At 54.7% G+C, this 57671-nt stretch carries 57 protein-coding genes, 1 pseudogene and 1 riboswitch (1 of these 59 only partly in view); of the genes and pseudogenes, 28 read left to right on the top strand and 30 right to left on the bottom strand.

Going from position 1 to position 57671, the window contains the following annotated elements; all coding sequences use genetic code 11:
• Positions 1-502: 502 nt before the first annotated feature.
• The 9 genes from D0C27_RS10645 to D0C27_RS10605 all read left to right on the top strand — a co-directional run bounded on the left by D0C27_RS10645 (position 503) and on the right by D0C27_RS10605 (position 11053).
• Positions 503-3442, top strand: coding sequence for a TonB-dependent receptor domain-containing protein (locus D0C27_RS10645; protein WP_240688243.1), 2940 nt, complete (start codon positions 503-505; stop codon positions 3440-3442).
• A gap of 64 nt (positions 3443-3506) precedes the next feature.
• Positions 3507-4382 carry a Slam-dependent surface lipoprotein gene (locus D0C27_RS10640; protein WP_115635211.1) on the top strand — a complete coding sequence of 292 codons (876 nt, stop codon included), beginning with the start codon at positions 3507-3509 and terminating at the stop codon, positions 4380-4382.
• A 156-nt stretch (positions 4383-4538) separates the two neighbouring features.
• Positions 4539-5984 (top strand): surface lipoprotein assembly modifier, encoded by a 1446-nt coding sequence (locus D0C27_RS10635; protein ID WP_240688242.1) that lies wholly within the window; start codon positions 4539-4541, stop codon positions 5982-5984.
• Positions 5985-6438: 454 nt separating this feature from the next.
• Entirely contained in the window at positions 6439-7041 is a 603-nt protein-coding gene (locus D0C27_RS10630) for an ATP-dependent Clp protease proteolytic subunit (RefSeq protein ID WP_137430947.1), read from the top strand.
• Between the two features lie 21 nt (positions 7042-7062).
• Positions 7063-7683, top strand: a complete 621-nt coding sequence (locus tag D0C27_RS10625) for a glutathione S-transferase family protein (protein ID WP_035267982.1) — start codon at positions 7063-7065, stop codon at positions 7681-7683.
• A 111-nt stretch (positions 7684-7794) separates the two neighbouring features.
• Positions 7795-8202, top strand: a complete 408-nt coding sequence (locus D0C27_RS10620) for an NUDIX hydrolase (RefSeq protein WP_137430946.1) — start codon at positions 7795-7797, stop codon at positions 8200-8202.
• Between the two features lie 167 nt (positions 8203-8369).
• Complete coding sequence (locus tag D0C27_RS10615; RefSeq protein WP_338018789.1) at positions 8370-8795, top strand: DUF2946 family protein; 426 nt, start codon at positions 8370-8372, stop codon at positions 8793-8795.
• 51 nt (positions 8796-8846) lie between these two features.
• Complete coding sequence (locus D0C27_RS10610) at positions 8847-9383, top strand: YcnI family copper-binding membrane protein (protein ID WP_083053694.1); 537 nt, start codon at positions 8847-8849, stop codon at positions 9381-9383.
• Positions 9384-9430: 47 nt separating this feature from the next.
• Positions 9431-11053, top strand: coding sequence for a copper resistance CopC/CopD family protein (locus D0C27_RS10605; RefSeq protein ID WP_137430944.1), 1623 nt, complete (start codon positions 9431-9433; stop codon positions 11051-11053).
• Between the two features lie 16 nt (positions 11054-11069).
• On the opposite strand, the gene D0C27_RS10600 is transcribed toward D0C27_RS10605, so the two are convergent.
• Positions 11070-11951: a LysR family transcriptional regulator gene (locus D0C27_RS10600; RefSeq protein ID WP_115635206.1), complete on the bottom strand. Its 882-nt coding sequence runs from the start codon at positions 11949-11951 to the stop codon at positions 11070-11072.
• 121 nt (positions 11952-12072) lie between these two features.
• Here D0C27_RS10600 and D0C27_RS10595 point away from each other — a divergent pair, with 121 nt between their 5' ends.
• Positions 12073-12687: a glutathione S-transferase family protein gene (locus D0C27_RS10595; RefSeq protein WP_060185913.1), complete on the top strand. Its 615-nt coding sequence runs from the start codon at positions 12073-12075 to the stop codon at positions 12685-12687.
• A 27-nt stretch (positions 12688-12714) separates the two neighbouring features.
• Positions 12715-13125, top strand: coding sequence for a VOC family protein (locus D0C27_RS10590; RefSeq protein WP_060185914.1), 411 nt, complete (start codon positions 12715-12717; stop codon positions 13123-13125).
• A 93-nt stretch (positions 13126-13218) separates the two neighbouring features.
• Here D0C27_RS10590 and D0C27_RS10585 read toward each other — a convergent pair whose 3' ends face one another.
• Entirely contained in the window at positions 13219-14448 is a 1230-nt protein-coding gene (locus D0C27_RS10585) for a glycosyltransferase (protein WP_060185915.1), read from the bottom strand.
• A gap of 87 nt (positions 14449-14535) precedes the next feature.
• Here D0C27_RS10585 and D0C27_RS10580 point away from each other — a divergent pair, with 87 nt between their 5' ends.
• On the top strand, positions 14536-15141 hold the full coding sequence (locus D0C27_RS10580; RefSeq protein WP_060185916.1) for a TetR/AcrR family transcriptional regulator: 606 nt from the start codon (positions 14536-14538) through the stop codon (positions 15139-15141).
• A gap of 165 nt (positions 15142-15306) precedes the next feature.
• Here the strand turns inward: D0C27_RS10580 and D0C27_RS10575 are convergent, their stop codons facing one another.
• The 4 genes from D0C27_RS10575 to D0C27_RS10560 all read right to left on the bottom strand — a co-directional run bounded on the left by D0C27_RS10575 (position 15307) and on the right by D0C27_RS10560 (position 17369).
• Positions 15307-15849: a TetR/AcrR family transcriptional regulator gene (locus tag D0C27_RS10575; RefSeq protein WP_137430943.1), complete on the bottom strand. Its 543-nt coding sequence runs from the start codon at positions 15847-15849 to the stop codon at positions 15307-15309.
• Positions 15846-16382, bottom strand: a complete 537-nt coding sequence (locus tag D0C27_RS10570) for a dihydrofolate reductase family protein (protein ID WP_035267990.1) — start codon at positions 16380-16382, stop codon at positions 15846-15848. The genes D0C27_RS10575 and D0C27_RS10570 overlap by 4 nt, the downstream gene beginning before the upstream one ends.
• A gap of 189 nt (positions 16383-16571) precedes the next feature.
• Complete coding sequence (locus D0C27_RS10565; RefSeq protein WP_060185918.1) at positions 16572-16958, bottom strand: hypothetical protein; 387 nt, start codon at positions 16956-16958, stop codon at positions 16572-16574.
• A 156-nt stretch (positions 16959-17114) separates the two neighbouring features.
• A complete protein-coding gene (locus D0C27_RS10560) occupies positions 17115-17369 on the bottom strand; it encodes a hypothetical protein (RefSeq protein WP_009454626.1) in 255 nt (84 codons plus the stop codon).
• Positions 17370-17462: 93 nt separating this feature from the next.
• On the opposite strand from D0C27_RS10560, the gene D0C27_RS10555 reads away from it, so the two are divergent.
• Positions 17463-18251 carry an AraC family transcriptional regulator gene (locus D0C27_RS10555; RefSeq protein WP_137430942.1) on the top strand — a complete coding sequence of 263 codons (789 nt, stop codon included), beginning with the start codon at positions 17463-17465 and terminating at the stop codon, positions 18249-18251.
• Positions 18252-18332: 81 nt separating this feature from the next.
• Positions 18333-19256, top strand: a complete 924-nt coding sequence (locus tag D0C27_RS10550) for a LysR family transcriptional regulator (RefSeq protein ID WP_240688240.1) — start codon at positions 18333-18335, stop codon at positions 19254-19256.
• A gap of 57 nt (positions 19257-19313) precedes the next feature.
• Here D0C27_RS10550 and D0C27_RS10545 read toward each other — a convergent pair whose 3' ends face one another.
• A complete protein-coding gene (locus D0C27_RS10545) occupies positions 19314-20246 on the bottom strand; it encodes an NAD(P)H-dependent flavin oxidoreductase (RefSeq protein ID WP_137430941.1) in 933 nt (310 codons plus the stop codon).
• A gap of 3 nt (positions 20247-20249) precedes the next feature.
• Complete coding sequence (locus tag D0C27_RS10540; RefSeq protein ID WP_009454631.1) at positions 20250-20795, bottom strand: cytochrome b; 546 nt, start codon at positions 20793-20795, stop codon at positions 20250-20252.
• 592 nt (positions 20796-21387) lie between these two features.
• Between D0C27_RS10540 and D0C27_RS10535 the strand changes: the two genes are divergently transcribed.
• Entirely contained in the window at positions 21388-21765 is a 378-nt protein-coding gene (locus D0C27_RS10535; RefSeq protein WP_083053700.1) for a hypothetical protein, read from the top strand.
• A gap of 6 nt (positions 21766-21771) precedes the next feature.
• Positions 21772-22161: a tautomerase family protein gene (locus tag D0C27_RS10530; RefSeq protein WP_083053701.1), complete on the top strand. Its 390-nt coding sequence runs from the start codon at positions 21772-21774 to the stop codon at positions 22159-22161.
• Between the two features lie 15 nt (positions 22162-22176).
• Here the strand turns inward: D0C27_RS10530 and D0C27_RS10525 are convergent, their stop codons facing one another.
• The 5 genes from D0C27_RS10525 to D0C27_RS10505 form a co-directional block, all read right to left on the bottom strand.
• Entirely contained in the window at positions 22177-23610 is a 1434-nt protein-coding gene (locus D0C27_RS10525; RefSeq protein WP_238441660.1) for an efflux transporter outer membrane subunit, read from the bottom strand.
• 9 nt (positions 23611-23619) lie between these two features.
• Positions 23620-24549: a biotin/lipoyl-binding protein gene (locus D0C27_RS10520; RefSeq protein WP_137430940.1), complete on the bottom strand. Its 930-nt coding sequence runs from the start codon at positions 24547-24549 to the stop codon at positions 23620-23622.
• Positions 24542-24736: a DUF1656 domain-containing protein gene (locus D0C27_RS10515; protein ID WP_137430939.1), complete on the bottom strand. Its 195-nt coding sequence runs from the start codon at positions 24734-24736 to the stop codon at positions 24542-24544. The genes D0C27_RS10520 and D0C27_RS10515 overlap by 8 nt, the downstream gene beginning before the upstream one ends.
• Positions 24729-26834: an FUSC family protein gene (locus D0C27_RS10510; RefSeq protein ID WP_240688239.1), complete on the bottom strand. Its 2106-nt coding sequence runs from the start codon at positions 26832-26834 to the stop codon at positions 24729-24731. The genes D0C27_RS10515 and D0C27_RS10510 overlap by 8 nt, the downstream gene beginning before the upstream one ends.
• Before the next feature lie 116 nt (positions 26835-26950).
• Positions 26951-27883, bottom strand: a complete 933-nt coding sequence (locus D0C27_RS10505; RefSeq protein WP_035268005.1) for a LysR family transcriptional regulator — start codon at positions 27881-27883, stop codon at positions 26951-26953.
• A gap of 132 nt (positions 27884-28015) precedes the next feature.
• Positions 28016-28134, top strand: a riboswitch (TPP riboswitch).
• 44 nt (positions 28135-28178) lie between these two features.
• On the opposite strand from D0C27_RS10505, the gene D0C27_RS10500 reads away from it, so the two are divergent.
• On the top strand, positions 28179-28652 hold the full coding sequence (locus D0C27_RS10500) for an NUDIX hydrolase (protein ID WP_137430938.1): 474 nt from the start codon (positions 28179-28181) through the stop codon (positions 28650-28652).
• Positions 28649-29473, top strand: a complete 825-nt coding sequence (gene thiD, locus D0C27_RS10495) for a bifunctional hydroxymethylpyrimidine kinase/phosphomethylpyrimidine kinase (RefSeq protein WP_035268007.1) — start codon at positions 28649-28651, stop codon at positions 29471-29473. The genes D0C27_RS10500 and thiD overlap by 4 nt, the downstream gene beginning before the upstream one ends.
• A gap of 78 nt (positions 29474-29551) precedes the next feature.
• Here the strand turns inward: thiD and D0C27_RS10490 are convergent, their stop codons facing one another.
• Positions 29552-30769 carry an MFS transporter gene (locus D0C27_RS10490; protein ID WP_137430937.1) on the bottom strand — a complete coding sequence of 406 codons (1218 nt, stop codon included), beginning with the start codon at positions 30767-30769 and terminating at the stop codon, positions 29552-29554.
• 61 nt (positions 30770-30830) lie between these two features.
• Here D0C27_RS10490 and D0C27_RS10485 point away from each other — a divergent pair, with 61 nt between their 5' ends.
• The 5 genes from D0C27_RS10485 (at position 30831) to D0C27_RS10465 (ending at position 36322) form a co-directional block, all read left to right on the top strand.
• Positions 30831-31829, top strand: a complete 999-nt coding sequence (locus D0C27_RS10485) for an AraC family transcriptional regulator (RefSeq protein ID WP_088452662.1) — start codon at positions 30831-30833, stop codon at positions 31827-31829.
• A gap of 301 nt (positions 31830-32130) precedes the next feature.
• On the top strand, positions 32131-32850 hold the full coding sequence (locus tag D0C27_RS10480) for a response regulator transcription factor (RefSeq protein ID WP_035268013.1): 720 nt from the start codon (positions 32131-32133) through the stop codon (positions 32848-32850).
• A complete protein-coding gene (locus tag D0C27_RS10475) occupies positions 32843-34201 on the top strand; it encodes a sensor histidine kinase (protein ID WP_137430936.1) in 1359 nt (452 codons plus the stop codon). The genes D0C27_RS10480 and D0C27_RS10475 overlap by 8 nt, the downstream gene beginning before the upstream one ends.
• Before the next feature lie 147 nt (positions 34202-34348).
• On the top strand, positions 34349-34798 hold the full coding sequence (locus D0C27_RS10470; RefSeq protein WP_026482781.1) for a tripartite tricarboxylate transporter TctB family protein: 450 nt from the start codon (positions 34349-34351) through the stop codon (positions 34796-34798).
• Positions 34799-34801: 3 nt separating this feature from the next.
• On the top strand, positions 34802-36322 hold the full coding sequence (locus D0C27_RS10465; protein WP_021446689.1) for a tripartite tricarboxylate transporter permease: 1521 nt from the start codon (positions 34802-34804) through the stop codon (positions 36320-36322).
• A gap of 107 nt (positions 36323-36429) precedes the next feature.
• On the opposite strand, the gene D0C27_RS10460 is transcribed toward D0C27_RS10465, so the two are convergent.
• Positions 36430-37971, bottom strand: coding sequence for an MFS transporter (locus D0C27_RS10460; protein WP_137430935.1), 1542 nt, complete (start codon positions 37969-37971; stop codon positions 36430-36432).
• A gap of 171 nt (positions 37972-38142) precedes the next feature.
• Here D0C27_RS10460 and D0C27_RS10455 point away from each other — a divergent pair, with 171 nt between their 5' ends.
• Positions 38143-39024, top strand: coding sequence for a LysR substrate-binding domain-containing protein (locus D0C27_RS10455; RefSeq protein WP_035268022.1), 882 nt, complete (start codon positions 38143-38145; stop codon positions 39022-39024).
• Positions 39025-39091: 67 nt separating this feature from the next.
• On the opposite strand, the gene hisI is transcribed toward D0C27_RS10455, so the two are convergent.
• The 7 genes from hisI to zigA all read right to left on the bottom strand — a co-directional run bounded on the left by hisI (position 39092) and on the right by zigA (position 44560).
• Positions 39092-39607: a phosphoribosyl-AMP cyclohydrolase gene (gene hisI / locus D0C27_RS10450; protein ID WP_137430934.1), complete on the bottom strand. Its 516-nt coding sequence runs from the start codon at positions 39605-39607 to the stop codon at positions 39092-39094.
• Positions 39597-40055 (bottom strand): ferric iron uptake transcriptional regulator, encoded by a 459-nt coding sequence (gene fur / locus D0C27_RS10445; RefSeq protein WP_060185930.1) that lies wholly within the window; start codon positions 40053-40055, stop codon positions 39597-39599. Before fur ends, hisI begins: the two co-directional genes overlap by 11 nt.
• A 25-nt stretch (positions 40056-40080) precedes the next feature.
• Complete coding sequence (locus D0C27_RS10440) at positions 40081-41475, bottom strand: dihydroorotase (RefSeq protein ID WP_137430933.1); 1395 nt, start codon at positions 41473-41475, stop codon at positions 40081-40083.
• Entirely contained in the window at positions 41472-42029 is a 558-nt protein-coding gene (locus D0C27_RS10435) for a SufE family protein (RefSeq protein ID WP_226348882.1), read from the bottom strand. Before D0C27_RS10435 ends, D0C27_RS10440 begins: the two co-directional genes overlap by 4 nt.
• The gene (gene yidD, locus D0C27_RS10430) at positions 41926-42201 is read right to left on the bottom strand and encodes a membrane protein insertion efficiency factor YidD (RefSeq protein ID WP_137430932.1); all 276 of its coding nucleotides are present in this window, start codon (positions 42199-42201) and stop codon (positions 41926-41928) included. Before yidD ends, D0C27_RS10435 begins: the two co-directional genes overlap by 104 nt.
• Positions 42202-42331: 130 nt before the next feature.
• Positions 42332-43273 carry a GTP cyclohydrolase FolE2 gene (gene folE2, locus D0C27_RS10425; protein WP_137430931.1) on the bottom strand — a complete coding sequence of 314 codons (942 nt, stop codon included), beginning with the start codon at positions 43271-43273 and terminating at the stop codon, positions 42332-42334.
• Positions 43274-43336: 63 nt separating this feature from the next.
• Positions 43337-44560 (bottom strand): zinc metallochaperone GTPase ZigA, encoded by a 1224-nt coding sequence (gene zigA / locus D0C27_RS10420; protein ID WP_276607167.1) that lies wholly within the window; start codon positions 44558-44560, stop codon positions 43337-43339.
• A gap of 539 nt (positions 44561-45099) precedes the next feature.
• Between zigA and D0C27_RS10415 the strand changes: the two genes are divergently transcribed.
• Positions 45100-46812, top strand: a complete 1713-nt coding sequence (locus tag D0C27_RS10415) for an anti-phage dCTP deaminase (RefSeq protein WP_137430930.1) — start codon at positions 45100-45102, stop codon at positions 46810-46812.
• Positions 46813-47011: 199 nt separating this feature from the next.
• Here D0C27_RS10415 and D0C27_RS10410 read toward each other — a convergent pair whose 3' ends face one another.
• Complete coding sequence (locus D0C27_RS10410; RefSeq protein ID WP_137430929.1) at positions 47012-47713, bottom strand: helix-turn-helix transcriptional regulator; 702 nt, start codon at positions 47711-47713, stop codon at positions 47012-47014.
• 71 nt (positions 47714-47784) lie between these two features.
• Here D0C27_RS10410 and D0C27_RS10405 point away from each other — a divergent pair, with 71 nt between their 5' ends.
• Positions 47785-48150, top strand: a complete 366-nt coding sequence (locus tag D0C27_RS10405) for a VOC family protein (protein ID WP_137430928.1) — start codon at positions 47785-47787, stop codon at positions 48148-48150.
• 108 nt (positions 48151-48258) lie between these two features.
• Here D0C27_RS10405 and D0C27_RS10400 read toward each other — a convergent pair whose 3' ends face one another.
• From D0C27_RS10400 to metE, 5 genes are all read right to left on the bottom strand, one after another.
• Positions 48259-49971 (bottom strand): acyl-CoA dehydrogenase family protein, encoded by a 1713-nt coding sequence (locus D0C27_RS10400; protein ID WP_137430927.1) that lies wholly within the window; start codon positions 49969-49971, stop codon positions 48259-48261.
• Positions 49972-49992: 21 nt separating this feature from the next.
• Positions 49993-50640, bottom strand: a complete 648-nt coding sequence (locus D0C27_RS10395) for a TetR/AcrR family transcriptional regulator (RefSeq protein WP_035268038.1) — start codon at positions 50638-50640, stop codon at positions 49993-49995.
• Positions 50641-50892: 252 nt separating this feature from the next.
• Positions 50893-51921, bottom strand: coding sequence for a methionine synthase (locus tag D0C27_RS10390; protein ID WP_009454664.1), 1029 nt, complete (start codon positions 51919-51921; stop codon positions 50893-50895).
• Positions 51922-51950: 29 nt separating this feature from the next.
• The gene (locus D0C27_RS10385) at positions 51951-52928 is read right to left on the bottom strand and encodes a DUF1852 domain-containing protein (RefSeq protein ID WP_035268048.1); all 978 of its coding nucleotides are present in this window, start codon (positions 52926-52928) and stop codon (positions 51951-51953) included.
• 241 nt (positions 52929-53169) lie between these two features.
• Positions 53170-55461, bottom strand: a complete 2292-nt coding sequence (gene metE, locus D0C27_RS10380) for a 5-methyltetrahydropteroyltriglutamate--homocysteine S-methyltransferase (RefSeq protein WP_137430926.1) — start codon at positions 55459-55461, stop codon at positions 53170-53172.
• A gap of 111 nt (positions 55462-55572) precedes the next feature.
• Here metE and D0C27_RS10375 point away from each other — a divergent pair, with 111 nt between their 5' ends.
• Positions 55573-56493, top strand: a complete 921-nt coding sequence (locus D0C27_RS10375) for a LysR family transcriptional regulator (RefSeq protein ID WP_060185939.1) — start codon at positions 55573-55575, stop codon at positions 56491-56493.
• A 62-nt stretch (positions 56494-56555) separates the two neighbouring features.
• A pseudogene (locus D0C27_RS19525) lies at positions 56556-56762 on the top strand (transposase); the annotation flags it as partial.
• A gap of 249 nt (positions 56763-57011) precedes the next feature.
• Here the strand turns inward: D0C27_RS19525 and D0C27_RS10365 are convergent.
• Positions 57012-57257 carry a hypothetical protein gene (locus D0C27_RS10365; protein WP_137430924.1) on the bottom strand — a complete coding sequence of 82 codons (246 nt, stop codon included), beginning with the start codon at positions 57255-57257 and terminating at the stop codon, positions 57012-57014.
• Positions 57258-57416: 159 nt separating this feature from the next.
• Positions 57417-57671, bottom strand: partial view of a TonB-dependent siderophore receptor gene (locus D0C27_RS10360; protein ID WP_052695851.1) — the 3' portion only. 2169 nt of this gene lie beyond the right edge of the window; the window shows 255 of its 2424 coding nt (coding positions 2170-2424); its start codon lies off the right edge, out of view — the gene reads right to left on this strand; the stop codon is at positions 57417-57419.

Here is a 57671-nt window from a genome sequence, read left to right as displayed (position 1 = left end):
CCGCCCCCTGCGGCCCTCTCCCTGAAAAGTTCCCCTTCTGCTTTGACAAATTCCTGCAATTGCAGCGGATTTCCGGTCCTGCATAGGAATTGCTCCGTCCTGCATATCAATCTAAGTGATAACTATTCTCATTAATGTGAATAATATCCCCGTGCCTTTCCTCACCTTTTGAGACAAGGGGTGAGCCTGGCCAGCAAACGGGAAGTATTTCCTCACGACAGATTGTTATTTTTCGCACGGAGCCCTGGTTCGTTTTATGTCCGCTACCCTTTCACCCTACACAAAAAAACACGCGCTCAAGCCGCTGGTGTATGCCTTGATTCTGGCCTCCTGGGCCGGGCAGACACAGGCCCAAAGCGTGGGCAGCGCCCCACCCTCCTTCCGTCAGGACGAGAGCCGGGAAGACACGGACAGAGCCACTCGTCTGGACACTATTACCGTCGTACGTGAAACCCGCGATGAGGCCGGCAAAACCGATGTATTCGAGAAAGACGTCTCCAATGTGTACGCCGGCAAGGAAGAAATCGAGCTGTACAAGGGCAGCTCCGTGGGGGATTTATTCAAGGGCCTGAACGGTGTGTATGCGGGGGACTCGCGCAATAGCGGCGCGCTGGACCCGAACATTCGCGGTATCCAGGGTGAAGGCCGAATTCCCCTGACGATTGACGGCACGGAACAGGCAACATCAGTCTGGCTGGGACCGGCCGGGGTGGCCAACCGCAACTATGTTGATCCCAATATGATCAGCAGCATTCTGGTGGAAAAAGGCGTGTCGGCAACGTCGGGAGCTAGCGGGATTGGCGGATCGGTGCAGATCCGCACGCTGCAGGTTGAAGATATTGTCAAACCGGGCGAGACCTTCGGGATTGAGCTGAAGGCGGAGACAGCGACAAACTCGACCAAGCCGAATGAGCGGGCTTTTGGGATTTTCGGAAAGGACTATCGCGATATTCCGGGAGCAACCTTTCATAAAGGTGGCACGAATGGTGTTGTTCTACCTGACAACATCTCGCCAGACCGTATGCCGAAAGTCGGAAATAGCGGCAAGAACTTCAATTTTGAAGACCACTCCTATCGCCTGGCCATCGCCACACAGCAAGAAAATTTTGATCTGCTCGCCGCATACAGCTACCGCAGTCGCGGCAACTATTACAGCGGTAAGAAAGGTAGTGACAAGTACGAGAACGACACCTGGCAAGAGGACGCAAATAGCGACTACAACCCGTCGTACTCCTTCCCCAGAGTGAGCTACATCGCCAAGTACTACCGTCCTGGTGAGGAAGTTCTGAACACATCCAGCGAACTGGAAACCACGCTGCTGAAAGGCACTTTGCGCCTACCTCACGATCAAGCCATTGATATGAGCTACATGCGCAGCAACCATACCTTTGGCGAAAACGTGCCATGGAACGTGGTCTGGGCAATCCATGCCCTGGATGGCTATGGTGAAAAAAATATCCTCCAAACCGAAAACCCATATAGCAAGGTCAAACAAGACACCTGGAACCTGAACTACTCCTGGAATCCCGAAGGCAGTCGTTTCATCAACTTGAAGGCCGGAGCCTGGATTACCCAAAGCGATAGTGAGCGTCATCAGAATGGCGACATCATTTATGGGATTCAAGGCCAGGGCTTGAACAACGGACGCGATGGTGACTGGGACAACTACACAAATTGCCATGTCCTGGGCACAAACGGCTCTGAATGCGCTTGGGTACCTCCTACCGCCCCAGAAAAGCTCCCCAATACAGATGGGCGCTTCAACATCGTCCCCAGAGCTTTGCAAATTACTGACCATAGGCGTAGCGGGCTGAACATCAGCAACGCCATGACATTGCACCCAACTCTGGACCTGGGCTTGTTCGCTGATTTCACCCGAGAAAAACTCAAGCAGCATGATGCTTCGGAGAAGCTCGAGAACCTGAATGAATTGACCTGGGGCGTGAACCACATGGGGCCTCGTTCAGGCACCCGCCAGCAATGGAATTTTGGTTTTAACTTCGACTGGCGGCCTGTGGACTGGCTGCAAGTGAATGCTGGCGCACGCTATAGCGACTACTGGTCGTACGACGACAAGCTGGCCGAGATGCGTAGTCAGCAGCATAAGGACTGGGCTATTCAGCCTGCCCTGAAAGGCTATAACTACCAGGTTCAGCGCTTAATGAGCAATCAAGAAGTTGCTGATTACGAAGGCCAAATCATTGAAAAAACATTGCCCATTTACAAGCAATATGAAGAAAACTGGCAGTTCATTTCTGACTTAGATCCAAGTCTACTAGAGGCCGTCTTCGGGCATACAAGCAAAAAAACATTTGAAGAAATATTAGGTAATACATTCCATGAAGGAAAAATCAACGGCTATCGCTATATCGAAGAAACGGTTTTTGTTCCCTCTGGAGAAAGTCACAAAGGTTTTACTGCCAATAACCCCTTTACCAATGGAGAAATTGACTCAACAGAGCAAGTCACCGATGCGCAGGGACAAAAGGGCACAGTAGACAAATACATTGCCTCGATAAGCAATCGCAAACCTGTTTACCAAGACGAATCTGAAATATCCAATAAATGGGAAGAACCTAAAAAACAAAAAGACCATGCATGGGTTCCCCACATCGGGCTGACAGCCTTCATTACAGACGATATTCGTCTTTATGCCCGATACAACGAATTTGTACGTTTTCCAAGCCTGTTCGAGTCCTCCATGGCCTTGGCTGGCGGCAGCAAGCGCTCGACCGGAACCGCTAATCGTCCTGAGCATGCCTACAACTGGGAAATCGGCTATGTCCACAATCTAAGCAGCTACTTTCCAAGTCTGGAATATGCAGACATCAAAATCAATTACTTCAACAACCGGATCAAAGACTATATAGACCGAGACTGGGACTTCAATACCGTGCAGTTTGACGAGAAAAAGATGTCCGGTATTGAACTGCAAGCTCGCGTGGATAGCGGTAAATACTTTGCCAACTTTGGCGGCACATACCGCTTGAAGCAGCAGCTATGCGACGCCGATTACGCCCAGACGTTTATGCCCATCCCTGGAGCCGCAGGAAGCGACCGCATACCTGCCTGCGTTGATGGCGGCTTCCCTCGCACCTTTGCCAGAACCAGCCTGCAACCGCAGTACTCCCTGAATCTGGATGTCGGTGCACGCCTGCTGGAAAAGAAACTACTGCTCGGAGCACGTGCGGTGTATCACAGCGCTGCGAAAAACAAAGATGAAGGGCATTTTGGTGGCCTTGGCTGGGCATTTAACAGAACGAACTACTGGAACCCCATTTTGGTCTTCGATGCCTACGCCAGCTATCAGGTACAGAAAAACCTGAATGTGGACGTGGCGATCAGCAATCTAACTAATCAGTACTACCTGGACCCTATGGCCCGCACCTCCATGCCGGCCCCCGGACGAACGGTACGCGTCGGTATGACAGCACGTTTTTAAGTTAATCGGTTTTTTTGGTCGTTTTCGTAAAAACGCCCTTTTTCTTCACTTAATGGAGTTCGTAATGAAAGCAAGTCTGAATGTACAAAAACTGGCTATTGTTTCGGCTTTCCTGCTGGCCTCCGCCAGCAGCTTCGCTGCCCCCGTCGCGGGTGGCTCCTCGAAAGCATTTGTAGTGGCGGATAAGCCGTCCACGATGATGGCTCAGGGCGAAGCTGGTATCTCCATGCCAGGTACTGACCCTTATGACGCCACCAAACAATCAGGAGTGGTGAGCTTCAAAAGCGGTCCTCTTTGGCAAACCAATCAAGTGCTGGGTGGTTCTGATGGCAATGGATATATTCAAATGCCGTTAGGAACAAACATTGCTGAAACATGGCGCCATACCATCACCAGCGGTGTAGGAGCAGGCACTCAAATTTACGCCTATCGCCAACTGAACAATCCTCTGCCAGGCTACCCCCACTTCGGTGGCGAAGTAGTTGCCAAGGTTTCCGGCCAGGAAGTGTATTTTGGTGAGTGGGCTCCCCGCATAGCCGGCACACCCCCAGCAAGCAGCACGGATCTGAACCTGAGCCATGCTGACCGCACGGTGTTCTACACCGGCGAAAACCCAACCACAGCCATGCCTAACCTGGTCAATGCCAAGTACGACGTTGTAGGTGTCAACCAATACAACCCCGGCACCCAGGCTGGTATCTCCAAAGGTACCCTGACCGCTAACTACGCTGGCGGCTCAGGTACGTTGACAGGCTTGGTCGGCACCGTACTCTTCAATGGCACAACCATTAGCTCCAACGGTACCTTCGCCCAAGATCTTGCCGATTCTTCCAAAATCCGCGGTCAGTTCTACGGCGCTGCCGCTGATGCGCTGGCTGGTATTTACTACAACACCCCTGGTGGCACTAAAGACATGGCCTTCGGCGGTGCCAAGCAGTAATCCGCCTCTGACAACACGCTAGTTTTGCCATAAGAAAAAGGGATCGACACGCTCGATCCCCTTTCTCTCCGGACCCTGCGTCCATCTCCCCTTTTTCTTGCAAGGTTTTCATTCATGCATGGGCGAGCCCTTCCCCTTTTGTGCCTGCTGCTGGCCATGGCATCCAGCGCGGTGCAAGCCAACGACGACGATACGCGCCGACTTCTGAATCAAATCGACCGCAATCTGAACGAACGCGAACGCTCCCATTTAGTGGAAGAAACCCCGCCCGATGTGGACCCGTCGGCCCTGATCACCATCAACGGCACAACCTATAGCGTCGATGCCACGCTGACCGATCTGGAACCGGCCATTTATGTCGCCATCAATCTGCAGCAGTGGGCCAAGGTGGATCAGTTTGTAGAAAAATATCAGGAGCTGCCCGGCCACAACCCTGCCCTGGTGCTGATGGCTCAAGGGATGGTGGCCCGTAGCAAAGACAATCACAGCCTGGCGATCAGCAAGCTGCGCCAGGCTCAGGAAAGCGATCCCAATATGATGCGCGTCAAGCTGGAACTGGCCCGCCTGTTGTTCGAGGACTATCAATCCAGCGAAGCCAAGGAGCTGTTCAGCCAGATTTCCTCTGCCGGTATTCCTGATGAAGTACGGCCCGTAATTGAAGGCTTCCAGGGTGCCTTGCAGGACCGCAATGCCTGGCACGGTTCCGCCTCGATTGGCTTGGGCTACAACAGCAATATCAACAAAGAAAACGGCCAGCAAGACACCTTCTTTACCTGCTATTTCTTTGGGTGCTTTCCGTCAGTGCGCAAGATGCCGGACCCGGTCAAATCCACCGCCATGGTCTACGACCTGACCTTGAACCGGCGTTTCCAGCTAAGCGGCAACCACAACCTACTACTGCGCGGCCTGAGCTACGGCAATCTGTACGACAAGCACAAGGAAGCCGAGCCCAAGAATATTTATTACAGCGACAACACCAGCATTATTTACGCGGGCTACAACTATCAGGACGCTAAAAACGATCTGTCGATTACGCCCTTGTTCGAGAACAATTACACCAACCGTCGCACCAGCTATCAGTCCTGGGGCGGGCGCGTGGACTGGAAGCACAATCTTAGCGACAGGCTGCAAGTAGGCGTGAATGCCCAGCACAAGAGCCTGTCCTACAAAGGCGATTTACGGCAGTACTTTGAAGGCGTCAAAGAGAACCAGATAGGCTTGTACGGCTCGTATCTGATTGATGCCAAAACCGTGGTCTACGGGGGCCTGAATTACACCCGTAATCTGCAGTCTCAGCAAACCGCGCAAAGCCGCAGCTATATGGCAAACCTGGGAATTTACAGGGCCTTTGATGCGGGTTTCAATATCAATGCCACGGCCCTGTACCGGCAGACCCGTCACGATGCCGAGGACTTGTTCCTGGGCGGGCTGCGCAAGGACCGTCAGCAGATTTATATCCTGAACGTAGGCATGCCGCGCTTTGCGTTCAAAGGCATTACACCCAATTTGTATGTGAAGCACACTTTCAACAACAGCAATATCGACTGGGCTTTCAAATACAAGCAAACCGAAGTCGCGCTGAAGCTGGAAAAGCGTTTTTAAGCAAGGACTTCTTCGACCTCGGCGGCTGATCGGGTGCCGTCCCTTTTTAGCATCAAGCGCCTGAAGCGACAGGTATCTTTTTTAGTGACAGGGAGCGTCGTGCCACTGTTGAAAGAAGCGTTTTCAATGAGGTATCGGGGTTCTGTGGCAGGTCTCAAGGCCCAGCGGCCGCGTGTAGATCAGCCCTTCCCGTGATGCTGCTCCAGGAGACAGGGCGATAAGGTCTTATTCCCTGGATCAAACACTTAACAAGCATGAGACTATATGAACTTGCGGGGCAGACCGCCCTGCATTTGCTTTGTCTGCTTGCGTTGCGCCCTATTGCGCCCCCAGCGCGGACAAAAAAAACCACAAAAATTGCCAAGTGAAAGCCCGGTTGACCATCAGTCGGGATATAGTCGAGCAATCGATTTTCCTTAGCAGACAGAATACTTATCCCTTGGAGTCTTTCCCCATGCTTGGCCAAGAAAAAGAAACTCGCTCTGATACCAGCCCTCAAGACAGCGCCTTTCTGGAAGAAAAAGCCTTCCGCGCCCGTACTGTGCTGGTCTTTGGCGCCATCACGGATAAGCTCGCCTCGGAAACCGTGCGCAAGCTGCTGGCGCTGGATGCCGAATCCACCGCCCCTATCACCATGATCGTGTCCTCGCCGGGTGGTCACCTGGAATCGGGCGATGCCATCCATGATGTGGTGCGTTTTATTTCCTCGCCCGTCACCATGGTGGGTACCGGCTGGGTGGGCAGTGCTGCTACCCACCTGTTCCTGGGTGCCGCCCGCGAGCGTCGTGTGTGCCTGCCTCAAACCCGTTTTCTGATTCACCAACCCAGCGGTGGCGCCGGTGGTCAGGCCAGCGATATGGCCATTCAAGCCCAGGAAATCATGAAAGCGCGTGAACGTATCGCCCAGGTAATTGCCCGTGAAACCGGCCAGCCTATCGAGCGTGTGCGTGACGATATCGAGCGCGACAAATGGATGAGTGCCGAGGAAGCCATTGAATATGGCCTGATCTCACGCATTATCGAACGCCGTGACGAACTGCTGCCTGCCAGCAAGTAATGACCATTTGAGGGCCCCATCATGCTGACTATTCTTGGCAGAGAATCCTCCATCAATGTACGCAAAGTCATGTGGACCTGCGCGGAGCTGAATCTGGAATTTGAGCGGCAGGATTGGGGCATAGGCTTCAAGGACGTCAACACGGACGAATTCCGTGCGCTGAACCCCAACGCAAAAATCCCCGTCCTGCTGGATGGGGAACGTGTGCTGTGGGAATCCCATACCATTGTGCGTTATCTGGCCAACCGCCAGGCACCGACGGCCTTGTATCCGCAAGATGCCTGGCAAAGAGCCAAGGTGGATCAGTGGCTGGACTGGCAGGCCTCCGAGCTGAACCCGACCTGGACATATGCGTTCTGGAGTTTGGTGCGTCAATCGCCCAAGCATCAGGACGCCGCACAGGTTCAGGCATCCTTGGCTGCCTGGACCCAGGTAATGGGAATTTTGGAAAAACACTTGGCGCAGACCCAGGCCTATGCCGCCGGAACGGAATTCACCCTGGCCGATATCATTCTGGGCCTGTCCATTCACCGCTGGCTGAATACGCCGTTTGATCGCCCGGTACTCAAGGCAGTCGAAGACTACTACCACCGCCTGGCCGCGCGGCCTGCCTTTATAAAGCAATGTGCCGGTTTCCCTTAAGCGGTACTTTGCCTTAGCTGACCAAAGCCGCCCACTATGTTCGCGGCTTTTTTTATGTGTCATTGACGCTCGAGGCCACTTGACGCCCTTTTAAAAACTAGAGATGTAGACATGGACGAAACCATACGAGTTGGCTGCGGTGCAGTCATTATGCAAAACGACAAAATCCTGCTGCTCAAGCGTGTGCGTGCACCAGAAGCTGAGCACTGGGGGATACCGGGCGGCAAAGTGGACTGGCTGGAAACCCTGGAGCAAGCCGTTACACGGGAGATTATGGAAGAAGTGGGTTTGCGTTTGGAGACTCTGGAGCTACTGGTCAATGTGAACCAGATTGATGCCGACAAGGGCGAGCACTGGGTGGCGCCAGTTTATTTGGTCAAATCCTTCACCGGCCAGGCCGTGGTGCAGGAGCCTGAAAAGCACAGCGGCATGGACTGGTTTACATTGGATCAACTGCCAGAACCCTTGACGGTGGCGACCCAGGTGGCGGTGGCTGCAATAAAGAAACGTAGGGAGTGAAACTGCCAAGTCAGAAGCAGCACTAATACCAAGGTGGGCGGCAGGATCAGGAACAAAGACAAAGATAAACCAGCCAGATCAAGATCAAGATCCACGTGTAGTTTGGTGCCAGATAACTGGCGAATGCCTCATCAGTCGGCCCCCACTTTTGTAATATACTTTTCCGCATGCGCGCCCTGGGTCCCCGTTTCGTTTCCCGCGAAATCCGAGTTTGGCAACTTCTGTTTTGCCTGGCTCTGCTGACCTACGTCTGTCGCGCCATCGTCCCGGCAGGCTACATGCCTACCCGCTCAGGACAAGACAATGGCTTTGCCATTACCTTCTGTACGGCTGGCAATGCTGCCAATACGCTCTGGATTGATCTGGTCGGCCAGGATGGCCAGGCGGATTCCGATACGCATCACAATCAACAGGACTGCCCCTTTGGTATCGCGGCCTCCCCCGCCTTGTTGCCGACCCTGGATGCGCCTGTTCTGATCAGCCTGATCAGGTACCGGCCGGTTTTGTTAGCCCAGAGCAATCAAACCCTGCCACCGCTGCCGGCACAAGGCCCTCCTTTAGGTTCACGCGCCCCGCCTTTATTCCTCGCTTGATGTGTTCCCGTCCTTTGACGGTTTCTCTTTTTTATCTAGCCGAGGTTTTCAATGTCGATTTCTTCTACGTCTTTCCGTGCCACTCTGGGCATGGCTGCTGTGCTGTTCGCCTCTTCCGCTGTGGCACACGTTTCCCTGCAAACCAAGCAAGCCCCGGTGGGCAGCAGCTACAAGGCGGTTCTGTCCGTACCGCATGGCTGCAAAGGCTCTGCCACCACCAAAATCCGTGTCCGTATTCCTGAAGGTGTGGTCGGTGTCAAACCACAACCCAAAGCAGGCTGGACTCTGGAAACAGTAAAAGGTGACTACAAGCAGGCTTACACGCGTTGGGGTGCCAAGGTCAGTTCCGGTGTTCAGGAAGTGGTCTGGGCTGGCGGCCCTTTGCAGGACGAGCACTATGACGAGTTCGTGTTCATCAGCTACCTGGCCGATGAGCTCAAGCCCAATAGCACGCTCTACTTCCCGGTTGTTCAGGAATGCGAACAAGGCGTGGAGCGCTGGATTGATCAAGCAGCTCCGGGCACCAAGGAAGCGGCTGACCATTCCGACGCCCCTGCTCCTGCGCTGCAACTCTTGCCCAAGCCTTAAACACCCAGGCGGCTGATGCCTTTGGGCATCAGCCTGAAGGAGATCTTATGCAAATGCATACCCTGCGTAGGCAGGCAGCTTGCCACCCACTGCTCGTGCTACTGCTTGCCTTGCCGTTGCTGGCCTGGGCGCCGGTGCTGTATGCCCATGCCTCCTTGGTCGCCAGCAAACCCGATAGCGGCACGGTGCTGGCCCAGGCTCCCAGTACAGCCAGCCTGAGTTTCAATGAGACCGTATCGCCCTTGCTGATGAAGTTGATTCGTCCGGATGGTTCCTCCAAGGAGCTGGAGGACGTTCTGACACAAGACCAGCGACTGGAACTGGCCTTGCCGCCCATGGAAACCGAAGGCACGTACGGGCTGAGCTGGCGGGTTATTTCTGCTGACGGCCATCCCGTAGGCGGAACGCTGACGTTTTCCATTGGGGCGCCCAGCTCAAATCTGGTGGACAGCACCCACAGCAATCCCCTCAGAAATGGACTGATCTGGCTTGCCCGACTTCTGGGCTATGTGGGCCTGTTTACGGGGATAGCTTGGGTGGTCTACCGCGCCCTGGCTCCAGCATCAAACAACACATCAGCGAGTCAAGCTCATATCGCGCCACGCATGCTGACTTTAGGGGCCGTCGCCTTATTGCTGAACCTGGGCTTGGTGGGTGTCGATGCCTTGGACTTGCCTCTGTCCGCCCTGTTCGGCACGGCCGCCTGGCAAACGGCTGCATCGACCTCCATGGGCCTGGCGGTGCTGCTGGGCTGGCTAGCTCTGGCCTGTGCCGCCTTATCCTGGAAAGCGACACACTCCGCTAGCCAGAAATGGCTGGCTGCTTTGGCGCTGATTCTTCTGGGAGCTTCCCTGGCGTCCAGCGGACATGCCAGCACAGCAGATCCCGTCTGGCTATCTCGGCCCAGTGTCTGGCTGCATGTCGTGGCGCTGACACTGTGGATTGGTTCCTTCCTGCCTTTGGTTTATGCACTTCAGCATGCTCAGGACTCCCGCTTGCTGACGCTGTTCTCGCGCTGGATTCCCGCTGTCCTGCTGGTTCTGGTCCTGAGCGGAGCCGCGCTGATCTACGTGCAATTCGATCAACTCGCTTCGCTCTGGGAAAGCCGATATGGACAAGTGCTCAGTGCCAAGCTGATTCTGGTCCTGCTCTTGCTGGGTTTGGGAGCCTACAACCGCTATCGTCTGACTCAAGCCGTCTTGCAACAGCGTAGCGATGCCCGACAGGCTCTGCGACGTGTGGTTCGTCTGGAATATGTGTTGGCGGTGCTGATCCTGGCCGTGGCCGCATTATGGCGCTTCACCCCGCCCCCGCGCGCCCTGGCCCAACTAGTTCCACCCAGCGTTTCCAGCCATATTCATACCGAAGCCGGTATGGCAGATCTGTTGTACATCCCGGCCTCCACCCAGCACCCCGCCATTCTGACCGTCTCTTTATACGAGCCGGATTTCAGTCCCCTGAAGGCTCAAGAAGTGGAGGTGATTTTCAGCAACCCGCAAGCCGGGGTGGAGTCCATTACCTTTCCGGCGGAACTCACGCGACAGGATCAATGGGAAGTGAGTAATGTCGAGCTGCCGCATCTGGCCAGCTGGAATATTCGTATTCAGGTGCTGATTTCAGACTTTGAACGCATACACCTGGATAGCACGCTGGATTTGCAAGCCAACTAAACCCGGCGTCCCGGAATCAGAACGGCTTCATAAAACGTTTGGTGGCCTCAATAAAGGCGCGAACATTGGGATGATGTTTGCGCCCGCCTTCAAACAGTAAAGACACCGGCAAGGCAGGCGCCTCATCATCGCGCAGCAAAGGCACCAGCCGCCCTGCCTCTATCTCGCCCGCTACCTGGTAAGACAAGGTGCGCAACACACCCAGACCATCCACCGCTGCGGCAATTGCCGCATCTACATGGCTGACAGACAGGCGCGGTACACCACCCACACGGCGCACTTCGTCCAGCCCCCAACCGCGATGCGGCCCGCCTTCATCCTCGACCCAAATCAAATCGTGATGCCGTAAATCTACCAATGAAGCCGGTCGGCCTTTACGCACCAGATACTCGGGACTGGCGCTGAAAACACGTCGAACTTCTCCGACCGGCACCACATGCAAGGAGCTGTCCGGCAAGTCGGCAATGCGGACCGCTATGTCAATCCCTTCCTCCACCAATCGCACCAAGCTGTCGCGCAGGATCAGGCGGATTTGCAATTGCGGATACAGGCGCAACAACTCCAAAACCACCGGCATCACATACATTTTTCCGAACATGACCGGGGCCGTTACCGTCAGGGTACCGCTGGGCTCAGAACGACTCCCCTGCACGCTTTCCACGGCCTGATCGATCTGGGCGATTCCCGCCCGACAACGCTCCAGAAACAGGCTGCCCTCTTCCGTCAGCCGCACGCTGCGCGTGGTGCGCATCAGCAATTGCACGCCCAAGCTGGCCTCCAGCGCCGCGATGGTGCGCGACACCGTAGTGGGCGACATATTCATGCGCCGCCCGGCTTCAGCAAAGCTGGCCTGCTCTGCCACACAGATAAAAGTACGTAGTGTTTTCAGCCTGTCCATGCGCCCCGCCTTTAAAGACTATGCTCAAGAATAGCAATAATGAAGTGCAATTCTAGGCGATTGTTTCGTACTGCCATAGAAAGCAGAATGAATACCTCTTGTTTATGACTGGTGAACTGCCATGAAGCTCTATCACTACGCCCTGTCCGGGCACGCCCATCGCGCCGCCCTGTTTCTGTCTTTAAGCGGCTTGCCCCATGAGTTGATCGAGGTCGACATGGCGGCCAAAGCGCACAAGCGAGCAGAATTTCTAGCCTTGAATGCTTTTGGGGAAATTCCCGTGCTGGATGACGATGGCCGGATCATTGCCGACTCGCTGGCAATTCTGGTCTATATCGCCCGCAAGATCGGACCCTCGCACTGGCTGCCCAGCGATCCCTATCAGGAAGCGCAAGTACAACGCTGGCTGTCTGTGGCCGCAGGCAAGATTGCCTACGGCGCTTGTGCAGCTCGATTGGTGACTGTGTTTGGCGCCAACTTCAACCCTGAAGAAGTGATTACTCGCGCCCATGCCACCTTGGCGACCCTGGAACACAGCCTGAAAGACCAGCGCTGGATTACCGGAACAGAAGAGCCCACGATTGCGGACATTGCCCTGTACAGCTATGTAGAACGCGCCCCCGAAGGCAATGTGGATTTGTCCAGCTACCCCTGCGTTCAAAGTTGGCTACGCCAGATCGAGGCCTTGCCCGGCTTTATTCCCTTTCAGAAAACCCGCGCCGGGCTACAAGCCTGACGGACGCCCTTGGAGCAGAAATACATCATGAACTTCAACAAACTGGAACTGGACCATATAGGCATACGGGTAACGGACCTGGACATTGCAGAGGCCTTTTACGCCAAGCTGGGTTTTCTGCGCGACCCCGACGAGTTTGCGCCTCAAGCCAAAGCTTGCGGCCTGGTTCATGCCAACGGAATGCGTATTCACTTGATCTATAACGGCTTGGCCGCAGAGGAAGGCAATGTATTGCTGGATGCACCTGTGAAGCGGCCCGGCTACACCCATGCCGCCTTCATTATCGACAGCATGGACGAGTTGCTGAGTTGGCTGGCGCGGGAGAATATTCGCGTCAGTGAAGGCCCGGTAATGATGGGGCATGGCCGTCGCATGGTCTGCTTTATCCGCGACCCGGATTTGAATGTGCTGGAATTTAACGAGATTCTGGCGGCCTAGCTTGGTCCACAACGTAGATCCATTCCAGCCCCGGCAAATATCCAAAACTTGCTGGGGCTTTACCCCAGCTTTTTCTGACAAACCTATCGCAGACTAGCGCATCAAGGCTTCGATCGTCGCAACAGCCACCGCCACCCCATCTTCCTGCTCCATATCCTGCGCGATGTGTTGAGCACGTGCCCGCACATCGTCTTGCTGAACAAAGGCCAAAGCCGCTTTCAGCTGAGCACTATTGACCCGTTTGCCCGATAAAGGCTCCGGCGCCACACCCAACAACGCCAGCCTGTGCGCCCAAAAAAACTGATCACCGGCAAAGGGCAAAACAATGGACGGCACACCCGCTCTGGCGGCTGAATGCGTGGTTCCCGAGCCGCCATGGTGGATAACAAGGGACATGCGGGGGAATAAATGCTGATGCGGCACCTCGCCCACCTTGAAGAAATTGTCTGGCAAGACCGCCTCTTGCATACCACTCCAACCGGGGCTGAACACCACGCGGCGACCTTGCATGGCTTCAATCATCATCTGGATAAAGTGCGCGCGATCAAACCCGGCCATACTGCCAAAACCTATATAAATCGGTGCCTCCCCCGCTGCCAGAAAAGCTTCCAGCTCCGCATCCATCGTCCAGCCCCCAGACGGCATGATCCACTGACCACACAAGCGCGCATTGTCTGGCCAGTCCCTGGGCGGAGCCAGCAAGCTGGGAGAGACACCGTACAACATGGGATGGTCGGACCAGACCTTGTTCTGGGCGGGCAGCCCACAGATTTGTTGCCGAGCCTGATTGGTAACTCGCTTGAACGCCCGCCACAGTAGCGCATTTACCCACTCATGACTGCGTTTGTTCAAAAAGCGCGGCACCTTGGTCGGTGGCAAGAAGGGAGAGGAAAAGGCAGCGGTGGGAGTGATGGGTATCAGCCCGGTACCAATGGCCTTAATGCCGCGACGCTCTGCCACGGACAGCCCCACAAAAGCGGCCAGACCCGAAACGATAATCGCGTCACAACCCTCGCTGGCATCCAGCACGGTTTGCATCCAAGCGGGTGTGTTGACATTGGCAATCGCCGACAGCGCCTTGGCCGTTTGTTGAAAACCGCCCTTTTCCTGCACCGCACTGGACAGAATCTGCCCAGGCATCAGGGCCTGCCGTATATCACCGGCCAGAGGCAGACATGGCACACCCAAGGTTCGAGCAGAGCTTAAAGTACCACCGTCCGCCAACAGGCAGACTTCGTGCCCCGATGCCATCAAACCCGCCGCCAAGGTGGCAAGCGGACGTACATCCCCCTCGGTACCATAAGTCACAAGCGCAAATTTCATGATCTGGCCTTGAGAGCGATAACAGCAATGGCATCATAATATTGCACGTCGTATACTTATGCAATTCGTATACTTTTTTAAACTAACATGACTACAGACCATGATCCGGGTCGCCGGGAACGCAAACGCCTGCTGATGCTGGAGCAGATACGCCAGACAGCGGCCACCCTGTTTGAGCAGCACGGCTACGAGGCTGTGACCATGGAGCAGATTGCAGACCGGGCCGATATCGCCAAGCGCACCTTGTACAAACACTTCCCCAGCAAAGAGGCGGTGCTGGCGTTACATGTGGATGCGCAGCTAAAGCAGGATCTGGCCTATCTGCAACATGAGGTGGCTCAGTGCCCTACGTTTCAGACGCAGGCTTTGTGCATTCTGCGTGCCTCGGCAGACTGGTGCACCGAACACCCAGAGTTCTTGAGAGCCTATCTGCGCCATCAATTGCTGAATACAGGCACAGCCAGCAAGGACAGTGACATCACTCAAACCTGGCAGGCATTGATTGCCTTAGCCCAAGACTCGGGGGAGTTGAATCCGTCACTAAGCCCCGAGCAACTGGCCCACTGGTTTCATCACCTGTACTTCGGAGCCATGCTGCGCTGGCTGAATCAGCCCGAGCTGTCCTTGCATCAGGAATTCGAGGACATGACCCAGTTGTTCTTGCAGGGTGCAGCAGTAAAAGGCACGGCATAAAAAAAGCAGGAAGGGCCCCTGCTTTTTCGTGACTGACCTGACGAATCAGAATCAAGTCGCGTCATCGTAAATAGCGCGGCAAATCAGAATCAAGCCGCACTATCATGGCTAAGCAGGCAAATCTGAATCAAGCCATACCATCGTGACTATCCAGGCGAATCAGGTTCAAGCCGTACCATTCAGCGCCATCAACAAGCGATCCAAAGCCTGCTCATAAACACGCTGTGCCGCTTCATCTTTCGTAATAGAAGCAGGCAGACCGCTACCATGGGCATGGTCGATCAAGATGCCCAGCCATAGTTCCGGCTCCTCGGTGCAGTCCGCCAGTAAGCTACGCAAGCGCTGGGTAATCTCCTGCGTCACCCCGGCAAAGGCAGCTGGATCGCTGAAGATGGCCACGGTCAAATGCGGATGACGGCTAACCGCCTGGTGATAGCGCAGCAAAATCCGGCGCAGTTCCGAGCCTTCCTGCTCATCCAGACCTTGCAGCACCTGGGCATACACCCGGTCGGACAAGACGCGCAACAAGCCTGCCCGATCCGGCACGTGGTTGTACAGACTCATGGGGGTCACGCCCAGACGGGCCGCCAAAGCACGCATACTCAAACCTTGCTCACCGCCCTCGTCCAGAAGCGCCAGCCCAGCGTTCAGAATATCGTCCAATGTCAGGCCGGCACCTCCAGCCGGACGTCCTCGCCCCCGGCTCATGACTTGAACTGATAACGAGACTGTACCAAGCCGGAAGGAAAGCTCTGGCTGGAGAGCAAACGCCAATCCATATCCTGATTCACATCGCCAAACAGTCGGCGGCCTTCACCAATAAGAACCGGCATGGTGGAAAGAATCATCTCGTGCACCAGACCAGCCCGCAAGAAGGACTGGATAAGCTGGCCGCCGTCTACATAAATACGTTGCAGATTTTCTGCTGCCAATTGCTCCATCAGTTGCTCGGGAGTCTGGCGGGAGAAACGGACTTTGCCTTGCAGATGCTCAGGAACCGACGTGTCGGCCAGTTGTCTGGACAAGACCACCACAGGCAGCTGGTAAGGCCAGACGTCAAAAGTCAGGACTTTCTCGTACGTCCCACGTCCCATGACCACCGCATCCTTGTCCGCAATAAAAGCCATATAGCCGTGATCTTCCGCAGGATCGCTGCGCTCCAGTAACCAGGCAATGTCGCCGTCCGGTTTGGCGATGAATCCGTCCAGGCTGGTTCCGATGAAAACGTGTGCAGTGCTCATGATCTACCCTATATATATACGGTGTATATTTTATAGATAAATCTGCAACTGGAAATAAAAATCTGCGCTCAGCTCTCTCCCGCTCCAGCGCTGTCTGCCTTAGCGCACAAAAAAACAGGCCGCATCACACGGCCTGTGGTCCCTCTGTTGATCGAATACCCTCTTTCTGGCAGCCATGCCGCCCGCAATTTAACGGGCCAGTAACCGACTGGCCTCAAGCCTGGCTTCGCCTTCATCAACGACAAAGCTGAATTGCAGGCCCAGCACCCGGCCCAAGGTCTGCTGTGCCAGGCGTGCTGCAGCAGGAATGGCCCGCCCCTTGTTGATCACTACCATGCCAGCGCACAAATCCTTCAAGCGCTGCTTGTTCTGCTTGAAGAACAAGGCGCGTTGCTTGCGATCCTCGTGGCTTTCCTCATGGGCATGGTCCCCACCGCCCAACCTGTCAGTCAGCAAGACAAAGCGTTGGCCCCGATTCAACAAGGCCTCCAATTGATCCTGCGCCTGTTGCGGCGTTTGCTGCGAGCTGTGTTCTCTTAGAAACACCAATGGAAACTGCGTGTCATCAACTTGCATAAGCGGCTCCTTGCCATCAATAAAGACAGCCAACATCGAAGCGGCGCACGCCCAGATGCGGAGGGCTTCCGAAAGCATGCATCAAGCCGCTAGGTAAATACAGCCAAGCGGTATCGCGCAACAAATACGGTCGAACCGTTGCGCCTTCACCTCTCATCACAGTCTGGACTCCACAAAATCGCGCAGTTGGGGATCTCGAATCTCCAAGGCATCAAACAAACCTAGTGCTTTCAGAGCCGGCAAGGCCGCCACAATATCGTTCAAGGCGCGCTGGCGTTGAGCGTCGCTGACATCAGGCTGGCGCAAGGCAGCAGCATTAGCCAGAAACGCGCCTACCGTGCCTTTGCGAATGGTGGTGCCATCAATCTGAACTTCACTGGCGTGATCGGGAAGAATGTCATGGGCTTGCATGTGTCACTCCTTTATTCATCAAGGTTTTCAGTGTAAGCAGAAAGGTTTTGGCAGCTGTACACTATATCGGTCAATAGATAACAAAATTACGCCATGCCTGAACGCAAGATTGGTTTGCATGATTTTCTGAACTTTCCCGAGCACCCCGTCCTGTTCGCCGTCACCGGCAACCATGACTCGGAGCTGTCCTCGCGCCCCCATCAACACGCTCGCGGGCAGTTGTTCGGCTCCCTGCGCGGCCTGCTTTCCGTTGGAGTGGAGGACGCCGTTTGGGTAGTACCTGCCATCCATGCCGTCTGGCTGCCGCCGCACGTCCTGCACTCGGGCCAATCGCATGGCCCTTTTCATGGCTGGAGCGTCTATATAGACGAAGCGGCCTGCGCCGATCTGCCTTCCCAGGCCTGCACCTTGCGCACCTCCGGCCTGCTGCGTGAAGCCGTGCTGCGCGCCTGCTCCTGGGATTTGATTCCCGCCGCGCCCTTGCCCCAAGCCCAGGCTCATATTGCCTCCGTCATTCTGGACGAAATCCGCAGTCTGCCCATCGAACCTTTTGGGCTCCCGCTCCCCCAGGACCCGCGTTTGCAACGCATTGCCCGCGCCCTGATTGCCGACCCCAGCAACAATCAGGGCATGGAACATTGGGCCGACTGGGCGGCGGTCAGCCTGCGCACTTTAAGCCGCCGTTTCGTGACAGAAACCGGCTTTAACTTCACCGCCTGGCGTCAACGCGCCCGCCTGATGCGCTCCCTGGAGATGCTGGCAGCCGGTGTGCCGGTCGCTACCATTGCCTACGATCTGGGTTATTCCAGCCCCAGCGCCTTTATCAGCCTGTTTCGGCGCAGCTTTGGTCACACCCCGGCGAACTACCGCAATCAACTGTAAGCCCCTCAAACCGCTTTACGACTCATCAGGAATGCCATAAAGTGATTGAGTAATAATCCACGCATCACTTTCAGACATGGGATGACCGAGATGGAAATGCGCCAATTACAGATTTTTTGTGCGGTTGCAGAGCATGGCAGCTTTACTGCCGCTGCCCAGAAGGTGCACACCGTGCAATCGAACGTCACCATGCGCATCAAAGAGCTGGAGGCCGAACTGGAACAGCCATTGTTCATACGCCAGAAAAGTGGTGTGTTACTGACTCCGGCTGGCCATACCTTTCTGGCCTACGCCCGCCGTATCTTGCAACTGACCGAAGAAAGCCGTGCCGCCCTGCAAGACACCGGCACTCCCAGCGGTCTGCTGCGTCTGGGCTCCATGGAGACCACGGCCGCCATCCGTCTGCCCCAGGTTTTGACCCAATACCGCGAACGCTATCCCCAGGTTCAGTTGTCCTTGCAAACCGGGACCACGGCCGAGCTGATCAAGGCCATTGAGACCCACCAGCTCGATGGTGCGTTTGTCGGTGGCTTTCATCAAAACGCCGCCCTGACTCAAGAAGAAGTGTTTGAAGAAGAACTGGTGCTGGTCAGCAGCAAGGCGGTGGAATCCCTGCCTGCCCTGATTGAAAAAATTCCCCAACAAACCGTACTGGTCTTTAGAACCGGCTGCTTTTACCGCTCTACGCTGGAACACTGGTTTTATCAGGCTGGGCTGGTGCCCAACCAGATCATGGAAATGGGCACACTGGACGGCATTCTGTCCTGCGTAGCCTCGGGCATGGGCATTACCTTGCTGCCCAAAGCGGTCGCCCAGAACAGCAGCTTGCGCCTGCCCGTGCAATGCCACGAACTGCCACCTGACGTTGCGCGGGTAAAAACCGTGTTTATCCGTCGTGCTGATGCCAATCCTGGCTCGGCCCTGCGCAGCTTTGTGGCCCTGGCTCAAGCGCAGTTCGCCCAATTACCGAAACTGGATCAAGGCGAAGCCGCACTGTTGAGTTGACCGGTCAGCCTGTGGGTCTGTCCAGCCGCTCCGCACAGGCTATGCCGCAGTAAAGCGTCAGGACAAGCCCAAAACCAGCTCCTCGACCCGCTCTGCCGCAGGCACAATGCTGTGGATCTTGCCCACGCCCTGACCGGCATACAAAGACAGTTTCCTGGCCATTCTGTCCTTATCAATTGCCCGCACCCCACCCCCAACCAAACGCAGCACATTCCACTTGTCGCGGTTGGGAATCACCCGATGCGGCGTGCCGTACGTCCAGCCAAAAGAATAGCCGGTGCGATATTCCGTATCGTCCGTGCTGGCTTCCAGAATCTTTTGCTTGTAGAGCGGATGCGCGTTGGACTCCTTGCTGGCCAGAAAGGCCGTGCCCACCAATACGCCGGAAGCCCCCAGGCTCATGGCCGCCCTGACATCCTGGCGGGTCGTAATCCCGCCTGCCGCCAGTACGGGACGACCTTGCGCACAGTCCAGAATCGCGGGTAGTAAAGACATCAGGCCAATGGTGCCGCGATTCAGATGGCCACCAGCCTCACTGCCTTGGGCGACGATAATGTCGGCCCCATGCGCAATCGCTTTACGAGCCAGAGCCACCGTGCCGGTTTGCACCATCACAATCATGCCGGCGTCTTTGGCGCGGGGAATCATGTCGGCGGAATAGTCCTCGGCATAGAACAGCGACAGGATGCGAGGCCGCTCCTGCAAGATCACTTGAAACTGAGCCTCGAACACCTCCGGGCCACCAAACTGCGGCACTACATTCACCCCGAAAGGCTGGTCCGTCAGTGCCCTGGTTTCGCGCAGCCATTTACGCAGCATCAAAGGTGCCAGGCGCAAGCCGCCCAACACGCCCATCCCGCCCGCATTCGCTACCGCCGCCACCAGTTGCGGCCCGGAAATAGCGGCCATGCCTGCCAGAAAAATCGGGTACTGCACTCCGCACATCTGCGTGATGACATTGCCCGCAAAGTCTCGATTTGCTTCGCTCATGATTTACAACTCCACCTGTTTGCCCAAGATGCGACGCAAGGCCAGATTCTTCAGTACAAAATGATTCTTGAATGCCCCGAAAAGGTGCAAGGCCAGCCCTGCCAAAAAGGCTGTGGCGCCAATATTGAACAGCACATCAACCACGGCTTTGACCTGCTCATTCGGGCTGATCACGGTCGGTAACGCCAGGCCACCGGGCAACTCCACCGCCACGCCAGCCGCCGCACGGGATAGCCAGACGGCGACGGGCAGCAGCACCATCGCCAAGGCCAGGGCTGTCGCCACGGAGCGGGCCACTATTACTTCCACCGGGTTGGGCGAGCCCACCGGCAAGGGGTGAAAAGAAGTCACCCGCGCCCAGAAGCGGTAGATGGAAATCAGGAACAGCAGCGTCCCCAGCAGATTTTGCAGCTGCACCAATCGCACATCGCCGGGGCTTTGGGCCAGGGCCACCCCCAAGCCCAGAATGGAAAACAGCAAGGCCGCTACAAGCCAGTGCAGCACAATAGTGATGGGCGAGAACCTGAGTCCGTTGTCTCGCAATTGCATGATTAGCTCCTTGAAAAGGTCACCGGGGGGCAAGTCCTCTACAGTGCAATACCAAGAGTGATACGTCGTGAGCCACTTGCCCAACAGGTACAAGCGGCCAGTGTCGGCAGTCACCTTGTCGCCTGCAGGCCTGGGCCTGTGTCACAGTGGCCTCAGAGCCTTGGCTGTGCCAAGAACCGTCGTTTAGAAGCCCTGACGATAGGCGCAGCAACAGATCAAGTAAAATGATGAATACTGATTAATAAAATCTTTTTTAGTGATTGATAAACAGAAAGTTCTTCTCAGAACGCCAAGCGACAGGCGTGCAACCTTCATCATCAAGCCATCCAAGGGCAACAAGTAACACCCGCTGATCGTTCGCAAGAAACCGCAGGCTCATCCAGGCCTCGCCTACATGAATCGCTTTTTTATCATTATTAGTGATTCATATAATCATTATTCATCATTTTACTTGATCCAATCAGTCTTCTATCTTCCCTATCGATAGCCCTGCTATCCCGCCCTCAAACCAGGAGACTGAAACCATGACTCGCCCAGCTGTCTATCTTGAACACTGTAAAAAAAGCCACGTCTTGCCCGGCTTTTGAATCTTATGGTGACGGACGCTCAACGCGACATCATCAAGACCGCTGCCCCGCTGCTGGCAAGCGGCGACAAAGCCCTGACCACCTATTTTTATGAATTGATACTGCGCGACTCCCCACCGATGAGCCCCTTGGCCAGCCAGATCGCCAACAATCACCTCGCTCGACAGTTCCAGCCCGAGCATGACCCAATGATGAGCACTTGCCAGCTGCAAGCCATACGCGAAGAGCTGATCGCGAGGATGACAAGCAACGAGCTCATAGATGGATGGGTCGCCGCCTATCAACAGTTATCGAATTTGCTAATCGAAGCCGAACGTCTGATTTACGACGATATGGCTATCACTTCCGGCGGCCTTGCAGACCGCAGCCCCAATCAAGAATGAACCATCATGCCACTACTGAAATTTGATCTGATTCAAGGCCGCAACGACAAAGAGCTGCGCCTGCTGCTGGACACCGCGCATCAAGCCATGGTGCAAGCCTTTGATGTTCCCGCCAGCGACCGCTACCAGTGCGTGACCCAGCATCGTCCCGGCGAGCTGATACTGGAAGACACCGGCCTGGGCTATCCGCGTAGCGACAAGGTGGTACTGCTGCACATCGTGTCCCGCCCCCGCAGCGAGAATCAAAAAATTCAGTTCTACCGTTTGCTGGCAGAGCGGCTGGAGCAGAACTGTGGCGTCTCGCCAAATGATCTGATCATTGCTCTGGTCGAGAACAGCGATGCAGACTGGTCCTTCGGGCGTGGACGAGCGCAGTTTTTGACGGGGGAGCTGTAATCCGATTGCTGCGTCTCAGCTTTCCTGCCAGCCTGCTCCCAGGGATTTATACAGAGCAATGGCAGCCAATACCTCGTCCCACTGGCTAAGCGTCAAGGCATCTCGTGCCTGATTGGCGCTACGCTGTGCCACCAGGATCGGCAAGTAGGCGCTTAAGCCTGCTTTATACAGTTGCGTCGCGTGCTCCAAAGCCTGTTCGCTATCGAGCAGTGCGGCCTGCAAAGACTTCTGACGTTGTACCTGGCTATGCAGAGAGGTCAAGGCATCTTCCACCTCCCGCAAAGCCAGATGCACATCACGCTCATAAATCAGTTCAGCGGCTTGCGCCTTCGCTTGTGCCGCTTCGATGCCCGATTGCGCAAGGCCACCATCGTACAAGCTGTGCTCCGCTTGCAGCCCTGCCGCCCACAACAGACTGGCACTGGAAAAGATGTCGTGAATCACGCTGACGGCAGTCCCTATTCCCAAGGGAATCCGGAACGTCGGAAAGCGTTGTGCCTGGGCTTGACCTATATGCGCCGTGGCCGCAGCCAAACGCCGTTCATCTGCTCGCAAGTCTGGCCGGGAGCGAATCAGATCCGAGGGCAGGAACGCGGGCAATTGCGGCGGCACGGGCAAGGCAGGCGCGGGTTGCGTCAGAACCGCATGCCAGTCGCCCGGAAAGCCGCCCGCCAACACACCAATGCCATGACTGAAACGGGCAATGTCGGCTTCCAGTATCGGGAGCTGCGCCTGTGCCATTTCACGCTCGGCTCTGGCCTGCAAAAGTTCAGACTGACGAGCCAACCCGCGACGTCGGGATTGCTCCACCAACTGTTCGGTATCGCGCAGATTGCGCACATTGTCCCTGGCAATATCCAGCCGTCTTTGCGTCGCCCGCAAACCGGCGTAATGGCTGACCAACTCGGCAATCAAGCTGACCTGCAAAGCACCGTGGTCCTGCGCCAACGCTTCAATACCGGCATCGGCGGCCTCTATCGCCCGGCGAGTGCCACCAAACAAATCCAGCTCCCAACTGACATCCAGCCCCAACTGCCAATTTCGTAACTCCCCTCCAGGTGGCGAGTCCAGAGCTTTACTATTGCGGCGCGCCTGCCCCGACGCCCCGGCTGATACCTGGGGGCCAAGATCGGCTGCAATCTGGCCGCGTTCCGCCTTGGCCTGCTTCAAACGAGCCACAGCAATATTCAGATCCTGATTACGGCTCAACGCTCTTTCCACCAGCGCATCCAGCGTCGGGTCCTGGAATTGCTGCCACCAGCGACGCAAGCTGTCCTGATCCTGCCTGGCAAAGCCTGTTTGTTCATGTAGCCACGTCGCAGGAAGCGGCTGTTTGGGCTCCACATAATCCGGGCCTACCGTCGTGCAAGCTGACAAACTCAGGAGCAGCACCACATAGGGTAAAAAGCGGCGTGCGCGGTGACGTTCAGGCATCAAAAAATTATCCATACCTGCCTCTTAAAGCCAGCGCTGCAAAAAGGAGCTGATGCGGCCTTGTGCACTGCCCGCACCCAGCGCGGGGCCGACAGCCACACTGCCTGTCATCCCGGCCGCCAACAGCACATCCGCCGGCAAATCATCAAACTCCACCCGTACCGGAATCCGTTGCGCTAAACGAATCCAGCTGAAGTTGGGCTCCACGCTGGGCAAGCCCTGCGCATCCGCTTGCTGATTGGCATCAGTAATACCGCGCCCGATGCTGCTGACATGGCCGGCTATCAAGCCTTCATAGCCCATCAAACGAATACGAGCCTCAGCTCCCGGCTCAATACCCTGCAGCTTGGTTTCCTCAAAATAGCCCGTCATCCAGAAACTATGGGCATCCAGCAAAGCCATATTGGCCTGCCCCGCCACCGCATAATCACCCGCGTTCAAACGCAGGCGAGTCACATAACCATCAACAGGCGCGTACAGCACCGAACGCTCCAGGTCCAGCTTGGCCGCGTCCACAACCAATTGCCGGCTGCGCTGCTCGGCCTGGGCAATACGCACTGCGTGCTGAGCTTGCTGGATTTCTTCAGCAGGCAGCAGGCTTTCCATACCGCGACGGCGTTTGGCCTCTGCCGCCCTCTGGTTCAGGATGGCTGTTGCCGCCGCCAGTTCGGACTGCGCCTGCTCCAGCGCCAGCTGAAAACGCGCCGGGTCCAGGCGATACAAGACATCCCCCTTGTGAACCCGCTGATTATCAGTAACCGCCATCTCCCGCACCGTCCCCGAGACCTCGGGCGCGATACGCACAATTTGTGCGCTGACCCGGCCATCCCGCGTCCAGGGCGCCCGCACATAGGCGTTCCACAAAGCCATCAGCAAATAGGCTGTTATCAACAGCAAGAAGGCCGTCAGCACAAACCGGCTGACTGGCTTGATCAAAGCAGGAAATTTAGACATACAGAATCAAGGCCGAGACAAGGGACAAGGACAAGGCAAACTCAAACAAGGCCGGGTGCCAAACATGGCGCAACACTCCCGTGCGCACCAGCACGTAACGCAACCCTAGATAAATAGGCACCGCCAGGCAGACGTAGACAAAAAAAGGCGGGACATACATGCCCGCCAGGGCAACTTCACTAAGCATGAACAGCACTTCCTGATTGAAGGGAAACAGACGCCGGGTGGCGCTCCAGCAGCATCGCAATATCCAGCAGCACAGCAGCCAGACGCAGGCCATCATGTTGCGGCTCAGCGTCCCGGCACTGCACGGCCTGAGCAAGACGCCGGGCATGGCGCGCTGCCAAACGGGGTTGATCAGCCCGGCGAGCCATATGACGCAAGGTAGTTTTCAGGGGCTGGGACACATGGGCAGGCACCTGGGCTTGTCGTACATACGACTGCAAGCGCAGCAGTTCCCAACCCAGATGCACGCTGTCCAGAGCCTGCGACAAGGCTTGCTGCATTTGCGCAGGCTGCGCCTTTAATCCGGCTCCCAATTGCGCAAGGCGATGTTGCTGTCGCCAGCGCCAGATCTGCGGTTGGAAACGTTTGCCCCGCAGAACCGCCAGACTGTTGGCGCGAATACGCATTTGCAGACGGCTTAGATCCCGACTCAGTTTGCGAGGCCAAAACAGCTGAAAACCCAGCAAGGTAAAGAAAGTGCACAGCAACCAGGCCACAGAACCATTCACGAACAGTTCGAAGTCGTAGTGCATGGGGTTGGATGGCGCTGCCAAGGTCGTAAACGACACCAGATAGGCCACACCGACCATGGCGTATTTGGGCACCGTGGTGGCATAAATGGCGGGTAACCAGAACAGCGCCAGCACAATCAGCAGCAGTGGCAAGCCTTCGATCAAAGGCAGGACCACAAAGGTGCATAAAAAGGCCGCCACAATCGAAAGCGCAATGCCCTTGATAAACGCCATCGCCGCCGCAGGAGGATTGGGTGCCGGGGACAACAAGGCGCAGGCTGCCGCCAGACCGGCTAGCATCATATTGCCGTCCGTCCAGCCCGTCAGAATCCAGAATGTGCCCCCCAAGAGCACCGTCAGCATGGCGCGAACCCCGTTTTCCAGTGCCAGCGAAATATCCCGATAAAAAGGAATGGCGGGATATGTGCTTTGCGTGGGCAAACGATACAGAGCACGCAAGCTATCCAGGGCCGCCAGATAATCATCCAGCTGCTCAATCAGACGATCCCCGGCAATCAGAAACGGAGCCGGTTCTGCCAGGCGCTCCAAAGGACCGGTATTCAAGATTTCCTGCAAGCGGGCACGCAGCGGCATCAGCACGGCACTGGCCCGCTCCAAGCCGTCCGGGCCCTGTGAAACCAGTTGGGCAGCCTGCTTCCAGGCCTGCTCCCATTCTTGCCGCAAGGCCGCCAGGACGGGCATGGGTGTCAAGGTTTGCGGAAGCGGGCCCGCGCCCCCCAACATGGCGGAAAACAGGCAGGCAATGGCATGCCGCAAAGCGGTTGCCCGGGCGGCCAAATCGGCAGACTCCGCCTTGCCAACCGACAACAAATCATCCGCCCCGTACACATCCATCATCAATTGATGCCGTACACGCTCCTGCTCACTCTCTGCCGTCTTGCACGCATGAAGGGCCGCTTGTCTGCCCGCCAGTACACGGGCTGTTTCCGAGGCCAGGCGCAATAACTGGGCCTGCAAGCGACTGCGTACGCTGCGGGTACTGAACAAGGCAGACACCACGCCCAGGCACAGCACGCCCACCAGCACCGAGGAACCCCGCCCAACAACATGATCAAAGCTCAGTTGCGCTTGCCCCATGGCGCCGTATACCGCCAGGCCAACCGTATAACCTGCCAAGGCCGCCCCGTAAGACTTGTAGTGGCGCAGCAAACCCATTGCCATCACACACAGGCCCAGCCAGAACGCAAAGCCCAGCAAGAACAGCCAAGGTTCCTGCCCGAAGGCACTCATCAACACAAAGGCGGCCAGCATTCCGACCAGGGTTCCCAGCACCCGCCAGGTTCCCTTGCCTATCACCGCGCCTTGCACCGGATTGATCACCAGTAGCACGCTGGATGCGGCAGAAAAAGGCGCATGCAGATCCAGCAAATAGGCTACTGACAAGGCCAGCCACGCGGCCAGAATGGAACGCAGGATGTAGCCTGCACGAGGGCTGGTGATATCCACGGAACTGAGGGCCAGACCCATCCGAACAAGAAAGGCTTTCAGCCCGGAGGCAGACTGCGGTGAGGGACTGGCAGACGACACAAGAGGACTCTTTACAGTGATGAATGAAAATCACTATAAAAGTCCCCAATGCGTCCGAAAAGTGAATTTATTGCACTCACTCAAGTGCGTGAAACGCACTTGAAAACCAATTTAAATTACAGCTTGCTGCGTTTGGCCGTCTGCGCATCGTCCTCGGTACACAAGCGATGGATGGTCGTGCGTAACCATTGGTGGGCCGGATCTGTCTGCAGGCGCATGTGCCAGGCCTGCACCAACATGGCTGTCTCCATGGGCACAGGCAAATCAAACACTCGGATCGCCAAGCCCGCCGCTTTGGCACTGCTTGCCAGATGCTTGGGTAGCGGCAGCAAAAGATCGGAGTCATGCAAGGCAAACAGCGCGGTGTAGGGATTGGACACCACCAAGGCCACATTGCGCTGCAAGCCACTGGCTTGCAACAAGGCGTCCAGGTTGGATCGGCCCTTGCCCCGCCGTGACACATTGATATGGTCCCAGCGCACAAAGCGTTCCAGCGAAATATCTTTGTCGAAGATAGGATGGTGCTCCCGCGCGACACCCACAAAATGCGTCGTGAACAAGGGCTGTACGTGAATATCCGGCGCCAGCTTGCGTGAGGCGCTGATAAACAGATCAATACGGCCACTACGCAAGGCATCGTCATCCATATCGTCCTCTTCGGGAGACAGGCGCAGCATGGCTTTGGGCATTTCCTTGGCCATGGCCTCCAGCAAATGGCCCAGATGCACATTCACAAATTCGTCCGTCGCACGCACATTGAAACTGCGCTCCAGGGACAGCAGATCAATCTCGGTATTGGAACTTAACACCTGAGTCGCCTGCTCCACCGCCGCCCGCACTTGTTCGCGCAAGGCATAGGCTCTGGGTGTAGGCAACAGCTTGCGCCCCACTTGCACAAACACGGGATCACCCAGCGTCTCCCGAATGCGGCTCAAGGTTCGACTCATGGCAGGCGGGCTCAGATTCATGCGCCGTGCCGCTCCCATGACGCTGCCCTCCTCCAGCAAGGCATCCAGTGCGAACAATAAATTCAGGTCAGGGCGAGCCATAGTCGAAGCCTTTCATAGTTGCGTCAAACGAAATCGTAATGCCATTCAGATGATACCCAAAGCATGCACCCGCCTGCCATGTCTGGGTACGAAGACAGGTATACTCGCCCAGACCGTTTTTACAGAAACGGTCTTTTCACCGAGGGGAGCCTGGCGAGCAGGCTGAGAAACTGCCCGAGCAGATTGCACCGCAGTGACCCGTTGAACCTGATCCGGGTCATGCCGGCGAAGGGACGGGTCTGTACCTGCTCGACGCTTGCTGCCGGATGGCTATCCTTGACTAGGAGTTGCTATCTTGTCTTCTGACCACTCTCCCTCCCCCGTCGGCCCGGTTGCCGCCACCCTGGCTGCCGTCATCCATCAAGACCGGATTTTGCTGATACGCCGCGCCAATAGGCCCGATGCAGGACGTTGGGCCTTTCCCGGCGGCAAGATTCGCGCGGGCGAAACCATCATGGCGGCGGCCCACCGGGAACTGGCCGAAGAAACCGGCGTACAAGGCCAGGCCATGCAGATCTTTGATGCGCTGGATGTATTTGACCGCGAACCCAGCGCCACACCTTTGGCCTATTCGCATTTCATTCTGATTGCCGTGCTGTTCCGCTGGCAGCAAGGCGAGCCACAAGCGGGCGATGATGCGCTGGACGCGCGCTGGTTCAGCAATGCGGAGCTGGACAGTCTGGATGTGGCACACAGCTTTGATGTAGTCCGAGTTGCCCGTCGGGCACTGGCATTGGCTGCCACTCAAGATCAAGCAGGCCAAGCATGATTCCCAATGTCTTGAGTATTGCGGGCACGGACCCGACCAGCGGTGCCGGTATTCAGGCTGATCTGAAAGCCATGTATGCCTTGGGCGCTTACGGCATGAGCGTGATTACCGCCGTGGTCGCGCAAAACACCCAGGGTGTGCGGCGTTTTGTGGCGCTAGAGCCGGACTTTGTGGCGGACCAGTTGGATGCGGTGTTTGAGGATGTGCGCGTGGATGCCATCAAGATCGGCATGATCGCCACTGCAGGGATTGCGGAAGCAATTGCAGACCGCCTGCACCATCACGGTCTGGACTGCCCGATTGTGCTGGACCCGGTCATGGTCGCCAAAAGCGGGGATCGTTTGCTCAGCCCCGAAGCCGTGTCCATCGTGCGCGACAAGCTGCTGCCCATGTGTACCCTGCTTACCCCCAACTTGCCCGAAGCGGGCGATCTGCTGCACAAACCGGAACCCGCCTCGCTGCAAGAGATGCACAGCACCTTAAGCGAACTGTGCTTGCTGGGCCCTGAGTGGGTGCTGCTCAAGGGCGGTCATCTGGATGGCCCGGACAGTGTGGATTTGCTGCAAGGCCAGGGGCAAAGCCATGTTTTTCAGTCGCCTCGCATCCCGACACGCAACACGCATGGCACGGGCTGTTCGCTGTCCTCCGCCATTGCTGCCCTGCTACCGGGCCGCAGCGTGCCGGCTGCGGTAGGCTTGGCCAAGGAATACTTGAATGGAGCTTTGGCCGCGGCTGACCAATTGCAGATCGGCCTGGGGCAAGGTCCGGTCCATCACTTCCATGCTTTGTGGCCAAAGCTGGAACCCCTCAAAACATCTTGAACTCAAAAGCCAGGCCGATTTCAACCTGTGGACCGCAGCACATCAAATCGGCCCGGCTCTCTGGCCCAGGCTCCCCTTTTAATGCGCCCGCTCCCCACTGGGGTAGGCCGGCCAATCCGCTGTAACCCGTAAAGCAATCAAAAGCGCAGCAAACAACATCACGCTCCCACCCGTGAGGAACACCATAGGAACACCGCCCAGGCCGAACATGAAGCCACCCACTGCCGCCCCCGCAGCAATCGAGGACTGCACCGCCGCCACCACCATGCCGCCTGCCACTTCCACCTGATCGGGCATGGCGCTGGCCACCCAATTGGACCAGGCCACTGGCACCCCTCCGAAAGCCAGTCCCCATAACGCCACCAGCCACATCAAGCCCATATTGTGCACCGGCAGCCAGACCATGCCCCAGGCCGCCAAACCCACCAAGGCGGGCATCACGACCAAAGTCACCCGCAAGCTGCGTTCCATCAGCCAGCCCGCCAACAAGGTGCCTACGAAATTCGCCAGTCCGAAGCCCAGAAGCATCAAGGCCAAGCCATCCATATCAATAGAGGCAAAACCTTCCAGCGCCGGACGAATAAAGGTGAACAGGACAAACTGCCCCCCATGGGCCAGCACACAGGCAAACATACCGATCGCAATACCGGGCCTGCGCAGCAAATCCAGTACCATTGCAGTGCGTGCATGCTGACGCGGTGCCATGCTGGGCAAGGTCAGCCACTGAAACACCAAGGTCAAAACACCAACCGCCGCTGCCGCAAAGAACGCGCTGCGCCAGCCGAACAGGCCCCCCAGATAACTGCCTAAAGGGACCGAAACCACCGTCCCCACGGCAATCCCGCTAAAAATAATCGACAAGGCACGCGGCACTAATGTGTTCGGCACCAAACGCATGGCAACGGCTGCCGCCATGCTCCAAAAGCCGCCCAGGGCAATCCCCAGCAAGACCCGCATCAAGAGCAACACTGTCAGGCTGGAGGACAGCGCCACCAGCAAGTTCGATGCAATCATCAGCAGCGTAAAACCAAGCAACACATTACGCCGGTCAAAACGACGGGTCAGCGCTGGAACCAGCAGGCCCGAAAACAAAGCGACCACCGCCGTTACTGTGACGGCCTGCCCTGCCAAGCCTTCCGATACACCCAAATCTACGGCCATCGGTGTCAGCAAGCTGGCGGGCAAATACTCCGCCGTCAACAAACCAAACACACCCATGGCCAATGAAAATACAGCCACCCAGGCAGGTTCCATGACCGGGGCCCGCAAACTGGCATTACATACATCACGACTCATCGCTACTTCCCTGGAGAAACAAAAACAGCTCCCAGTCTAGAGATCAGAAACCGGATGATCTATGATGATCAGTCTTGAAAATTTGATCGAAACGCCGAACATGACCGAGCAAGAACAATTCGCCCTGTCCTCCGACCTGATCAGTGAACTGCTGACCGGTATGCGCTTGCGTGGGGTGCAATACCGCCGGATTCAAACTGGGCCTCATTTTGGGCTGGGTTTTGAAGAACGACCCGGTCATGCCTACTTTCACTTTCTGGCTGTAGGTTCGGCATTTCTACGTACCCGTGATGGCACGATTCACAAGCTTTCAGCAGGCAGCACCGTGTTTCTACCGCAAGGTGAAAGCCATCAAATTCTCTCCAAAGAAGAAGTCTCGGTTCAACACATAGACAGCTTTGAGGCCGCTCCACTGGGACAAGCCGTCAGCGGTGTCAGCACATGCCCTAGTTCCTACCCCACCCCTAGCGCAATTTTGTTCTACGGTTGCATGGAGTTTGATCTGGGCGGCATGCACGGACTGGGCAAACTCATGCCCAGCGCCATGATTGCCAATACTGGGGCCCAAAACTATCCTGGCCTGCTGCCCATTCTGGATTCCATGAAAGGGGAAATCTGCGCGGGCCGGATTGGCTATGCCGACATCATGGCTCGCTTGGCCGAAGTGGCGGCCGCCATGATTGTTCGCGGCTGGATTGAATCCGGCTGCGGCAATGCTTCCGGCCTGGTGGCTGCCTTGCGCGATCCTCGCTTGGCACGTTCCATTCTGGCCCTGCACCGCCAACCTGGCTACGAATGGACAGTGGCAGAGTTGGCAGCACAATCTCACCTGTCTCGTTCCGTCTTTGCCCAACGCTTTCAGGCCACCTTGGGCATGTCTCCACTGCGTTACGCCACAGAATTACGCATGGGTCTGGCCAGCCAATGGCTGAGTCAGGAAAAACTGCCTATTGAAACGATTGCCCAGCGTTTGGGCTATACCTCACAGGCGGCGTTCAGCCGGGCCTACAAGCGTCTGAAAGGACAGGCTCCCGGTGCCAGTCGGCAGTCCAGAACCTGACCCGCCCCCTCCTTCCCGGACAGACGCTTTAGCCACCAGACAAGCATCCCAGACAATTTCCGGCGCATTTCTGGATTTCCAGCCCGACAGCCCTGAGATTTTTATTAGAATAATGTGCTGACTAATTACTCCTATAATTCAGAGCACATGACGGTGTTAACAGGATGAATCAATATTTATATTTCCTGACATCAAACATTACCGTTTTGTCATGTTCACCTCATAGTCGGCATTAGCCTTTTTGATCAATCCATTCCTGGAATGGATGAGTCTGCCACTTCATAAATCTCCGAGAAGCCAAATGTGGAATTGCTTACTGATTGAAGACGACCGGGAAAATGCCCGGTATTTAGTGAATGGCTTATCCGAGCTGGGCTATTCGGTGGTAACCAGTCATGATGGCGTTTCCGGTTTGGAAAATGCCATGAAAGACGTATGGGATGTGATTATTCTTGATCGCATGCTTCCCAATAATGTCGATGGCCTGTCTATTCTTTTTACTTTGCGATCTTTAGGTAAAAAAGTCCCCGTACTGGTATTAAGTGCCTTATCCGGTGTGGACGATAAAGTTGATGGTTTGAAAGCCGGTGGCGATGATTATTTAATCAAGCCCTTTTCCTTTCAGGAATTGGCCGCCCGCCTGCACGCCCTGATACGCCGCAGCAGTGACAATGCAGAAATCAAGAATCTGCAGGTGGATGATCTGGTCATGAATATCCGCAACCAGAAAATCTCCCGTGGCGACGAGGTGCTGGAACTACAACCTCGCGAAATCAAGCTGCTGTCCTACCTGCTGATGAACAGCCACAAGATCGTTACCCGCACCATGCTGCTGGAAGTGGTCTGGGGCTATAACTTCGACCCGCAATCCAATGTGATTGATGTGCTGGTCAGTCGTTTGCGGCGCAAGGTGGACAAGGAAGGCGCCACTCCCCTGATCCATACCGTGCGTGGCCGTGGCTATGTACTTAGCGACAAGGACAGCATCGACGGTTTCAAGCTAAAGCGCTGCGATGATTGATTTCATCAAACGCCTGTGGGAGTCCACCTCCTTCCGGCTGACCTTGAACTACAGCATCCTGGCCATCTTCACCACGCTGTTTTTAATCGGCTTCTTCTACGTTCAGGTGTTTGGAGCCTTGCGCGACGAGCACCTGCGGCAAATCAACGTCGCCGTACAGCGGCTTAGCATTGCCTACGAAGTCGGCGGGCGCGAAGAGATCCTGCGCATGATCGAGCTGACCCTATCGGACCGGATTGATTCGGGCCAGGAAATCTATCTGCTGCTGGACGAATTCAATCACACCCTGGTGGGCAATATCAGCGAGATCCCCGGCCTGAACAACCTGCCAGAACGACAAGTGGTGGAAGTGCAGATCAAGCATATCGACGCGCTATCCGAAGGCAATGTCCGCGTCACCAAACTGTCCGGCGGCGAAACCCTGGTGGTCGGCCACGAGCTGGGCACCTTGATCGAGCTGCGTGCCATGCTTAGCCGCATCATCGTCACCTCCATGATCCTGGCCTTGATGCTGGTAATTCTGGGCGCCTATGTCTTTAGCAATGAGCTGAAATACCGTGTGGGCCGCATCCGCCTGCTGACGGAACAGGTGGGTGCGGGGGATATTTCCAAGCGCATCACCTCCGAGAGCGAGGACGTCTTTGGTCTGATCCACCACGACATCAACCGCATGCTGGACAAAATCGAGAGCCTGATGCAAGGCGCGCGGCATATCTCCGATACCGTGGCCCACAATATCCGCACCCCGCTTACCCGCATCGTTGGCAAGCTGCGCGAGACCCAGAATCTGCCCGGCGTCCCCCCGCATGTCCGGGAAGCACAGCAAGACGCGATTGAAGAAGTAGAGAACCTGAGCGTGCTGCTGGGCAAGCTGCTACAAATTGCCGAGCTGAATGCCGGTGTGCAAAGACAGAACTTCAAGGCCTGCGATCTGGAAGTGATTGCCGAAGACGTTCTGGACTTGTACAGCTTTTTCGCTGAAGAAAAGGGCGTCACGCTGCAGAAAAAGAAAATCGACAGAGTCATTATTAATGGCGACAGCAATTTATTAGCCAGTGCTTTAGCCAATCTGGTGGATAACGCTGTTAAATACGCCCATTCCCATGCCAGCGTAGAAATTAAAAAGCGCTTTGACAATAAAGTCTCCATCATTGTGGAAGATGATGGCCCGGGATTACCAGAAAGCGAATATGAAAACGTAGGCAAGTATTTTTATAGATTCAATAATGATAGTGAAGGATTTGGATTGGGATTAACCAGCGTTGCCGCCATTATTGAATTGCACCGAGGTGAGCTGATTTTCTCCAAAGGAGTATCCGGCTTGAAAGTCACCATTGTGCTGCCTGTTTAAGCCTTACCAAGCCATTCAAACATGACCAAAAGGTAATGAAACTGTCACCCTAAGCCCTCTCCTGCTCCGCTAAGCTAGCCTCATTTTTAATCGCTCTTTTTCAGGGTTTATAAAAATCATGCTTGCTTTAGGGGAATGAGGAGATTCATGAGCAGACAAAAATATTATTCAGCCGGCCTGATGGTGGGAGTAGGCGTATTTACCGTCCTGATGGGACAGAAATACTCCTTGGGCACCATGGCCCGCATGGGACCGGGCTACTTCCCGTTTCTGCTGGGCATCGTGATGATTGTGCTGGGCGCTCTGTACCTGTTTGTAGAGACCGCCGCGCACGACGATGAGCAGGAGGAGGACTACGGCCCGCCGCAATGGCGTGGCTGGATGGCGATTGTGGGTGGCATCATCGCCTTCATTATTCTGGGTCGCTACGGCGGACTGGTTCCCGCCACCTTTGCCCTGGTGTTCATCTCTGCCATGGGCGACAAGGAACATTCCTGGCTCACCGCCCTGCTGCTGTCCATTTTCGTGACGCTGCTGGGTGTGGTTATTTTCTCCTGGGGGCTGGAGCTGCAATTCCCCCTGTTCACTTGGGGCTAAGCCATGGAAATTCTATCTAACCTGATGCACGGCTTTAGCGTTGCCTTTCAACTGGACAACCTGATGTGGGCCGTGTTTGGCGTGTTCATGGGGAACCTGATCGGGGTGCTGCCCGGCATGGGTGTGCTGGCAGCCATCTCCATCCTGCTGCCCCTGACCTACGCCATGACCCCGACCGCCGCCCTGATTATGTTGGCCGGTATTTACTATGGCTCCCAGTACGGTGGCGGTATTACTTCCATCATGCTAAATCTGCCCGGTACCGCCTCGCACGCGGTGGCGTGTCTGGACGGCAACCCCATGGCCCGCAACGGCAAGGCCGGATCGGCCCTGTTCATGTTGATGTTGTCCTCCTTTTTTGGAGCCACCATCGGCATTCTGGCCATGATTCTGTTCTCGCCCGCGCTGGTCGATATTGCCTTCAAATTCGGCCCGGCTGAATACTTTTCCATGATGATGCTGGGCCTGCTGGCCGGCGCCACACTGGCCAAAGGTTCTGCCATCAAAGGCGTGGCCATGGTCGTCATGGGTTTGATCTTTGGCGTGGTCGGTACGGATGTGAACAGTGGTGTATCGCGCTTTGACTTCAATATTCCGGAACTGCAGGACGGCTTGCAGATTGTGGCGCTGGCCATGGGCCTGTTCGGTATTGCGGACTTTCTCAAGAACATCAACCGGATCAATAGCGGCCACACCAAGGCCATTGGTAAAGTCTCCACCCGTTCCCTGCGTCCGGAAAAAGGCGATATCAAGCAATCCAAAGGCGCTCTGGTGCGCGGTACTGCGATTGGTGCGGCTTTCGGGATTCTGCCCGGCACTGGCCCGACCATTGCGTCTTTCATTGCCTACGCCACGGAAAAGAAAGTTGCCAAGAACCCCGAGCGCTTTGGACGTGGTGCGATTGAGGGCATTGCTTCGCCCGAAGCCGCCACCAGTGCCTCTACCCAGACCAGCTTCATTCCTACCCTGAGCCTGGGTATTCCCGGCGACCCGGTCATGGCCTTGATGCTGGGCGCGCTGATCATTCACGGCATCCAGCCTGGCCCGCAAATGGTGGTCGAGCATGCCGATATGTTCTGGGGCCTGATCGCCAGTTTCTGGGTGGGCAACATCCTGCTGCTGGTGCTGAACCTGCCCTTGATCGGCATGTGGGTGCGCCTGCTGTCCGTGCCCTTCAAGTACCTGTACCCCGCTGCCCTGTTCTTTGTGTGCGTGGGTGTATATAGCACCAACAACAACCTGTTCGATGTGAATATCGTGCTGCTGTTTGGGGTGCTGGGTTACTTCTTCATGCGCCTGCGCTTTGAGGCGGCCCCCTTGCTGCTGGGCTTTGTCTTGGGACCGATGGTAGAAGAAAACTTCCGCCGCGCCCTGCTGCTCTCGCGTGGTGATCCGATGATCTTCCTGGAGCGCCCGATCAGCATGGTCTTTATCATTGCGTGCATCTTGCTGATGCTGGGACTGAGCTACTCGTTCTGGCGCTCGAACAGCCAGAAGAAGCTGGGAGCCCTGGCCAAGGCTTGAAGCGCTGGCAACCACTAGTCATGGGGGATAGGCTAAACGCATTGCTTTTACCGCAGCTTCCATAAGAAAAAGCCGGGCTCATGTGCCCGGCTTTTTTGTGCCTGCCCCTATCCAGGACTGCAACACGCCTGTGCACTCTTCCTGGCGGAACCAAACACCAGATGACTTAAGGCAGCCAAAGCAAAGGCAGTTAGCGCACCATACACCATGACCCAGCCAAAACCGACAATCAGGGCTGCATGAACCGCCTCGACAGGATCGGCGGCATTCGCCAGCAAGGCGCTACTTTGCGACACGATATTGATGTCGCCAGAGGCTACTTTTTCAGCCAGATGACGCAGTTCGCCATCAACAGAAATACCCAGGCGAGCACGCAGATCACTCATGATGCCTTGCACCAGAACAAAGCCCATCACGGCAATATTGAAGGCCAGGGAGATCATGCGGGCACTGGTATCCGCCCCCGACGCCATACCGGCGCGTTCAGCCGACACCGAGGCGGTAATTACATTGGTGGTCGTAGTATTGGCCATGCCCAGACCAATCCCGGCCAGCACACAGCCTGGCAGAATCAGCCAGCCCGGTTGGTCGGAAACACTGCCTATCTTCATCACTACAAAGCCCAGGCCAATCAAGAACAGACCTAGCGTAATGACTCCACCCGGCTGCCAACGCTGTGCCAGACGCTCGGCAAACGGAGGCACAAACAAGGTCGGCAAGGTGTACGCCAACAAGGCCAGGCCAGTTTGCACACTGTCATACCCCAGCCCCACATGAAAGTAGATGGGCAAATAGATGATGAAGGGCCAGAAGCTGAAGTTCTGCCCCATCGAGCCCAACAAGGCACCGGAGAAACTGCGGATACGAAATACGGAGAACTCCAGCATGGGCCTAACACTGCGCTGCTCCACGATTACAAAGGCAATCAGGCTAAGGACGGACAGGGTAATAATGCTCAAGGCTGGCAGGCTGGCAAAGCCCAGCACCGGCCCCTGAGTGACAAACAGCACCAGGCAAAACACGGCCAAGGACAAGGTGGCAATACCGGCTACGTCCAAGGTGCTGGCGCCCGGATCACGCGACTCCTGTACGCCAGCGCGCGCCAGCAGCAAGGTAATAATGGCCAGTACGGCGTGAATCAAAAACACCCATTCCCAGCTGGCCAGAGTCAGAATCAGGCCACCCACAATAGGCCCAAAACCCAGCCCGGCACCAAAGACCACACCCCACCACGCAAAGGCCTTGCCACGCTGTTGTCCGTCCCGAAACTGGTTCGACAAAATCGCGATCTGGCAGATCAGCATCATGGCAGCGCTCAAGCCTTGCAGAAAACGTGCGCCAATCAGAACAGCAGCACTTTCCGTCAGTCCGCACACCAGGGAAGTGATCCCGAACGCCACAATCCCGATCGTAAAAATGCGCTTGCGGCCGTAGCGATCCGCCAAAGTGCCTACCCCCATCAGAATGGTCGTCATGGCAATGGTGTAGGCTGCCATCACCCATTGCAGTTGCCGGAAACTGGCCCCCATGACCTGTTCTATGGTGGATAAAATCGGCGGCACGCTGGAGATCTCCAGGCCCAGCATCAAGGCTGACAAGCACACGGCAGCCAAGGCGTAGCGGCCCTGACTCGAGATAGAGGGAGTCATCGTTATCTTTCCAAAAAGTCGTCAATACACGTCGCCGTCCCGGCGAGCCAAAGTGCGGACACCAAAACCCAAAAGCTCGGGACCGCTCAGTCAGGAGAGATAGTAGGGACGGGCCAGCCATTCATCAATGCTATGATCGGGCATATCAGAAACAACAAATATGGATAGATCATGAGCCGCCCTGTTCTGGATGTGGAATCCGTACAAGCTTTTGTGAGCATTGCCGAGTTCCAAAGCTTTACCAAAGCCGCAGAAGCCTTGGGCACCACACAAGGCGCGATCAGCGTGAAGCTGAAACGCCTGGAAGAGCGCCTGGGTTACAAGCTGATCGAACGCACTCCAAGGCTGGTACGGCTGTCTGCTCAAGGTACGGTTTTCATTAATCCCGCACGGGAATTCATTGCTGCACACGACCGCGCCAGAGCCGCCCTGCTCTGCGATTGCCGCCGCTTTCGTTTGGGAATTGCCCAGCACGTTGCCGGGCCGGAAGTCCCTACTTTGTTGTCCCGTTTGAATGAACGAGACCCTGCCCTGACGATTGAAGTTCGCCTGGAAAGCTCGCATCGCTTGCTGGAAGATTTTGACAAGGGAGAGCTGGATGCCGTCATCGTGCGCCAGGAGGATCATCGCCGTGACGGAGAGGACCTGGGGCCTGAACACTTTGCCTGGTTTGCGGCACCCTGCTTTCATCAGCAAGAAGGCAAACCTTTACGGCTGGCCGCCCTGGCTCCCTGCTGTGGCGTGCGGGATATTGCGACACACGCGTTAAGCACTGCCGGGATTGAGTGGAATGAAGTGTTTGTGGGCGGTGGCCATGCGGCCGTGATGGCGGCGGTCTCTGCCGGTTTGGCGGTCGCGGCATTTTCATGCCGCCTGGCGCCGCCAGATGCAATTGATGTGGGCCAACGTCTGGGACTGCCAGCCCTGCCCCCTTCCCGGATTGTGTTGCACTCAACACTGACCGATCAACGCTCGCGGGAAGCCTTGCGGACCTTGGCAGCCGCGTATCGGGAGCATCGCTCTACCCGACTGACGGGGGCTGCATCGTCCTGATCAACACAGGTTCAGGCGGCCAGAAGTAAACGTGAAGTTCGCCCAGCCCCGCCAGCATGAGCACCCTTTAAAGCACAGTGGGATTGGGCACATCCCCATACACGTCTTTGGGATCAAAGGTCTTGGCGGACTCCACAAAAACCAAATCCTGACCCTTGCTATGCTCGACACCAACCGGCACCTGTCTGTAGAAACAGGAGTAATAGCCTACGTGGCAACTGGCCCCGGAACCGGCTACCCGCACACGTAACCACACCGCATCCTGGTCGTCGTCGATACGCATTTCCTCTACCGTCTGCACCAGTCCACTGCTGGCACCTTTATGCCAGAGCATTTGACGCGAGCGGCTCCAGTAATGGGCTTCACCGGTCTGTATGGTTTTTTCCAGGGCTTCCCGGTTCATGTAACCCAGCATCAAGACCTCGCCATTGTTAGCGTCTGTCGTGATGCAGGCAATCAGGCCCTGTTCGTCAAATTTGGGGGCCAGTTCGTGGCCCTCCTCCACCTGCTCTACCGAGATTCGGCGGTTTATTTGTACTGCCGTATTTTCAGCAGATCTTGTTTCTTGTCCTTCAGTCTTCACGTTTTCTCCTTGTCATCATGGGTTCCGGGCGATATTCACAATCCGGCTTCAGGCAGCGTCCGTACACCACATGACTATGTTCCATAACCTGAAAGCCCCGCTCCTGAGCAATCATTTTTTGCTGCTGCTCGATCGTCTGATCATGAAACTCCTGCACACGCCCGCAGTCCGTGCAAATCAGGTGATCATGGTGTTCGCCATCGTCCAGCTCATACAGCGCCCGGCCGGATTCAAAATAAACCTGCTTTAGCAAGCCTGCCTGTTGCAGCTGGGTCAGCACCCGGTAGACAGTCGCCAGGCCAATCTCACTGCCTTGCCGGATCAGTTGGCGATACACATCGTCTGCCGTCAAATGACGAATGCCGGGGGCCTGGAATATCTCAAGAATCTGGATACGAGCCGTCGTCACCTTCAGGCCTCGCTCTTTAAGCTCTTTTGAATCCGTCACGACGTACTCCTTGCTGAACGGGCGGTTAAGGGACTTCCAGAAAACGCAGCGGCCTGCCTTGAGCCTGCCCTTCCAGGACTTCATCACGAACAACACAATGGCCGCGCACAATGGTGTGAATCGGCCAGCCCACAACTGGCATGCCGTCGTAGGGAGACCAGCCGCTGACGCTGGCAATCCAGTCATTGCGGACGCGGCGGCGTGCCTTCAAATCCACAATACTGAAATCCGCATCAAAACCCAGGGCTATGCGTCCCTTGCCTTCCAGTCCAAAAATCCGGGCAGGTCCGGCACTGGTCAAATCCACCAGTCGCTGCAAACTCAGGCGGCCTGCGTGTACATGGTTCAACATCACGGGCAGCAAGGTTTGCACGCCAGTCATGCCACTGGGTGAGGCGGGATAGGCTTGAGACTTTTCCTGCAAGGTATGAGGTGCATGATCGCTGCCAATGACATCCACCACGCCCGAACGAATCGCCTGCCACAGCGCGTCTTGATGAACCTGCCCGCGCACCGGGGGATTCATTTGCGCCAGGCTGCCCAGACGCTCATAACAGTCGGGAGCTTGCAGACTGAGATGGTGTGGGGTGACTTCCACCGTTACGCGATCTTTGTGCGCGGCCAGAAACTGCATTTCCTCTGCGGTAGACACATGCAACACGTGCAATCGGCGCTTCTCCTCTTCCGCCAGACGAACAATGCGTTGGCTTGCCTTCAAGGCACTTTCCACATCACGCCAAACCGGGTGTTGGCGCACGTCGCCACTATCCAGGGCGATATATCTGCGTTCACGCAGCCTGGCCTCATCCTCGGCGTGTACTGCCAGCCGTCTGCGACCATGACGCAAGATGCGACGCAGCACGTCGTCCTCATCCGCTAATAGGTCTCCAAAGGAGCTGCCCATAAAGACCTTGATGCCTGCACAACCTGGGAGCTGTTCCAGTTCCTGCAAGGAATCGGCATTCAAGGCAGAACCACCGATATAAAAGGCGTGATCACACCAGCTTCGGCCTTGAGCAGCATCCAGCTTGGCTCGCAAATCGGCAGCACCCAAGGTCAAGGGATAGGTGTTGGGCATTTCAAAAACCGCCGTCACGCCGCCCAGGACTGCGCCCCGTGTACCCGCTTCCAGATTCTCTTTGTGCTCCAGCCCCGGCTCTCGGAAATGCACCTGACTGTCGATCACCCCTGGCAAAACATGCAGGCCATTAAGGTCCAGCACACAGTCTGCACTCCAGCCGGGCAACAAATCACCAAGAGCCGTAATCCGGCCTTGCGCACAGGCGATGTCGAGACGCTCGGCCCCGTTAGGAGTCATTACCGTAGCGCCACAGAGCAGCAAATCGGCATGACGCAAAGTATGCTGCTTGGCGGTTTCTGCAGCCTCAGAGGTAGAGACCTTCGGGATTACTGGCGTCATGGTTTTACCTTTGAGGCTTCTACATCCAGAGCGTCTTGTGCCGTCAAACGAATCCGCTCCATCATGTGAAACAGACCATTGGCGCGATTCGGTGACAAGTGCTGCTCCAGTTCAATTGCCCGTAAAAAGTCAGGGGGATGGGACAGGATTTCTTGCGGCAAACGCCCCGAGTACACCTGCATCAATAAAGCCAATAAGCCGGTGACGATGGCGGAATCACTACGGGCCTGAAAAAACAACTTGTGATCACGCAATTCAGACACCATCCAGACCTGTGCCTGACAACCGTGCAGACGGTTCATCTCGGTACGCCATTCGTCCGGGAAGTCCGGCAAGGAGCGCCCCAGATCAATCAAATATTCGTAGCGGGCCATCCAGTTCCCCAGGAACTGGAAACTCTCCACAATGGCTTGCTGGGCTTGAACTATGGACTCTTCTGGTGCTGCATCCTTACCCACGGTCTTCTCCTGCTTGCTTGAGCGATTGCCTACCCCGATCATCAAGAGCTGGAACAGGGTCATGCCCGCCCGGATGCCAAGGGTGACAACGGACAAGGCGCCGTGCAGCCAGCCAAGTTCCTTTGAGGGGGCCATGCACCTGCAAAGCCTGAATCGCATACTGGGAGCAAGTTGGATAAAAGCGGCAACGTGGCCCCAGCAAAGGGCTAATAAAAAGCTGATAGCCGCGAACAAGCAGGACCAGAACAGAGACAAGAACGGTTTTCATGGCAGCTCCCAAGCACGGGAGCGACATACCCGCTCAAATGGACATAGCGTGAGCTTGCTTGGCTGCGCCAATAGCAAGAAAGTTTGACTCGTGGAGTGTTTCTGGCACGGAACAGCAAGGACTAGAACACTCATGGCGCCACGCCCCCGCTCAGCCGCAGAAAAGGCATCCCTTCCGATACAGGAGTTTTGAACGCCACTGCATCATGGGGATGCAGACTCTCCAGATGTCGGACCTGAACACCAGGATTCTGATAGTCCCCCAAGGCCGCTTCTATACGACGCGCCGCGTCTTCCACAAACATCAGGTTCTGACCATTCAAGGCGGCAAAGGCTTGCTCGTCTGCTCGTTTGACGGCAGTTTGCAAGGGTGTTGCCAATGACTCTTCGATGCGATCAATCAGCGTCAAAAACCCAAAGTCCTCACTGTCTTCCGATACTTGAATCTGAACCAAAGCCTGACTGCGTTGGCTATGGGGAGTGGCTAGGCTAGCGTGATTGTGCAACCAGGCAGCTACCTCATCTGCATGCAAGACAGGCTGCTTTCCAAAAGCCTGCATAAAGCCCTGTTCAATCAACTGCCGAGCCAGCGCAGCCGAACAAGGACAGGTCGACGAATAAGCTATCTGAACCTGCACCTTGCACATAAACATATCGTCCGAAAGCCTGGCCTCCAGCACGACGGGATAGGATTTCCAGCCGGCCAGACCCTGCGTGACCAAGGCAGGCCGTCGCACCAATAAATCAAAGCGAAAACACAGTCGTGCACTGCGCGTTCCACAGTCCTGCTGGCTATCCACCATGCCTTGCAAAAGACGCCGCAGCCCTAACGGTGACAAGGACTGTTCTGGCGGCAAGTCATTCAGCAAGCGGTACAGCCTGGACATATGTATCCCTTTTACATGTGCCAAGGGCAAATCAACCTGAGCATCCACCCGCGCATGCAACTGCTGCTTATAGCCTCGTTCAAGCACGGTAATGGGCAGGTCGATTCCCTCCATACCCACCCAGGAAAGCGGAGTCAGGCCATGAGAGAAATCATTCAAAGCCGGGTCGGGAAGTACAACAGTCATACTCAACATCCAATCAAAAGGCCTTGCTCACGCTGGCAAAGACCTGGCAAGACCTCAACGCCATCAAGGCCAGTCTGAAAACGGATTCGTCCATGTTGTCCAGGTGCTGGGGCCGCTGGCCATTTCTTCATCGCTTAACAGGCAGGCATCGAAACGGGCGCGCAGTGCTTCCTCGTCCATATCCATACCAATCAGAACCAGCTCCTGACGCGCATCCCCTACTCGTTCGTCCCATTTTTCCTTGATCAGCGCTACCGCTTCGGGATCCTCCGGCCAGCGTTCAGGCGGCATGGACGCCCACCAGTAACCCGCCACGTGATAGCGAGCCACCGCGCCAGCCTGTGACCAGGAGCCAGCCAGAGTCGGGAAGTTCGCCAACCAGAAAAAGCCTTTGGAGCGCACCACCCCAGGCCATTCACTTTCGACCAGTGCCTTGAAACGCTGCGGGTGGAATGGACGGCGGGCGCGGTAAACAAAATTGCCTATGCCGTACTCTTCGGTTTCCGGGGTATGAGTACCACGCAATTCCTGCAGCCAGCCTGGGGCCTTGGAAGCCTCTTCAAAATCGAACAAACCGGTGTTCAGAACGCGGTCCAAGGGCACCTGGCCGAACTCGGCTGTTTCAATACGAGCGCGGGGATTCAGACTGTTCAGAATGGCCATCAGGCGCTCGCGTTCTGGCTCGCTGATCAAATCAATCTTGTTCAGAACCAGCACATCACAGAACTCGATCTGCTCAATTAACAGGTCCACAACGGTACGCGCATCTTCTTCACCCAAAGATTCGCCACGGGACTGGATGCTGTCTTGCGAGCTGTAATCGCGCAGAAAGTTAAAGGCGTCCACTACCGTGACCATAGTGTCCAAGCGCGCGACTTCACCCAGGCAGCGGCCATCCTCGCCCTCAAAGGTGAACGTTTCAGCCACGGGCAGTGGCTCTGAAATGCCGGTGGATTCAATGACCAACTGATCAAAACGCCCTTCCTCGGCCAGACGGTCCACCTCCAACAACAAGTCCTCGCGCAAGGTGCAGCAAATACAACCGTTGCTCATTTCCACCAGCTTTTCATCGGTGCGCGATAGTTCGGCACCGCCATCACGAACCAGAGCGGCATCAATATTGACCTCGCTCATATCGTTCACGATGACGGCCACGCGGCGGCCTTCGCGATTGTTCAGGATGTGGTTCAGCAAAGTCGTCTTGCCCGCCCCCAGAAAACCGGACAAAACTGTTACGGGAATGCGGGCTGCGGGATCGACTGGCGTGTTATCGAGGGTCATCGTCATTTCTCTTCTTCCTTGAGGCATCAATGGGCAGTTCCTTGCAGAGGACTCCTGTCAATTTTGAGATGTTATAACATAACAATAATTGACCAAGAAAAAACCCTCTTGCAAGGAGGACTTGATCGCCTTAGAGACAATTTGCCCTTCTCTTTGTAAACAACATCCAGCTGCTAGAGCTGAGCCACTTGTGGGCCAACACATAAGTCCGTTAACTACCCGCACCCTTCAAGCCCAAACTCTCTTCTGTTGGTGCTTTGAGGTCCGATAAAACCAATAACAATCCACGCAACATAAACGTCGCGCTGACATTCGGCCTGCGAATCTTCCCTATCAATCCCCCAGCTCTCTAAGACAACTAGAAGTTAGAAGTCTCGAAGAAAGAGAAATGGTGAGGGTTTAAAAATGACACAAAGATTTTTGATCCATACCCAATATAAAATCGCCAGAAACCAAAAAAAATACAACCAATAAATTTCATTTGACTTATAAAAAAAAATAAATTATATATGGGGCTAGTAAAAACACCTTAAAAGGAAGAGGAAATGAGAGACCAGAAATTCATAAGTGAATTATTTTCTGAAAATAGTGAGTTTATCTTAGTAGGTTTAACAGGTAGAACAGGCTCTGGATGCACTACCACCGCTGATATACTAGAAAACAAGAAAATATCACTTCCCGAGTTAGAGGACATAGATGATTTTTATCAAGGATTAGACAAAAAAAGATACTCAATAGTAAAAAAATTTGCGGAGGAAAACTGGCATGGATTTCACTCAATAAAAGTAAGTGATTTAATATCCATGTACCTAATAAACATGGGAGAAAAAAAACTATCTGAATTTGTATCTAAAAAAATAACTACCAAGAAAAACAAAACAAATGAAATAAGATTAGAAACAATAGAAAAAAACAAAGAGAAAATAAAAGACCAAATAGGAAAAATACTAAATCACAATGAAAAGACAGAATCTATAATATCGGAAAAAGAAGATTTTTCTGAAACCATAAAATTAACCAGAAAAATAACTGAAAACATAAAAAATGAGCTAAACAAAATCGAAAAAGGTTTATATGTATCAGTCTACCAATCAGCAGGAAAATCGATAAGAAGAATAGGGAAAGTAGATATAGACTATGAAAAACAAAAATTCATACCAAAATCAGTTTTCCATCTACCAGAAACAATTAACAGAGCAATAAAAATAATAAGAAAAAAAGAAAAAAAAGCATACATAGTAATAGACGCAATAAGAAACCCATACGAGGCCAAATTCTTCAAGGATAGGTATGCAGCATTTCACTTGATTTCAATAAATGCGCCAGATGAGCATAGAACAAAATACCTTCAAGCACTACATAAATTCTCTGCAGAACAAATTGAAGCAATCGACACTGAAGAATCAGGAAAAGGGAATGGAGAATACAAACACCTAACCAACCCAGATGTAAAAAAATGCATTGAACTATCAGATATTCATATATATAACCCAAAAAATGAATTTGACAACACAAACATACTAAAAGCGCAACTAGCCTGGTACATATCGCTCATGCAGCATCCAGGCCTCATTTCGCCTACATCCATGGAGAGAGTAATGCAGGTCGCCTATTCCGTCAAACTCAACTCAGGATGTATATCTAGACAGATTGGAGCGACAGTGACCGACAAAGAAAACTCAATAAAATCGGTTGGCTGGAATGATGTCCCCAAAGGCCAAACTCCTTGCTCAATGAGATCATTAGATGGATTAATGAGCAAATTCGATAAAAAAACATATAGCTCATACGAAAGAAACAACAAAGATTTTAGAAAAAAAGCAAAAGAAAAACTGGAAAAATTTGAAGCAAAAGAAAATAAAATAGAAGTATTTAAAGGAAGAACCCTATCCTATTGCTTTAAAGATATTCACAACAGCATAGACAACAAAGGAAATCAAGTCCATACTCGAGCCTTACATGCAGAAGAAAATGCTTTTCTACAATTAACAGGAAGTGGAGTAGATGGAATAAAGGGTGGAAAACTGTATACAACAGCCAGCCCTTGCGAACTCTGCGCAAAAAAAGCTTACCAACTGGGAATATCAGAAATAGTTTTTATAGACCCATACCCGGGAATAACAAAAGATCATATTATAAATATTGGAAACAACCCTCCAAAACTAACTCAATTTAGAGGATCAATAGGAAAGTCATACCATAGACTATACGAGCAAGTAATTCCAATAAAAGATGAATTAGAAAACATGCTGGACTAAAATATACCCCCCTTTAAAAAAAGGGGGGTTAAAACAATAGCAAAATAATAATATCTGCAAAATTAGGTTTTCACTGTATCTTATTATGATTTATTCCATAATAAGAAAATCAGGAAAAATTAATTTTTATAAATTTAAATCAGATTTGATTCGATATAAAATTAAAAAATTATCAAAAAAACCAACAATAAATAGAATTTTAACTATCAAACACGTAGCGTAGCTCTGTTTGTGTTGCGCGCCACTGCTTGAACAAATCAGACCGATGCCGGGAATAAGACTCCTCCAGACAGACCAAGCGCTGTATCCTGTCCGTCCGGAAATGCCGAAAATCCCCTTTCAATTCGCACCAGCCCACCAGAATCCGGAAGTGCTGAAAGTAGCCCAAGGAAAAAGGCCAGATCACTCTCTCCGACTCCTGGCCTGCCCCGTCTACATAAATGATGCGCAGCTTGCGCTGCAAACGAATCGCTGTACGCGCAATGCCGAGATCAACAAGCTCAGCATCCTGAATCACTCTAGGCCCAACCCGTAAAGCGGTGCTGTCCAGGCTGTCTCTCAAGCTATCGGGCAAGACCGCAGAGATCTTGGCCATGGCATCGCCAGCCGCTTTGGTCAGCGGCTCGTCCGCAAACTTTTCTACCCAGCGAAAGCCCAGTATCAAGGCCTCCAGCTCTGCTTGAGAAAACATCAAGGGTGGCAGCATGAAACTAGGTCGCAACACATAGCCGACTCCCGGCTCCCCTTCTATATCGGCACCTTGCGCCTGCAAGGAAGCAATGTCCCTATATAAGGTCCGAATGCTGACGCCCAACTCTTGGGCCAGCCGCGCACCACTCACCGGACGTTTGTGCCGGCGTAGCACTTGTAAAAGGGAAAGAAGTCGTTCTGCTCGGGCCATGCCAGATACTGCCATTTTTTGGCAGTATGGTCACCCATAATGATCTGCTCAATCACCTTGTTGGAGCGATCATGAATCACCCAAACCTTTTGCTGCTCTATGTCCAAGACCCCGCCGCCAGCAGCCTTTTCTATGAGAAGCTGCTTCAAAAAGCGCCCGTTGAATCCTTCCCCACCTATGTCACGTTTGAACTGAACAAGGGCCTGACCCTGGGTTTGTGGTCTACCCAGGCAGCCAGCTTTGTCTCATCCGGAACTGGGCATCGCTCCGAGCTTTCTTTTTTAGTGGACGATGATGCGGCTGTTGATCAGCTGTATCAAAACTGGGTGACAGCGGGTATCACCATAGAGCAAGAGCCCATGACAGCCGTTTTTGGGCGCACATTCGTTGCACTGGACCCGGATAAACACCGATTAAGGGTCTGCACAGCAGCGTAAGACTGACCCTGCATTACTTGCAAAGCCGTCGGACTCCAAAGAACAAGGGCTATCCCGGACTTGATCCAGATAGCCCCTGCTCCCTCCAGGCTCTGCGAACAGCACAAATCAATCTGTCACCATCGCTCTGCGCATAATTTTCTGCGCGACTGACGAAGATGCCATCATTCCCAAGGTGCCGTAATGCACTCCCCAAGCCCCCACTTCCCCGCCGCTACGCGTACTTAAAAACACATCCGCCACTTCTTGAGAGCTATAGCGCAGCAGCTCGGCCGCCTGCAAGACGCGGGCGACGGCTTCGGTCATGGGGCGGGCCAGGAACTCATCCTCGATTGCCGCCCGAACCAGGCGCTCAGTGTGCTGTACCAGAGCATCGAATCGCTTGTCTTGCCCGGCCAAGGGTCTGATTTCATTGAAAACCGCCTCCACCGTAAGCGGATCTCTGATCATGGCGCGCCGCACATCCATGCACATCATATTCGCCGTCCCTTCCCAAACACTGTTCAAGGGGGCCTCTCGATACACACGGGCCATGGGGTTTTCTTCAATAAAGCCATTGCCGCCGTGACATTGCAAAGCCTCATTCGCAATGGAGGGGGCGCGCGAGCAATTGAAGTACTTAGCCGCAGGCGTGGCCACCCGAGCCAGCAGCCTTTCGTGGTCACTGCTTTGCATCAGGTCAGTGGCCTTGGCCACACGCAAGGACATCAAGGTTGCCGCTTCCACTTCTACCGCCATATCCGCCAGCACATTGCTCATCATGGGCCGATCGGCAATGGAGGTTCCAAAAGCCTTGCGTGATGTCGTGTGACGCAGGGCCAAGGTCAGTGCCTGTCGCATCAAACCCGCCGAGCCAATCGCAAAATCCAGACGTGTCAAATGCGAGTGCGACAGAATTTCCCGAATACCGCGCCCTTCTTCCCCAACCCGAATTGCCAGCGTACCCGCATACTCCACTTCACTGGACGCGTTGGAACGATTGCCCGCCTTGTCCTTCAGGCGTTGTACAAAAAAGCGGTTATAGCTGCCGTCCGGCAAGGTACGGGGCAAGAAGAAACAAGTAACACCGCCATTGACTTTAGCCAGCGTAAAAAAGCCATCAGACTGCGGCACTGAACAAAACCACTTATGCCCCGTCAGCTCATACCAATGCGCCGTAGCGCCGTGATAATCCGCGCTATGGGAGAAGCGCGCAGTAGTCTGCGTCTCACGCAGATCTGAACCGCCCTGCTTTTCTGTCATCGCATAGCCAATGACCACCGAGGGTTTATCGCCCACTTCGCGACGACTGTATTCGTAGCGCGTCCCGTTGAGCTTGTCCGCCCAGATCGCCAAAGCAGGTTCAGCCTCGAAACCGGCATACGCCGCATACGCCATGCCAGTCGGACAACCCGTACCATGCTCCACCTGATTCCACAGATAGGACAAGACCGCACGAGCGAAGTGGCCGTTTTTCTCTTGCGTACGCCAGCTTAAATTCGGCACCTCGTGCTGCCAGGCCAGGGTCATCAATTCATGCCAGCTGGGGTGAAATTCCAGCCAATCAATCCGGTTGCCGAAGCGATCATGCGTTTTAAGTTCAGGGATATGACGGTTCGCCAAACGGGCCAACTCCTGAACATTTTCATCACCAGCCATCGCCCCCAAAGCCTGACAACGCGATTCGGCCCACGGGGCTTCGCGGCGAATGGCCTCGGTTAAAACCTGATCACCCGTAAAAGCATTGAAACCACTGGCGGGCAGAGCCTGATTCAAAACCTGATGCGTACTGTAACGATACTCGGGCGCATTCAAAATGCTGGGGGGAAGCGCTTGGTTCATGGTTGTCTCCGAACTGTTTTTCTAAGGCGTGGCAGAAAGGACTGCCACGCTGGCGCACGCCATCTGGGCAATCTGGTCAGCCAGCGCAGCCACTTGGCGCTGGTAACTGTCCGTGCCATCGTGCTGCTGACGGCTTAAAGGAGAAAGCGGGCCAATCAGCCCTTCCATGAAACCGCCCACAATGACGGTAGCCGCAATATCGGGCTGCACATCCTGGCGCATTTCCTGGGCATCTTGCCCCATGGAAACAATGGAGTGAATGACCTGGCTGATCGCGGCGCGATACACCAGACGAGCCGCGTCGATTTCCTTATCGCATGGCTCGGCAATCAAGGCATACGCCAGACGAGGATTACGCATGGCGCGTTTTACGAATGTTGAGACTGCGGCATGCAGGCGCAGCATAGAGGCTCCGTCAGCCTGCGCAATGTCTGTGAGTACATCCACCTCCCGCTGAGACACCTGCGACAGCACTTGCGCGAACAACTCGGCCTTGGACGGGAAGTAGCGATAGACCGTCCCAGTGGCCATACCCGCCGCAGCCGCCACACTGGCCACCTGGGCTTCCTGCCAGCCACCTTCACTGACCAAAACACGAGCGGCTTCCAGGATACGGCTACGATTGTCTTGCAGACGAGCTTCAACGGCGGGGGTTTGACGATAGGCCATAAAGAAGTGAACCTCGATTCATTACATGAGTGAATCCTAGTTCATTTCTTTATAGTGGACAAGAATTTCTTTAAGCAGAGGTGTCAAAATACTCGCCTACTGGCATTGCAGGCGGCTTGAGAGCATCTGTCATTTAAAGCAACACAATCAGCAGCCCCAATAAAACTGCCCCCAGCAACAGCGATGGCAAAGCCATCAATACTGTTTGCTGGGGGCAGTCTGAAACTAGCTAGCGCGAAGGTATCAAACCTATCAGGCCGACAGTTCCTTGCGAACGATTTCAGCACCGGCGCTCAGGGCGTGCAGCTTGCCACGAGCCACGGCGCGTGGCAAAGGTGCCATCCCGCAGTTGGTGGAGGGGTACAGCTTGTCAGCGTCCACAAACTTCAGCGCCTTGCGCAGTGTGTTGGCCACTTCGTCAGCGGTTTCAATCACGTTGGTGGCCACGTCAATGGCGCCAACCATCACTTTCTTGCCACGGATCAGTTCGATCAAATCCATAGGAACATGGGAGTTCTGGCATTCCAGCGAAATGATGTCGATCTTGGATTGCTGCAGCTTCGGGAAGGACTCTTCGTATTGACGCCATTCCGAACCCAGGGTCTTTTTCCAATCGGTGTTGGCCTTGATGCCGTAACCGTAGCAAATGTGCACGGCGGTTTCGCATTTCAGACCTTCAATGGCACGTTCCAACGTAGCAATACCCCAGTCATTCACTTCGTCAAAGAACACGTTGAAAGCAGGTTCGTCAAACTGGATGATATCCACGCCTGCGGCTTCCAGCTCTTTGGCTTCCTGGTTCAGGATCTTGGCAAATTCCCAAGCCAGTTTCTCACGACTCTTGTAGTGGTTGTCGTACAGCGTATCGATCATGGTCATGGGGCCAGGCAGCGCCCATTTGATCGGCTGCGAGGTTTGCTGGCGCAGGAACTTGGCATCGTCCACAAATACGGACTTGGGGCGATTCACAGCACCGACAACGCTTGGAACGCTGGCATCGTAACGGTCACGAATACGCACGGTCTCACGCTTTTCAAAGTCCACGCCTTCCAGATGTTCGATGAAGGTAGTGACAAAGTGCTGGCGGGTTTGCTCGCCGTCGCTAATCAGATCGATACCGGCGTGCAATTGTTCTTGCAAGGACAAGCGCAGTGCATCTTTCTTGCCTTCGACCAGGTCCTCACCTTCCAGTCTCCAGGGCGACCACAGTTTCTCGGGTTCAGCAAGCCAGGAGGGTTTAGGCAAACTGCCAGCGGTGGAGGTGGGTAGCAATTTTTTCATATTTAAATAACCTTGTTGTTTTTGATGAATCAAAGCGCGTAACTGGCTGCCCATTGATCAAGAATAACTTTGTATGGCTTGATAAAACTCTCTTCGGTAAACCGGCCCTGCTCAACCGCCAGACGGCTACGTTCTTCACGATCGTAGACAATTTGCGTAACCGAATGATCCGCATTTTTCAGGCTGGGCTGATAGCGCATTCCTGCTGCCGAATTGGCATTGTAAATCTCGGGGCGGTAGATTTTCTGGAATGTCTCCATCGTGCTGATGGTACTGATCAATTCCAGATTCGTGTAGTCACTGAGCAAATCACCACGAAAGTAAAAGGCCAAAGGCGCAACGCTATTTGGGGGCATGAAATAACGAACCTGCAAACCCATTTTCGCGAAGTACTCATCGGTCGGCGAGAACTCATTTTGCTGGTATTCGACGCCCAATACCGGATGCTGATTACCTGTACGGTGGTAGACCTTGCTGCTGGATACGCTCAGGCAAATCACGGGGGATTTGTTGAAGTTTTCCTGATACAGCGTGGAGTTCACGAAAGCCTTGAACAACTTGCCATGCAAGTCACCAAAGCCTTCCGGGGCGCTGAAACCGTTTTTGTTCTTGTTGTGCTCCAGCAGAACCACACTGAAATCGTAGTCACGCACATACGAAGAGAAGTTGTTACCCACAATCCCTTCAATACGCTTGTTTTCTTTGTGATCAACGATACTGGTTTTCAGGATTTCGATGGTCGGAAACGTAGAACCATTGCCTTCAACATCAATATCAACAGAGACAATATCCAGTTCAACTGAATAACGGTCCCCATTCGGGTTGTCCCAATGCGCCAAACTATTGAAGCGATTGTCGATCATCTTCAGAGTATTGCGCAGGTTTTGCTGACGGCTTTCACCACGGGCCAAATTGGCAAAGTTAGTGGTGATACGTGTGTTATCGGCTGGACGGTAGTTTTCATCAAAACGGATGCTTCTGATGCTGAACGCGAATTCTTTATTCATTTTTATGTATGCCCTAATTTCTGATTTCAATCTCGAATTTATTTTCGAGCCAAGTCATTGATCTTGAAAAATAAATTCATCTTATTTATGTACACTCTGTGCTGATTGTCTGAGCTGCTTCGGGGGGCTGCACTGCTTACTCTCTTCTTCCTGGTGAAGCCAGAAAACAGGTTTGAATCAGCCTCAAAAAAAGTCCCGGCATTTGGCCGGGACTTTCCGCCAAACTCAGCTCATGACCTGATCAGGCACTTGCCCGCAAAACTTTCGCTGCGGCCACCATATTGGTCAAAGCGGGAATCACCTCAGCCCATTGACGTGTCTTCAAACCGCAGTCGGGGTTCACCCACAAACGTTCTGCTGGCACGCGCTCGGCGGCTTTTTTCATCAAATTCACAATGTGCTGCTCGGTCGGAATATTGGGCGAGTGAATGTCGTACACACCAGGGCCGATCTCGTTGGGGTACTGGAAGTTCTCGAAGGCTTCCAGCAATTCCATGTCCGAGCGGCTGGTTTCAATGGTGATCACGTCCGCATCCATATCGGCAATGGAAGAAATGATGTCGTTGAATTCCGAGTAACACATATGTGTGTGGATTTGCGTCTCATCGCCCACGCCGTTGGCGGTGATGCGGAAGCTTTCAACGGCCCAGTCCAGGTAGCTTTGCCATTGCGATTTACGCAGAGGCAAACCTTCACGCAAGGCGGCTTCGTCAATCTGAATCACATGCACACCGGCCTTTTCCAGATCCAGCACTTCTTCGCGAATGGCCAGCGCCAGTTGCAAGCAAGAGGCCGAGCGAGGCTGGTCGTCACGCACAAAGGACCAGTTCAAGATCGTCACGGGGCCGGTCAACATGCCCTTCATGGGTTTTTGAGTCAGCGACTGGGCGTAGGTGATCCATTCCACCGTCATGGCTTGAGGGCGGCTGATGTCACCAAACAGGATGGGTGGTTTCACGCAGCGCGAACCGTAGGACTGCACCCAACCGAACTGGCTGAATGCGTAGCCGTCCAACTGCTCACCAAAGTATTCGACCATGTCGTTACGCTCGGCTTCGCCGTGCACCAACACGTCCAGACCCAGTTTCTCCTGCTCACGCACGCTGCGCTCAATCTCGGCACGCATTGCGGCCTGATAGCTGTTTTCATCCAGACGACCGGCCTTGAACTCGCTACGAGCACGACGGATTTCTGCCGTTTGTGGGAAAGAACCAATCGTGGTGGTGGGGAATGCGGGCAGTTTCAGGAATTCAGCTTGCTTGGAAGCACGCTGTTCGTAAACGCTCTTGCGCTTGCCCAGCTCGGCCGAGATGCGCGCCACCGCTGCTTTCACAGCACGATTATTCACACGGGGCGAGTTGCGACGGGCAGTCAAAGCGGCCAGGTTATCGGCCAGCTCTGCCTTGACGGCATCACGCCCTTGGCTCAAGGCTTTACCCAATACACGCAGTTCATCCAGCTTTTGCAAAGCAAAGGCCAACCAGGACTTCACATCGGCATCCAGCTTTTCTTCGCTGTCCAGATCAACCGGCACATGCAGCAGCGAGCAGGAAGGAGCAATCCACAAACGATCACCCAGTTGCTTGGCGATGGGCTCAACCCAGTCCAGTACAGCGGTCAAATCTGTTTTCCAGATATTGCGACCATTGATCACGCCCAGAGACAAGACCTTGTCGTCACCCAAAAGCTTGAGCAGTGCATCCACACCATCACGATCATTGATGGCATCCACATGCAAACCGGCAACAGGCAAGCTGGCGGCCAAAGCAGCATTTTCCAGCAACTGACCAAAGTAAGTGGCTACCAGCAACTTCACGCCAGCAGCTTTCAGTTGCTGATAAGCGGTCTTGAACGCTTGCTGCCAATCGGCATCCAGCTCGGTAACCAGAATAGGCTCGTCAATCTGCACCCACTCCACGCCTGCTTTGGCCAGCGTCTCCAGCAATTGGACATACACGGGCAGCAAGCGATCCAGCAGAGCCAGCTTGTTGGATTCATCCTTGGCCTTGCCCAATGCCAGATAAGTCACGGGGCCAATAATCACAGGCTTGGCTTTCACGCCTTGAGCCTTGGCTTCAGCCAGCTGCTCCAACAAACGCGAGGCATCAAGCTTGAACTGGGTGTCAGCCGTAAATTCGGGGACGATGTAGTGATAGTTGGTGTCGAACCATTTGGTCATTTCACCGGCAGCCACGCCACCGCAGCAAGCGCTGTGATCTTCCAGCCCCTTGGCCGAACGACCGCGCGCTACACGGAAATAGTTATCCAGCTCGTCACCATGAAAGTCCTGCACACGTTCAGGCAAGTTGCCCAGCAAGAAGCTGGCATCCAGCACCTGATCGTAAAAAGAAAAATCTCCAACGGGCACCAGATCCAGACCTGCCTGATTTTCCCAGTGACGCTGACGCAGTTGTGCGCCCAGAGCCTTGAGTTCGTCACGCGAAGATTCGCCCTTCCAGTAAGACTCCAAGGCGAACTTCAGTTCCCGTTTGGCGCCAATGCGCGGAAAGCCAAGATTATGAATCGTCGTCATGTGCTGCTCTCTAAAGGCCAGTGGATGAATGAATGACTTGCATTGTAGGAAGCCGTATCAATGAAGTAAAATGGTCTTATCTCACCAACCCATGAATATCATTCACGTATCATGTTAGAGCGCATCCACCTGGCCGTTGTGCAGCAAGTTGACAAGCAAGGGTCCCTGACCGCCGCCGCTGCCGTGCTGCACGTTACCCAATCTGCCCTTAGCCACACCATGCGGAAACTGGAACAGCAACTGGGCACAGAAATCTGGCGTCGCGAAGGCCGCAGCCTGCAACTGACTCAAGCCGGGCAGTATTTACTGGCTGTTGCCAACCGCGTCCTGCCGCAGCTGGATCTGGCAGAAGAACGCCTGGGACAGTTCGCCCAAGGCGAGCGAGGATCACTGCGCATCGGCATGGAATGCCACCCCTGCTATCAATGGCTGCTGAAGATCGTCTCGCCGTACCTTAGCGCCTGGCCAGACGTGGATGTGGATGTGAAGCAGAAATTTCAGTTTGGCGGGATCGGTGCGCTATTTGGGTATGAAATTGATCTGCTGGTCACCCCAGACCCGCTCTATAAGCCAGGCCTGAAATTCGAGCCCGTCTTCGACTACGAGCAGGTGCTGGTAGTGAACAAGGCCCATGCCCTGGCGAATGTGGACTACGCCAAGCCTAAGGACCTGGACAGGGAAATACTGATTTCCTATCCGGTGGACATAGACCGGCTGGATATCTACAACCAGTTTCTGCTGCCTGCTGGTATCGCCCCCCGACGTCATAAAACGATTGAGACGACGGACATCATGATGCAGATGGTTGCCAGTGGCCGTGGCGTAGCGGCGCTGCCGCGATGGCTGGTGGAAGAGTATGCGGAGAAACTGGACGTAGTGCCGGTCAAGTTGGGCAGGCACGGCATCGCCAAGCAGATTTTTCTGGGGATGAGGGAGACGGAAACGGTGATTGATTATCTGCAGGCGTTTATGGATCTGGCTCGGGGGTCTGGGCCTGGAGGGGGGCAAAACTGTATTCGAACCTATCCGTAATCTTGTGGATGAGACATATTATGCAAGCTTACCCGCATGGATATGCCTATAAAGAAAAGATGCACGAGCGCCCCTTTAACGGTTTTGATGAGCGCATCACCACGCTTTATGCCCGAGGCATGAGCGTGCGCGAGATTCAGGCCTTTTTAGCCGATAATGACGGCACACAGGTCTTGCCGGCCTTGTTCAGTTCGGTCACCGACGAGGTAATAGTCGAGGCGATTAGTTGGCAGACTCGGCTCTGGGATGTCCTGTCCTCGATCGTGTTTTTGATACGCTGGATGAAGAAATATTTAGAGCCCACAGCCGTGTTGTCCGCACTGTCGTCAATGCTGAGGGTCCGTACTACTTTGCCAGCATCGGGATCGATGCCCAGAGTTTCATTCTTATCCCCTGACTGACATATCGCATGCCGATAATAGTGTGATAGGTGGCACGGGCCGTCCAGATGCCTTCGCTGGGGATGTGGTGTATACAAGCATATTCGTCGCAGCATCGATGATCCAGACCAGACTACCTTATACAGGGTGGATAACGAAAAAGCGGTTGTGCGTGTCATCGACGATGGCCTTGCGTTTGGGGGCAAAGATCTCTTCGCCTTTGGCGTTCGTTTTCGGCTGCGCCAACTGAATCTGGTCTTTAGGCATGACATATGTGGCATCCGCCACTGAGAGCGATCCCTCCATCAGCTTGCCTAAATAAAGCGTAGAGGTCGTGTATTCAGGCCACGTGCGAAAGAATGCCGTGGCACCCAGGGCGAACAAAGGTAAGGAATGCCGGATTCGATTGAGTATGGTGTCGGGGAAAAAGTAAAATGTGAAAGCGGGTTATCTGAAGGATGAACCCGCCATGGGGTGCGAACACCGAGCGTGGGATGTTGCAATCAAACGGCGGCATACACGGACGCTATTCCACCCTACGAACTAGAACTTGTATTGCGCCGTTAGCATGAAGCTACGCGGCTCACCCAGCAGATTGCCATTACGAGGGTAACTGACAGTGCGGTAATAGTATTTATCGAACAGGTTATTGACGTTCAAGCGCAAGTCAAGATGAGAGTTCGGGCTGTATCCGATCATGGTGTTGACAATACCATAAGCGCCTTGTCTGACCGCTGGCCCCTCCCCAGCAATAGAGCTGTGCACCGCACTCTGAAAGCGCGCCGATGCACCAACCCG

The organism is Alcaligenes faecalis (genome assembly GCF_005311025.1).
Classification (GTDB): domain Bacteria; phylum Pseudomonadota; class Gammaproteobacteria; order Burkholderiales; family Burkholderiaceae_B; genus Alcaligenes; species Alcaligenes phenolicus.
Note: the sequence above shows the minus strand (reverse complement) of the source record. Positions and strands in the feature narration are given on the sequence as shown.

Coding starts and splice junctions, on each gene's coding strand:
- D0C27_RS10640 (WP_115635211.1), top strand. CDS start 3,507: ATGAAAGCAAGTCTGAATGTACAAAAACTGGCTATTGTTTCGGCTTTC.
- D0C27_RS10635 (WP_240688242.1), top strand. CDS start 4,539: ATGGCATCCAGCGCGGTGCAAGCCAACGACGACGATACGCGCCGACTT.
- D0C27_RS10630 (WP_137430947.1), top strand. CDS start 6,439: ATGCTTGGCCAAGAAAAAGAAACTCGCTCTGATACCAGCCCTCAAGAC.
- D0C27_RS10625 (WP_035267982.1), top strand. CDS start 7,063: ATGCTGACTATTCTTGGCAGAGAATCCTCCATCAATGTACGCAAAGTC.
- D0C27_RS10620 (WP_137430946.1), top strand. CDS start 7,795: ATGGACGAAACCATACGAGTTGGCTGCGGTGCAGTCATTATGCAAAAC.
- D0C27_RS10615 (WP_338018789.1), top strand. CDS start 8,370: ATGCGCGCCCTGGGTCCCCGTTTCGTTTCCCGCGAAATCCGAGTTTGG.
- D0C27_RS10610 (WP_083053694.1), top strand. CDS start 8,847: ATGTCGATTTCTTCTACGTCTTTCCGTGCCACTCTGGGCATGGCTGCT.
- D0C27_RS10605 (WP_137430944.1), top strand. CDS start 9,431: ATGCAAATGCATACCCTGCGTAGGCAGGCAGCTTGCCACCCACTGCTC.
- D0C27_RS10600 (WP_115635206.1), bottom strand. CDS start 11,951: ATGGACAGGCTGAAAACACTACGTACTTTTATCTGTGTGGCAGAGCAG.
- D0C27_RS10595 (WP_060185913.1), top strand. CDS start 12,073: ATGAAGCTCTATCACTACGCCCTGTCCGGGCACGCCCATCGCGCCGCC.
- D0C27_RS10590 (WP_060185914.1), top strand. CDS start 12,715: ATGAACTTCAACAAACTGGAACTGGACCATATAGGCATACGGGTAACG.
- D0C27_RS10585 (WP_060185915.1), bottom strand. CDS start 14,448: ATGAAATTTGCGCTTGTGACTTATGGTACCGAGGGGGATGTACGTCCG.
- D0C27_RS10580 (WP_060185916.1), top strand. CDS start 14,536: ATGACTACAGACCATGATCCGGGTCGCCGGGAACGCAAACGCCTGCTG.
- D0C27_RS10575 (WP_137430943.1), bottom strand. CDS start 15,849: ATGAGCCGGGGGCGAGGACGTCCGGCTGGAGGTGCCGGCCTGACATTG.
- D0C27_RS10570 (WP_035267990.1), bottom strand. CDS start 16,382: ATGAGCACTGCACACGTTTTCATCGGAACCAGCCTGGACGGATTCATC.
- D0C27_RS10565 (WP_060185918.1), bottom strand. CDS start 16,958: ATGCAAGTTGATGACACGCAGTTTCCATTGGTGTTTCTAAGAGAACAC.
- D0C27_RS10560 (WP_009454626.1), bottom strand. CDS start 17,369: ATGCAAGCCCATGACATTCTTCCCGATCACGCCAGTGAAGTTCAGATT.
- D0C27_RS10555 (WP_137430942.1), top strand. CDS start 17,463: ATGCCTGAACGCAAGATTGGTTTGCATGATTTTCTGAACTTTCCCGAG.
- D0C27_RS10550 (WP_240688240.1), top strand. CDS start 18,333: ATGACCGAGATGGAAATGCGCCAATTACAGATTTTTTGTGCGGTTGCA.
- D0C27_RS10545 (WP_137430941.1), bottom strand. CDS start 20,246: ATGAGCGAAGCAAATCGAGACTTTGCGGGCAATGTCATCACGCAGATG.
- D0C27_RS10540 (WP_009454631.1), bottom strand. CDS start 20,795: ATGCAATTGCGAGACAACGGACTCAGGTTCTCGCCCATCACTATTGTG.
- D0C27_RS10535 (WP_083053700.1), top strand. CDS start 21,388: ATGGTGACGGACGCTCAACGCGACATCATCAAGACCGCTGCCCCGCTG.
- D0C27_RS10530 (WP_083053701.1), top strand. CDS start 21,772: ATGCCACTACTGAAATTTGATCTGATTCAAGGCCGCAACGACAAAGAG.
- D0C27_RS10525 (WP_238441660.1), bottom strand. CDS start 23,610: ATGGATAATTTTTTGATGCCTGAACGTCACCGCGCACGCCGCTTTTTA.
- D0C27_RS10520 (WP_137430940.1), bottom strand. CDS start 24,549: ATGTCTAAATTTCCTGCTTTGATCAAGCCAGTCAGCCGGTTTGTGCTG.
- D0C27_RS10515 (WP_137430939.1), bottom strand. CDS start 24,736: ATGCTTAGTGAAGTTGCCCTGGCGGGCATGTATGTCCCGCCTTTTTTT.
- D0C27_RS10505 (WP_035268005.1), bottom strand. CDS start 27,883: ATGGCTCGCCCTGACCTGAATTTATTGTTCGCACTGGATGCCTTGCTG.
- thiD (WP_035268007.1), top strand. CDS start 28,649: ATGATTCCCAATGTCTTGAGTATTGCGGGCACGGACCCGACCAGCGGT.
- D0C27_RS10490 (WP_137430937.1), bottom strand. CDS start 30,769: ATGAGTCGTGATGTATGTAATGCCAGTTTGCGGGCCCCGGTCATGGAA.
- D0C27_RS10485 (WP_088452662.1), top strand. CDS start 30,831: ATGATGATCAGTCTTGAAAATTTGATCGAAACGCCGAACATGACCGAG.
- D0C27_RS10480 (WP_035268013.1), top strand. CDS start 32,131: ATGTGGAATTGCTTACTGATTGAAGACGACCGGGAAAATGCCCGGTAT.
- D0C27_RS10475 (WP_137430936.1), top strand. CDS start 32,843: ATGATTGATTTCATCAAACGCCTGTGGGAGTCCACCTCCTTCCGGCTG.
- D0C27_RS10470 (WP_026482781.1), top strand. CDS start 34,349: ATGAGCAGACAAAAATATTATTCAGCCGGCCTGATGGTGGGAGTAGGC.
- D0C27_RS10465 (WP_021446689.1), top strand. CDS start 34,802: ATGGAAATTCTATCTAACCTGATGCACGGCTTTAGCGTTGCCTTTCAA.
- D0C27_RS10460 (WP_137430935.1), bottom strand. CDS start 37,971: ATGACTCCCTCTATCTCGAGTCAGGGCCGCTACGCCTTGGCTGCCGTG.
- D0C27_RS10455 (WP_035268022.1), top strand. CDS start 38,143: ATGAGCCGCCCTGTTCTGGATGTGGAATCCGTACAAGCTTTTGTGAGC.
- D0C27_RS10440 (WP_137430933.1), bottom strand. CDS start 41,475: ATGACGCCAGTAATCCCGAAGGTCTCTACCTCTGAGGCTGCAGAAACC.
- yidD (WP_137430932.1), bottom strand. CDS start 42,201: ATGAAAACCGTTCTTGTCTCTGTTCTGGTCCTGCTTGTTCGCGGCTAT.
- folE2 (WP_137430931.1), bottom strand. CDS start 43,273: ATGACTGTTGTACTTCCCGACCCGGCTTTGAATGATTTCTCTCATGGC.
- zigA (WP_276607167.1), bottom strand. CDS start 44,560: ATGACGATGACCCTCGATAACACGCCAGTCGATCCCGCAGCCCGCATT.
- D0C27_RS10415 (WP_137430930.1), top strand. CDS start 45,100: ATGAGAGACCAGAAATTCATAAGTGAATTATTTTCTGAAAATAGTGAG.
- D0C27_RS10410 (WP_137430929.1), bottom strand. CDS start 47,713: ATGGCCCGAGCAGAACGACTTCTTTCCCTTTTACAAGTGCTACGCCGG.
- D0C27_RS10405 (WP_137430928.1), top strand. CDS start 47,785: ATGAATCACCCAAACCTTTTGCTGCTCTATGTCCAAGACCCCGCCGCC.
- D0C27_RS10400 (WP_137430927.1), bottom strand. CDS start 49,971: ATGAACCAAGCGCTTCCCCCCAGCATTTTGAATGCGCCCGAGTATCGT.
- D0C27_RS10395 (WP_035268038.1), bottom strand. CDS start 50,640: ATGGCCTATCGTCAAACCCCCGCCGTTGAAGCTCGTCTGCAAGACAAT.
- D0C27_RS10390 (WP_009454664.1), bottom strand. CDS start 51,921: ATGAAAAAATTGCTACCCACCTCCACCGCTGGCAGTTTGCCTAAACCC.
- D0C27_RS10385 (WP_035268048.1), bottom strand. CDS start 52,928: ATGAATAAAGAATTCGCGTTCAGCATCAGAAGCATCCGTTTTGATGAA.
- metE (WP_137430926.1), bottom strand. CDS start 55,461: ATGACGACGATTCATAATCTTGGCTTTCCGCGCATTGGCGCCAAACGG.
- D0C27_RS10375 (WP_060185939.1), top strand. CDS start 55,573: ATGTTAGAGCGCATCCACCTGGCCGTTGTGCAGCAAGTTGACAAGCAA.